Consider the following 47,768-nt stretch of genomic DNA (forward strand, 5'->3'; position numbering starts at 1 on the left):
GCGGCGACCACCGGCGGGATGACCGCGGTCGCAGCGTCGCGGCCGGTCGCCGGGGCCGGGTCCGACGTCGGCTCGGGCTTCTCGGGCGACGACGTCGCCTGGACGGTCTCGACCTCGGCGGCCGGGGCCGACTCCGACGCAGCGGCCTCAGCTGCTCCGGTCGACTCGTCCGCGACCTCGCTCGGCGAACCGACCGTGGGATCGGCGACGACCCCGGCCTCGGCTGCGTCGGCGGTCGTCTCGGCGTCCGCGGGCGCCTCGGCGTCGCTCGCCGACTCCACCGGGTCGGTGTCGTCAACCGACGCCACCGGCTCCGCCTCGTCGACACCGTCGGCAGGCTCTCGGTCGTCAGCGACCTCGGCGGCGGGCTCTGCCTCGTCGGTCAGCTCTGCCTCGTCGCCGACAGCCGCGGTGGGCTCCGCCTCGTCGTCGGCGGCATCGGAGGTTCCCGCGTCGGCCACCGAGGCGGCCGGATCCGCGGGGTCATCCCCGGGCGCGACGCCGTCGGGGCCGTCGGCCGGCGCCGCGTCGTCGGCGACGTCGGTCGGCGCCGCGTCGTCGGGCACGTCGGCAGGCGCCGCGTCGTCGACCGATGCAGCCTCGGTCGCGTCAGCGGCATCCGCCCCGTCGGCGTCGTCGCTCGCAGCCGCGGGGACATCGTCGTCGTCGGACTCAGGCGAGGCGACCTCGGCGGGCTGCTCGTCGGCTCCGCCGTGGGTGTCCGCACCGGCGGTCTCGGGTTCGGCGTCCTGCTCGGCCTCGACGGCCGGGTCGGGCTCGACGTCGGGCTCGGCCGTGGCGTCCGGCTCGGCCGCGGCCGGCTCGGGCTCGGCGATCGGCTCGGTCTCCCCATCCGTCGCGGGCTCGTCCGCGGGCGTGCCGGCCGACGCAGGCTCGGCGTCAGCCGCAGGCGGAGTCGGCTCCACCGGCTCCGAAGGCGTCGCGCTCCCCGCGCCGCCCCACACGGGCCAGACCGGGTCCGACGACGGACCGCTGCTCGGCGCGGCGGGCGGGCTCTGCCGCTCGTTGTCGCCGCGCTGTCCGGGCTCGTCGCGCTCGGTGCCGTTGCTCATCCTGCTCCCCTGCTGGTCCACGCGCGCACAACGCGTCCGCGCGAGTCTACGTGCCTGGGATAACCGATCTGCCCGGCGGCGCGACGCAAAGACGCCCTTCTCACCCGAGCGGCGCCCCCTCAGTCAGCGGACGGGCCGCAGGCGTCCTCGGAGGTGCACCAGGCCCCCGGCGTCGGCGGCGCCCTGCTCCACCGCCAGCACCGTCCCGACGACGATGTCGTGGTCCCCCGCGCGGTGCACGGCGGCCGTGCGGCAGTCGAACCAGGCCGCGGCCCCGTCCACCCACACGGCGTCCGAGACGGGCGCCGCCCGGTGCGGCACCCGGGCCAGCTGGTCGATCGCGGGCCGCCCGGGGGACGCCAGCCAGTCGGCGGTGTGGGCCTGGTCGTCGGCGAGCACGCTCACCGACCACGTGTCGACGTCGTCCAGCGCGTCCCGGAACCGGGCGTCGGTGTGCACGCAGAACAGCAGCATGGGGGGCTCGAGCGAGACCGAGGTGACGGCGCTGGCCGTCATGGCGTGCAGGGTGCCCCGCCAGCGGAGCGTGATGACGGCGACGCCCGCGGGCAGGCGACCGACGGCCGAACGGAACGCGTCCGGGGACGTCACGGCGCCGGGTCCGACCCGTCGACGTCGAGCACCGGGGCGGGCGCGGTCGTGCGAGAGCCGCGCGGACGGTCGTCGAACAGGGGCCGCGGCAGGATGCCCGCGAGGATCGTGACGCCGATCGAGCCCAGCACCCAGACCCAGCCGATCGCCTGGCCGTCGGGCACGAGGGTGTCGCCGCCGGGCCCCTGTTGGGCCAGCACCTGCACGGAGACCAGCAGCCCGAGGGCGTAGCCGGCGAGGGCGGGCAGGCCGCCCCAGGCGCGCGCGGTGACGGCGGCGGCGAAGGCGAGCACGAGGCAGAGGACGACGCCCCACGGCTGGATGCTGCGATGCATCACGGTGCCCAGGGTGCCGACGACCACCCCGAGCACGAAGGTCACGACGGCCATGCCGATCGCACCGGCGGAGAGGCGTTGCACGCGCGTCAGGCTACCGGGCGGACGCCGGCGGGCCAGACGACGTCGTCGCCGGAGCCACCCGGGGCACGCCGGTAGGACTCGGTCGGGAGCACGGGCGCGAGCACGCGGTTGCTCAGCGCGTAGCAGGCGAGCAGCCCGTCGTCGCCGTCGATGGCCCGCACGGCCTGGACCTGCGTCGCGTGCGCGCGCAGCGCGGCGAGCACCCGGTCGCGCACGGGCAGGACGTCGACCTCGACCTGCACCTCGTCGTCCGGCACCGCGACCGAGGGGAGCTCGTCGGCGGGGTCGGGCAGCACGAGCTCGTCGCGCACCGACCCGAGCGCCGCCAGCACCGCGTCGCCACGCAGCGCGCGCAGGCCGCGCTGCAGGGCCAGCCGCCCCTGCACGGCCCACAGCACCGCCGGCACGGCGAAGGCCGGGGAGGCGTCGTCCGCGCGCGATCCGGCGAAGTCGACCGCCCACTGCGTCACCTCGTGCACGCGCACGTGGTCGGGGTGGCCGTAGCCGCCGCCGGGCTCGTACGTGACGACGACGTCCGGGCGGCGCGCACGGATCACGCGGGCCAGCCGCTCGGCGGCCTCCTCGAGCCCGACGCCGACGAACGCCCCGTCCGGGATCTCGTCGGGAGCACCGGCCCGACCTGTGCCGAGCCACTCCATCCCCGAGTCCTCGAACCGCTCGCGCGTCCCCCCGGGGATCGTGTCCAGGTACCCGCGGTCGCGCACACCGAGGGCCGCCAGCGCTCGGCCCAGCTCGTGGTCGCGGTGCTCGGCGAGCGCCGGCCCGTCGCCCTCGAGGTGCGCCAGGTGCGCCCCGATGACCTCGCCGCGCTCACCGCGCGTGCAGGTCACCACGGTGACGGGACGACCGGCGGCCGCCCAGGTGGCCAGCAGCGCGCCGGTGCTCAGCGACTCGTCGTCGGGGTGCGCGTGCACTGCGACGAGGCCGCCGGACGTCGGAGCCATGCAGTCTCAGGCGCGCTTGGAGCGAGCCGTCACGCGCGCGCGCTCGGTCTGGTCGAGCACCACCTTGCGGATGCGCACGATCTCCGGCGTCACCTCGACGCACTCGTCCTCGCGGGCGAACTCCAGGGACTCCTCCAGCGTGAGCTTGCGCGGCGGGATGAGGTTCTCGAAGTTGTCCGCCGTGGAGGAGCGCATGTTGGTGAGCTTCTTCTCCTTGGTGATGTTGACGTCCATGTCCTCGTTGCGGGAGTTCTCACCGACGATCTGGCCCTCGTAGACCTCCTGCGTGGGCTCGACGAAGAACGAGCCGCGCTCCTGCAGGTTGATCATGGCGAACGGCGTCACGGCGCCCGCACGGTCCGCGACGAGCGAGCCGTTGACGCGCGTGTCGATCGGGCCGGCCCACGCCTCGTAGCCCTCGGCGATCGACGACGCGATGCCGGTGCCACGGGTGTCGGTCAGGAACCGCGTGCGGAAGCCGATGAGGCCGCGCGCGGGGACGAGGAACTCCATGCGGACCCAGCCGGTGCCGTGGTTCGACATGGTCTCCATGCGGCCCTTGCGCTGCGCGAGCAGCTGGGTCACGGCGCCGAGGTACTCCTCGGGGACGTCGATGGTCATGCGCTCGACGGGCTCGTGCACGTGTCCGTCGACCCGCTTGGTGACCACCTGCGGCTTGCCGACGGTCAGCTCGAAGCCCTCGCGGCGCATCTGCTCGACCAGGATGGCCAGCGCGAGCTCACCACGGCCCTGGACCTCCCAGGCGTCGGGGCGCTCGGTGGGCACCACGCGGAGCGAGACGTTGCCGACGAGCTCCTTGTCGAGGCGGTCCTTGACCTGGCGGGCCGTGACCTTGTGGTTCTTGCCGCCGCGGCCGGCCAGCGGGGACGTGTTGATGCCGATGGTCATCGAGATGGCCGGGTCGTCGACCGTGATGAGCGGCAGCGGGCGCGGGTCGTCCGGGTCGGTCAGCGTCTCGCCGATGGTGATGTTCTCGATGCCGGCGACCGCGACGATGTCGCCGGGGCCCGCGGAGTCGGTGGGGACGCGCTCGAGGGCCTTCGTCTCCAGCAGCTCGGTGATCTTGACGTTCTGCATGGTGCCGTCCGAGCGCGCCCAGGCGACGGTCTGGCCCTTGCGGAGCTCGCCGTTGAAGATGCGGAGCAGCGCGAGGCGGCCGAGGAACGGCGACGCGTCGAGGTTGGTGACGTGCGCCTGCAGCGGGGCACCCTCGGTGTACGTGGGGGCGGGGATCTTCTCGAGGATCGTCTTGAACAGCGGCTCGAGGTTCTCCGAGTCCGGCAGGCCACCGTCGGCCGGCTGGTTCAGGGAGGCGCGACCGGCCTTGGCGGCGGCGAACACGACCGGGACGTCGAGGATCGCGTCTAGGTCCAGGTCCGGCACGTCCTCGTGCAGGTCGGAGGCCAGGCCCAGCAGCAGGTCCGTCGCCTCGTGGACGACCTCGGAGATGCGGGCGTCCGGGCGGTCGGTCTTGTTGACCACGAGGATCACGGGGAGCTTGGCGACGAGCGCCTTGCGGAGCACGAAGCGCGTCTGCGGGAGCGGGCCCTCGCTCGCGTCGACCAGCAGGACGACGCCGTCGACCATGGACAGGCCGCGCTCGACCTCGCCGCCGAAGTCGGCGTGGCCGGGGGTGTCGATGACGTTGATCGTGATGCCGCCGGGCTCGCCGACCTCCGCCGCCGCGGGACCCGTGTACCGGATCGCCGTGTTCTTGGCGAGGATCGTGATGCCCTTCTCGCGCTCGAGGTCGCCGGAGTCCATCGCACGCTCGTCCACGTGGGCGTGCGAACCGAACGAGCCGGACTGCCACAGCATGGCGTCGACGAGCGTCGTCTTGCCGTGGTCGACGTGCGCGACGATGGCGACGTTGCGCAGGTCAGTGCGCACGCTCGTGCCCGTCGGCGCAGACGTGGGCTCAGACATGGGGGAACTCATCTCAGAAGGTGGGGAGCGCGCCGGGTCGTCGGCCGCGCCGATCGATTCTACCCGCCCGCCCGTCCCGCCGGGTCCGAAGGTGACCAGACGCACGTCACCGCCCGGAGGTGCGCGCCCAGGTCCACCACGAGGTGAGGTCGGCCCGGCCCAATTGCAGCGGGTCCACGTCGAGCGGCGTGGCGGTGCTCGACGCGGTCGACGGCCCGGAGGACCGGGTGGCGACGACGACGGGCTGCCGCACGAGCGACAGCGCCGCTCCGCCGTCGTGCAGGGTCTGCGCGACCGGGGCCAGCTGGTCGGTCGCCTTCGCCGGGTCGACCGTCTGCGCCAGCGGACCCAGCAGCGCGTCCGTGGCGGGGTCGGTCCAGCCGGTGACGTCGGTGACGCCGCCCGTGCTCCACCGGGACACCACCGAGTCGACCGGCAGCTCCGCCTGCGACACCGGCACCAGGGCGGCGTCCCAGGCGTCGGGGGCGCCGACGAGGTCCGCTCCGAGGCCGTCGACCGCCGCGTACGGCTCCACGTCGAACCCAACGTCGGACGCCGACGCGGTCAGCAGCGCGAGCATCGCGGACCGGAGCGGGTCCGTCGTGTTGGTCAGCACACGCACCACGGGCACGTCCGTGACCCCTGCCTCGGACAGCAGCCGCCGGGCGCCCGCGATGTCAGCCGGCCCGCTGGGCGCGACGTCGCCGCCCGCGGAGGGACCGACCGACGGCAGCACCGACCCGACCACCGTCGCCTCGGGCCACAGGGGGCGGACCACGTCGGACACGATCGCGTCCCGCGGCACCGTGAGCAGGAACGCCTGCCGCACGGCCGCCGCCTTCGCCGCGTCGCCCCCGTACGACGCGGGGTCGAAGGCCCCGCCGCCCGCCGTCTGGAGCTGCAGCTGGAGCGTGCTGTCCCCGCCGGTGCGCACGTCCGCGCCCTCGACGTCGGCCAGCGCGTCCAGGACGTCCCTGGTGCTCGTCGGCGTCACGACGTCGACCGACCCGGCCTCGAGCGCGTCGACCTCCTCCAGCGGGTCGAGGTCGCTGCGCACGACGACGCGGTCGTAGGCCGCGGGCGCGGGGCCCGTGTACTCGTCGTTGCGGACCAGCTCGACCCGCTCGTCCGGCACGACCAGGTCGATCACGTACGGACCGGTCGAGACGGCCTGGTCGACGTGCTGGGCGAGGGCGTCGGCGTCGAAGCCCGTCCGCCAGGCCTTCGAGATCGAGCTCAGCGCGGCCTTGTCCTGGTCGACGATGGCCTTGGTCACGGCGGCGGCCGCCTCGGCGGGGTCCTCGATCCCCAGCGCGGTCTGCCCGAGCACGTGCGCGGGGACCCCGACGTCGAGGGCCGTCTGCCAGTCCGCGACGGGCGTGGCGTAGGTCAGCGTGAGGGTGTCGCCGTCCGTCGTCGGCAGCTGCTCCGCGTGCACGAGCGCGGGCGACGCGGCCGCGAACGCGACCCCCGCGTCGAGCGCGTCGTTGTTCGTGATGCCCCCCTGCGCGTCGAGCTCCGGGGCCACGTCGTCGAGCTGGCCGCTGCGCGCCGCCCACTCGAGCAGCAGGTCGTCCGTGGTGACGGGCGTGCCGTCGGACCACGTGGCCTTCGGCCCGATCGCGTACGCGACCGTCAGGGGCGCGTCGCTGACCTTGGTGATCGTGCCGAAGTCCTCGTCGGGTACGGCCTGGCCGTCCTCGTCGAGCGACACGAACCCGGCCTGCGCGAGGGACCTCACGACCGTGCTGCCCGGCGCCCGACCCTCGACGGTGCCGCCGTTGAGCGACGTGAACGGCACCCCGACGGCCACGACGACGGTGCCGGTCCGGCTCGGCTCGGGCGCCTGCTCCGTGCAGCCCGCGACCGCCGCCAGGGCGACCAGCCCGGCGACCCCGATACGTGACCCTCTGAACACCGTGCGCCTCCCGCTGGCCCGTTCCCCGAGGCGAGCCGACGCACCCCCGTGCCGGAGGTATCGGTCGTTCTCACCCGAAGGTCAACCATGCCGGACAGAGCTGTCCGAATCAGCCGAAAGCCCGACGGACTCGCCGGGCAGGAAGACGACGAGAGCGCCGCACCCGGGTGGGCGCGGCGCTCTCGGCCGGGACGTGGGTCAGAACCCGCGGCCGGTGGTCCGGTCGGTGTCCACGTCGGTGATGTCGTGCGCGTCGAAGTCGCCGCCGGCCTGGGCCTCGTCCTCCGCCAGCAGCTCGTCGCGCTGGGCGTCGAGCAGCGCGTCGCGGGCGATCCGCCGCTCCTTCTGCGCCACCGGGTCGGGCACCGGCACGGCGGCGAGCAGCCGCTGCGTGTAGGCGTCCTTCGGGTGGTTGACCACCTGGGACGTCTCGCCGATCTCGACCAGCTTGCCGTTGTGCATCACCGCGATGCGGTCCGACAGCAGCTCCACGACGGCGAGGTCGTGGCTGATGAACAGGCACGCGAAGCCGTGCTCGCGCTGCAGGTCCTGGAACAGCTCCAGCACCGTGGCCTGCACGGACACGTCGAGCGCGGACGTCGGCTCGTCGGCCACGAGCAGCTGCGGCTCGAGCGCGAGCGAGCGGGCGATCCCGACGCGCTGGCGCTGGCCGCCGGAGAGCTCGTGCGGGTACCGGTTGCGCATCGCGCGCGGGAGCTGGACCTGGTCCAGCAGCGTCTCGACGGCCCTCGACATCTCCTGGCCCTTGACCCCGCGGTGCAGGAGCAGCGGCTCGCCGATGGACTCGCCGATGGGCAGGCGCGGGTTCAGGGACGAACCCGGGTCCTGGAACACGATGCCGACCTTGCTGCGCAGCGGCTTGAGGTCCTTGATCGAGGCGCCGACCATGTCCTGGCCCACGATCTTCAGCTCGCCCGAGGTCACCGGCAGCAGGCCGACGACCGCGCGTCCGATGGTGGTCTTGCCCGAGCCGGACTCGCCCACCAGGCCGACGACCTCGCCCTGGCGGATGGTCAGGCTGACCTCGTCGACCGCGCGGAACGCGGGCTGACGACGACGGCCCGGGTACTCGATGACCAGGTCCTTGGCCTCGAGCACGATGGTCCGCTCGGGCTGCGCGTCGACCACCGGCGCGACCGGCCGGTCCGTGACCTGCGCGTCGGACGTCTCGGCCGTCAGCGCCTCGGCGCTGCGACCCAGGTGCGGGACCGCGTTGAGCAGCTTGATCGTGTACGGGTGCGTCGGCGCGGTGAAGATGTCGATCGACGACCCCTCCTCCACGACGCGGCCGTCCTTCATCACGATGATCTTGTCCGCCATGTCCGCGACGACGCCCATGTCGTGCGTGATGAGCACGATGCCGGAGTCGATGCGGTTGCGCAGGTCCCGCATGAGCTTGAGGATCTCGGCCTGCACCGTGACGTCGAGCGCGGTGGTGGGCTCGTCAGCGATGAGCAGCTTCGGGTCGCACGCGAGCGCCTGGGCGATCATCGCGCGCTGCCGCTGGCCGCCCGACAGCTGGTGGGGGTAGGCGTCGATGCGCCGCGTCGGGTCCGGGATCTCGACCAGGCGGAGCAGCTCGAGCGCTCGCGCCCGCGCCTCCTTGGGGCCCATGTCGAAGTGCGTCCGGATGGTCTCCACGATCTGGAACCCGACCGTGTAGACGGGGTTCAGCGCCGTCATCGGCTCCTGGAAGATGACCGCGATCTCCTTGCCGCGCACGTGGCGCAGGCGCTGGGCGGTCATGCCGATGAGCTCGCGGTCGCCCAGCTTGGCGCTGCCGGTGGCGCGGCCGTTGGCGGGCAGCAGGCCGAGCAGCGACATGGAGGACTGCGTCTTGCCCGAGCCGGACTCCCCGACGATCGCGAGGACTTCGCCGGGGAAGACGTCGTAGCTCACGCCGGTGGCGGCAGGGAACCAGGTCCCGTCGACGTAGAAGTCGACGCCGAGGTCGCGGACCGTCAGCACGGGCGCCTTGGTCGGCGCCGGGGCGGGAGCCGCGGAGGAGGTGTCGATGGCCACGGTGTCAGTTCCTTACTGCGCGAGGACGGGGTGCACGGGCGGACGGGGTCACCGTCGTCGGGCACCGGTCTGGGAGCATGGACGGATGGGTACCACGCAGGAGTTCTCGTCGATCTACGGCCGATGGCTGACCGGCGCGACGGCGCTCCTCGCGGTCGTCGCGATGGTCGTCACGCTGCTGCAGGAGGGCGCCGAGCAGACCCTGCGCCTGCTGCCCGTGACGGGCGCGATCGTGCTGGTGGTCTGGGCGCTGTTCTGGCGCCCGGCCGTCGAGGTGAGCGACGGCGAGATCGTGGTGCGCAACGTGCTGGCCACCGTGCGCATCCCCTGGCCGGCGTACCGCGGCGTGACCGTGAAGTACTCGCTGGTCCTGCACACCACGGGCCGAGACGTGACCGCCTGGGCGGCACCCCGGTCGAGCGCCACCGGGCGCTGGCTGCGCAGCTCGCGCCGCCGGCCCGCGTCCGCGGAGCCCCGTCGCGAGCACGGCTCCGCCGAGGCGGTGGCCGAGGCCGTGGTCGACCGCCACGACGCGCTCGCCGCCGCGGGCTACCTGCGCGGCGCCGAGGTCGCCCGCGTGGCGGGCGACCTCCGGCCGGTGCGCAGCTGGCACTGGGCGACCATCGCGGGCACCGTCGTGCTCGCGGCCCTGGCCACGGTCACGCTCGGCTGAGGGCATCACGCGGGGCCCATCCCGGCGTTGCGGACGTCGTTGCCGGGTCCGACCGTCGACGCGATGGCGCGCGCGGCCGAGCCGTCGGCACGCGCCGCCCGGGCCATCTTGCGCTCGGACGGGATCCGCTTCTGCCGCGGGTCGAACGCGTCGCGCAGGCCGTCGCCGATGAAGTTGATGCACAGCGCGATCACGACGATGAACAGGCCGGGCCACCAGAACAGCCACGGGCGCGTGGTGAACGCCTCCTGGTACTGGCTGATGAGCAGGCCCAGGGAGACCGCGGGCGACTTGATGCCGACGCCGAGGTAGGACAGGGCCGTCTCCAGCAGGATCGCGGAGCTCATGAGCAGCGTCGTGTTGACGATGATCACGCCGATCGCGTTCGGGATCATGTGCTTGAACATGATCCGGGTGTTGCTGGCGCCGGCCACGCGGGCGGCGTCGACGAACTCCCGCTCACGCAGGGTGAGGAAGTCGCCGCGCACCAGCCGCGCGAGCGTGGTCCACGAGATCAGGCCGAGGAACGCCCCGAAGATGATCGGGTTGTTGCCGCCGGCCAGCTGGCCGAGCACCGCGCCGATGACGATGACCGGCATGGTGATGACGAGGTCCGTCAGGCGCATCAGGATGTTGTCGGTGCGGCCGCGCATGAAGCCCGCGAGGGCCCCGACGACGATGCCGACGACCGTGGCGATGACGCCGACGGTGACCATGATGACCAGCGACGTCTGCGTGCCGCGCATGACGCGGGCGAACACGTCGCGCCCGATCTCGTCCTGGCCGAACGGGTGGTCGCCCCAGACGAACCAGGCCCCGCCGTCGCCGCCGAGCCACGACGGCAGCTGGATGCTCGGGTGACCGCCGTCGACCACGGGGGCCGGGGTGTTGGGCCGGAACTGCCACCAGCCGGTCCAGGCGCCGACGCCGATCGAGGTCACGGCGAGGATGACGACGCCGATGAGGACGACCAGCGCCACCATGGCGCCGCGGTGCCGCAGGAACCGGCGACGGACGATCTGCCCCTGCGAGAGGCCCTCGACCTCGCGCAGCTCGATCGCGTTCTCGATCGTGTCGATCGACTTGTCCGGGTCGCCGCCCGGGTTGTTCGTGACGGTGCTCATGCGTTCACCCGAATTCGCGGGTCGAGGGCGGCGTAGATCAGGTCGGCGACGATGTTCGCGATGATCGCGAGCGCCGCGACGATCAACAGGTACGCCATCACGGGGTCGATCTCGGCCTGGGTCAGGGAGTGCAGGAACAGCGTGCCCATTCCTGGTCGGGCGAAGACGCGCTCGGTGATGATGGCACCACCGAGCAGCGTGATGATGTCGATCGGCACGACGGTGGCCAGCGGGATCAGCGTGTTGCGGAACCCGTGCCGCATGATCACCGTGCGCTCCGGCAGGCCCTTGGACCGGGCCGTGCGGATGTAGTCCTGGTTCATCACCTCGAGCATGCTGGCCCGCGAGTACCGCGTGTACGCGGCGAACCCGATGAGCAGCAGCGCGATGGTCGGCAGCACCAGGTGCGTGAACGTGTCGAGCGTCTGCACCCAGAAGTTGCCGCCGAGGTTCGGCGTACGGTCACCGATCGTCGCGATCGGGCGCCCGCCGATGGACGGCGCCGCGTTGTAGGCGGGCCACACGGCCATGACGCGGTCGACGAAGATCATGCCGGCGACCACGAACGCCGTGAGCCCGGCGGTGCGCGCGGAGACCCCGCGGTCCGGACCGCCCCAGGCGTAGCCGACACCGATGCCGACGGCCACCGTGACGATGGCGAGCCCCAGCATCATGAGCCACGACTCGTCGACGTTCGAGAAGAAGATCCGCATCGGCAGGTAGAGGAACAGCCCGATCGCCACGACCGTGAGCGAGGCGCCCAGCGCGCGGCGGTTCTTCAGGCCCGCGGACAGCGTGGTGATCGCCAGCGCGGTGGCCGTGCCGAGGATCGCCAGCAGGAGCGGGTTGATGTTGGGCGTGGTCCACCAGTCGGTGATCTGCAGGTACGCGAACATCGCGAAGGTCGCGACGGCGGCGATGCCGAACGTGAACAGTCGCTGCTTGACGTCGCCGCCGATGGCCAGGCTCCAGAGCAGGCCGGCCAGCAGCGCGATGAAGACGATGACGGCCCACGAGACGACGGGGTCCGCGAGGAAGTCGTTGAAGCCGATGGCGCCCCACTGCTTGAGCAGCACGGCGACCCAGAAGGCCGGCAGCGAGTACAGGAGGAACGACACGAAGATGATCAGGTAGTCGAACGAGCTGTACTGGCGCAGGGCGCTGACGATGCCGACGGCCACACCGAAGATCACGGCCAGCACGGTGGCGGCGGTGACCAGCTGGAGCGTCGAGGCGATCGCGCCCTGGAGGAGCGTCGAGACGGACTGCCCGCTCACCCACGCGACGCCGAGGTCGCCGTGGAGCAGATCACCCAGCCACTTGAAGTAGCGGATCACGACCGGTGTGTTCAGGTCGAGGAGGGCGATCCGGTCGGCGATCAGCTGCGCCTTGTTCGGGTTCGTCGACTGTCGCAGGTCCTGGAACGGGTCCATGGACGCGGACACCAGCAGATACATGGCGAAGGTCGAGACGAAGAGCGTCGCCAGTCCGGCGAGCAGTCGTCGCCACAGGAAGGAGAGCATGGAACGTGAACCTCACGGTTGAGGAGTTGCGCATCAGCCGCCGAAGTCTACGCGGCACCATGCGTGAGGGCCGACCGGAGCCCGGTAGGGCGCGGGCGGGAGGGGGTTCTCGGGCGTCGTTGCTCGAGCTGTCGGGTCGACAAAGGGTAGAGCACGCGATGGGGGCGGCGGAGCCTCTCGGCTCCCCCGCCCCCACGCGGTCAGATCAGCGGATCACTCAGCTCGAGGCGGAGGGAGACGCCGTCGGGGCGATCTTCCAGTCCCAGAAGCCGTAGAAGATCGTCGGGCTGATGCTGATGGGCGACGGCCCCGTGAGCTTCGAGCTCCAGGCGTGGATGCCCGGGAACTGGAAGATCGTGGTGCCGAAGGCGTCCTTCCACAGCTCCTGCTCGACCTTCAGCTGGATCTGGTACTGCTCCTTCGGGTCCGTGGACACGGCCAGCTGGTCGAACAGTCCATCGACCGTCGTGTTGCTGTAGTGGCCGTAGTTGTTGATCCCGTTGGTGCGGAAGTTCGCGTCCGACTCCGTGACGGCGGTCGAGTTCGACTGCCAGCCGAACAGCGAGGCGTCGTACTGGTCCTGCTGGGTGGCCAGCTTGGTGCCCCACTCGGTGGCGGGCGCCGAGGCGTCGACCATCGTGAAGCCGGCAGCAGCCTCGGCCTCCGTCATGAGCGCGAGCTCGTTGACGCGACGCGGGTTGTCACCGTTGAACGCGAGACGCACGTTGATCGGGCCGGTCACGCCGGCCTCGGCCAGGATCTGCGCCGCCTTCGCCGGGTCGGACTTGAGCGGGTACTGGTCCGAGCCGTTGTTCTTGACCATGTCGTCGTAGTTCGGCGAACCCGGGAGGAGGATCTGCGAGTTGCGGACCTCGGCCTTGGGGTTCAGCGGGACGATCAGGTTGTCGACGATCTCCTGGCGCGGCATGGCCGTGAGGAACGCCTTGCGGACGGCCAGCGCCTTGGCGGCGTCGCCACCGTAGGTCTTCGGGTCGAAAGGACCGGCGTTGTCGAAGACGAGGTCGACGTGCTCGTACGTGCCCTCGACCGCGTTGTCGATCTCGACGCCCTTGAGCGCCTGGAGGGCCGTGAGGACGTCAGCCGAGGCCTGCGGGCCGATGAGGTCGACCTCACCGTTCTGCAGCGCCTGGACCTGACCCATGGGGTCGTCGACGTAGCGGACCGTGATGGTGTCCGGGCCGGTGCCGTGGTCGCCCTTGTACTTCGGGTTCTTCTTGAGCGTCAGGTACTGGTTCTCGACGAAGTCCGTGATCAGGTACGGGCCGTTGGCGACGAGCAGCTTCGGGTCGCTCGGCAGCTTCGTGAACTCGGTGCCGTGGTTCCAGAACTCGGCGACCTTCAGCAGGCTCGCGTTGTCCTTGTCCTGGATCGCCTTGACCAGGGCGTCCGTGGCCTTGGTCGGGTCGTCCAGGCCGAGGGCCTCCTCGGCGGCGATGTGCGCCGGGACCGTGGCGGACGTGAAGTTGAGCTCCCAGTCACCGTACGGCTTGTCGTAGACGAAGGTGATCGTCTTGCCGTCCTCGGAGATCTCGGGCGTCTTGGTGACGAAGGCCGGCCCCGGGCTGACGCCGTCGAAGTAGACATCCTTCGTCGCGTCGTAGATCGGGTTGCCGGCGTCGTCCGTCTCGGTGGGGCTGACGGTGTTGAGCGCGCCCGAGGTACCGGCCCACTGCAGCAGCATGTCCGCGGCGGTGACGGGGGTGCCGTCCGACCACTGGGCCTTGTCGCTCAGGGTGTACTTCACGGTCAGCGGGTCGTCCGACGTCTTCTCGTACGTCCCGAAGCTCGCGTTCTTCTGGAGCTTGAGGTCCGGGTCGTAGAAGTTGAAGGACTCGGTCGTCAGGTAGGTGATGTTCGCGTTCTGAGTCGCGTTGCCGTTCACCGAGGACGTGTTCGTCTCGTTGAGCGGGGACTCCCACGCGACGTTGACCGAGGTCTCCTGGTTGATGCCCGAGTCGTCGCCGTTGTTGCCGCCGTTGTCGCTGCTGCTGCACGCGGCGAGCGCGAGAAGGCTCAGCGTGGCGACCGCGCCGGTCGCGGCCTTCCGGTTGATCTTCAATGTTCCTCCTGAAGCGGTGGTGGACCCCGCCGGTCACGCATGCGTCGATGGTCACGGCGCACACGAGCACAGAGCCCGCCAGGGGTTGCCGACACGTTAGTCAAGCGATGGCGGACAAAACGGACAGACGTCAAAGCGTGTGACGATCGTTACGTGATTGATACTGGCCGGTACGTCCGACATGTGAGATGGACACACCGCGGAAACATCCGGTTCACGCGTCCGAAGCATCGCGGACGAGTGGATCACACGCAAAGAACTGACGCCGCGGACCGCTCGTCTGCTATGGCCCCCGGCGCCCTGCCGCCGGGCCCCGCGACGGTGCGGGACCAGCGACAATCGTGCGATGACGATCACCGCGACCGTACGCCGCCTCGGCAGCACACGCTGGTTCGCGCGCGTGGGCAGGACGACGTCCCGCCTGGACCATCGCCTGCACAAGGCGTCGCGCGGCCGGTTCAGCATCCTCGGACGGCCGACGCTGCCGCACCTCATCCTCACGACCACCGGGCGCACGTCCGGACAGCCCCGCGAGGCCGTCCTGCTCTACGCCGTCGACGGTGACGGCTGGGTCCTCATCGGCTCCAACTGGGGGCAGGAGCGGCACCCGGCGTGGTCCGCCAACCTGCTGGCCACGCCCGAGGCGACCGTGACGATCGGCGGGGTGACCACGCCGGTCACGGCGACCCTGGCGGACGACGACGAGCGCGCCCGCCTGCTGCCCGCCCTGCTCGCCGTGTGGCCCGCGTACGCCGACTACGCCGAGCGCGCCGGACGCGACCTGCGCGTGTTCCGGCTCGCTCCCTCGGCCCGCTGACCGCGGGTCAGACCGACGGCGTCCCGCGCGAGCGTCGCCGGTAGGCGCGGGCCTTCATCACGTCGCCGCACTCGTCCATCGAGCACCAGCGGCCCGACCGGTTGCGCGACGCGTCGTAGTAGATCCACTGGCAGTCGGGGTTTGCGCACGCCTTGAGCCGTGACCACTCCCCCGCGGTGTGAGCCCGGTGCACCTCGGCGAGCAGGCCGGCGACGAGGCCGTCCGCACCCGCCGGCGCCAGCTGCGCGGCGCCGTCGTCGAACCTCACGACCAGCGGGTGGGCGGCCGCCAGCGCGTCGAGCTCGGTGGCGTCGCCCGTCGCGAGGTAGCGGCGCAGCGCGTCGCGGAGGTCGCGCAGCGGGAGCTGGCCGGTGCCCGCCAGGTGGTCGACGCCGTGGAACCGGTCGTCGGTGTTGAGCAGGGCGCGGACGCGCTCGAGCGGACCCGGGGCGATGCCGGGCTCGGCGCCCAGGGAGACCCACGCGAGGAGCGGGTCGGGGCGGGTGATCTCGGGGACGGTGCCCTCCTCGTCATCGGCGGGACGCTTGACGTCGCGCGCGGGTCGCCAGGATAGTCGTCACCATCATAACGGTTTTGCTAGTGACGAGAGCGAGTGCGCCATGACCACCGCCACGACCGAGAAGCTCGGCTGCGACACGTCCGACATGCTCACCATCCACGCCCTGTTCCGCCGCGCCTTCACCGACGCCCCCGGGCTCGTGCGCGGCGTCCGGGACGGCGACCTGACGCGGCTGGAGCCCGTGGCCGGGCACGTGCGGGAGCTCGCGGGTGCCCTGCACCACCACCACGAGGGCGAGGACCTGCTGCTGTGGGACACGCTCGAGAGCCGCGCCCCCGCGTGCGCCCTGCACGTCGGCCTCATGCGCGCCCAGCACTCGGCCACCGCGAACCAGCTCGAGCGGCTGGACGAGCTGATGACCGCCTGGGAGGTGGACGCCGGGGCGGCCGAGCGCGACGCGGTCGCCGCGCTGCTGGACGAGGTCCGGGACACCCTGCTGGCCCACCTCGGGCAGGAGGAGACGCAGATCCTGCCGACGGCCTCGACGGTGATGTCGCAGCGCGAGTGGAGCCTGCTGCACGAGCACGGCATGGCCTCGATCCCGAAGGACCGGATGTTCCTGCAGCTCGGCTGGCTCCTCGAGGTCGTCCCCGACGACGAGCAGGCAGGCTGGCTGCGCGCCAACCTGCCTGCTCCGGCCCGGGTGCTGTGGCGTCTCGTCGGCAAGCGGCAGTTCGCCGCGCACCGCGCCCGCGTCTACGGCACGAGGGTCAGCTGATCTTGCGCCGGTAGGCGCGCATCGCGAGGGCGTACGCGAGCACGAGGATCCCGACGCACCAGGCGAGGGCGACCCAGATGTCGCTGCCCACCGGCTGACCCGCGAACAGGGCCTGGATCGAGTCGACGATCGACGTGACCGGCTGGTTCTCCGCGAACCAGCGCACCGGACCCGGCATGGTGTCCGTGGGCACGAACGCCGAGCTGATGAACGGCAGGAAGATCAGCGGGTAGGAGAACCCCGCGGCGCCGTCGATCGACTTCGCCGAGAGCCCCGCGACGACGGCGACCCAGGTGAGCGCCAGCGTGAAGAGCGCCAGGATCCCGGCGACGGCGAGCCACCCCAGAACGCTCGCCGAGGTGCGGAACCCCATCGCGAAGCCGACGAGCACGATGATCACCACCGTGATCGCGTTGGCCACCAGCGACGTGAGCACGTGCGCCCACAGCACCGACGACCGGGCGATCGGCATCGAGTGGAACCGCTCGAAGATCCCGCTCTGCATGTCGGTGAACAGCCGGATGGCGGTGTACGCGATGCCCGACGCGATGGCGATCAGCAGGATCCCGGGCAGCAGGTAGTTGACGTAGCTGTCGGTGCCCGTGTCGATCGCTCCGCCGAGCACGTAGACGAAGAGCAGCATGATGGCGATGGGCGTGACCGCCGTGGTGATGATCGTGTCCACGCTGCGGGTGATGTGGCGAAGGGAGCGGCCGGTGAGAGCGGCCGTGTCCGCGACGACGAGGGTGCTCATGACTGGACCTTTCCGACGAGCGCCAGGAAGACCTCTTCCAGCGTCGGCTGCTTCTCGACGTACTCGATGGTGGCGGGCGGGAGGAGCTGCTTGAGCTCGGCGAGGGTGCCGTTCGCGATGATGCGGCCCTCGTGCAGGACGGCGATGCGGTCGGCGAGCTGCTCGGCCTCGTCGAGGTACTGCGTGGTGAGCAGGACGGTGGTGCCCTGCGTGGCGAGCTCCTTGATGACCTTCCACACCTCGAGGCGGGCCTCCGGGTCGAGACCCGTGGTGGGCTCGTCCAGGAAGATCACCTTCGGCCGGCCGATCAGGCTCATCGCGATGTCGAGGCGCCGGCGCATCCCTCCGGAGTACGTCGCCACCCGGCGCGACGCCGCCTCGGTGAGGTCGAAGCGCGCGAGCAGGTCGTCGGCGACCTGGCCGGGGTCCTTGAGGTGCCGCAGCCGGGCGACGAGCACCAGGTTCTCCCGGCCCGAGAGGATCTCGTCGACCGCCGCGAACTGGCCGGTCAGGCTGATGGACTCGCGAACCTTCACCGGGTCCGTCGTGACGTCGAACCCGTCGACCTCTGCGGCGCCGGCGTCCGGCCGCAGCAGGGTCGAGAGGATCCGCACGATCGTGGTCTTGCCGGCGCCGTTCGAGCCGAGCAGGGCGAAGATGCTGCCCGGCTCCGCCTCGAAGTCCACGCCGCGCAGGACGTGCAGGTCCTTGTAGGACTTCTCCAGCCCCTGCACTCGGATGCTTGCCATGACTGTCGTTCCCTCCTCCTGGAGCGCCCGGCTCATCGGGCGCGCTCGACGGTGATGCCGCCGGACCGGGTGCGTGCCCGGACGGCGACGGACTGCTCGGACTCGGCGGGGGCACGGTCCCCGACGAGCTGGTTGCGCACGTGCCCGTCCTTGGCCGACAGGTCGAGCCAGGCCGGGACCCCGGGCCGCACGCCGATGGTGATGCGGCCGTAGCCGCTCTCCACCTGGATGGAGCCGCTCGACACCTCGCGCAGCTCGATGGCGCCGTACGCGGACTTCGCCGCGACCGAGCCGAGCGCCCGCGTGATCTCGAGGTCGCCGTAGGAGAGCTTCGCCTCGACGTCGCCCCCGGACTCCTCGACGCGGATGCTCCCGTGCGACGCCTTGAGGACCGCGTCGCCGCTGACCGTGCCGAGCCGGATCTGGCCGTGGTCGGCCGTGATCTCGACGCCGCCGTCGGCCCTGCCCACGGTGACGTTGCCGTGCCCCGCGCGCAGCCACAGGTCGCCGGTGGACTCCAGGTCCACGGGTCCCATGGAGGCCTTGATGCGCGTGGCACCCAGTCGCCCGACGGTGCTGACGCCGCCCATCGAGCCCTCCGCGGTCACCCGCGAGCCGGTCGGCAGCTCGACCCGGACGTCCACCGACTCGGTGGGCCCGATCCAGCTGAGGCGGGGCCGCGGGCCCATGATCGTGAGCCGGTTCCCGTCGAAGTCGACCGTGGTCTCCTGCGCGCCCCGGCGGTCGACGGCCTTCGCGGGGTTGGTGGGCGACACCGTGACGACGGTGTCGTCCCGGTCGGTCGCGACGATGTCGATCGCGCCGACCGGCAGGTTGACGGCCAGGTCGATCGGGGTCGGTGTGCTGAAGGTGGGCATGCTGACGCCTCCCTCTCTCGGGGTGTGTTCGTCCGGCCCCGCGGGTCCGCGTGGCTGGTGAGGCTGGGTGGGTCTCGCCGGCTAGCGCGCCCAGCCGGCGAAGCTGTCGCCGGTGCGCAGCGAGCGCTGCGCGGATCGTCGTTGCTTGGGCTGGAGGGCGGCCGCGACCGCCCGGACCAGCCAGGTGTTGACGGACAGGCCGTCCGCCGCCGCCGCCTCGTCCACCTTCACCTTGAGGGCGTCCGGCAGCCGGAGCGTGGTGCGCGAGGTGCTCACGTCGTTCTCGATGTCGACCGGTGCGGCGGGCTCGTCCGCGTCCGTGTCGGTGCCCGGCTGCGCGACGACGAACTCGACGTCCCGGCCGCGCAGCCGCAGGTCGACCGAGCCGGGGGCGAGGTCGCGGGTGATCTCGCCGGCGGCCGCCGACAGGGCATCGAGCAGCACCAGCCGCGTCGCGGCGTCGAGCCCCGCGACGAGGCGCTCGGCGACGGCGCGGGTGTCCGCCGTGCCGTTCTCCGCGGTGTCGAGCAGCTGGCGCTGCAGGTCGCTGACGTACTGTCCGAGGTCCATAGCACCATCGTGACACCATCGTGGTGTCACGTCAAGCAATTGTGGTGTCAGTGGTGACACCGGGCGACGACGACCATCTCCCGCCCGGGCCGGTCCGGCGCGTCCCGGACGTCGAGCACCTCGTAGCCGGCGTCGGCCAACGACCGCTCGACCGTCGCGCGGTCCCGGAAGCGCAGCGTCGAGTCCGAGGTCAGCACGGCACCGTCCGAGGCGAAGACGTAGGACGCGCGGAACGTCACCAGCTCGCCGGCGACCGCCGTGACGTCGACCCACGTCTCGACGACGCCGACGCCGGGGACGTCGGTCGCGTCGTAGGTCGCCTCCCGCGTCCACCCGCGCCACGCCTCGACCTGCGGCACCCGGGTCTCGAACACCAGGTGGCCGCCGTCCCGGAGCGCCCCGCGGACTCCCCGGAGCGTGGCGGCCCACCCGTCGTCGGTCACGAACACCTGCGCGACGTTCGCGGTCATGGTGGCCAGGTCGACCTGCAGCGGCGGGAGGCTCGTCGCATCGCCGTCCAGCCACCGCACGGCGTCGGCACCCGGCTTGGCCCGTGCCACGTCGACGGACGCGCGCGCCGGGTCGACGCCGACCACCTCGATCCCCCGCGCGGGCAGCAGCAGCGCGAACACCCCGGTGCCGCAGCCGACGTCGAGCACGCTGCGGGCGCCCAGCTCGTCGGCGATCGCGAGGTAGGCGTCGAGGTCGCTGCGGTCGGGGTCGAGCACGTCGTAGAGCTCGGCGAGGCGGGGGACCTCGAATCCGTCGTCGGCCATGACCCGGACGCTAGGAGCGGCGCCGCTTCGTCGGCCACCTGAATCCGTCGACCGGCTACGGTCCCCCGCGCCAGTGGTCGATGCGCCGATGGTCGGGGACGAAGCCGTGGGCGACGCCCCAGAGCACCGCCTGCGTCCGGCTCTCCACGCCGATCTTGCGGTAGACCGACCGGATGTAGGACTTCACCGTGTTCGGGCTGAGGTAGGTGTGCGTCGCGACGTCGGCGTTGCTCAGCCCCTGGGTGATCAGGGCCAGGATCTCCGACTCGCGCTCCGTCAGACCCTCCCCGCGCCCGGGCCAGTCGAGACCGTTGGCGGGCCGGACGCGCCCGGGCAGCTCGCTGATCACGACCTCGCCGGCGTGCACCGCCTCGAGCGCGGCGACCAGCTCGCGCGCCGGCAGCGCCTTCGACAGGTACCCGCTGACCCCGAGCGCGCGGGCGCTGGCGATCAGGGCGGGATCGAAGTTCCAGGTGAACACGACCACGCGGCGGGCGCTCGGGTTCCGCACCAGCACGGCGATCTCGTCCTGGTCGGACTCCGGCTGCGCGAACGAGTCGTAGAGCACGATGTCGACGACATCGTCGACGGGCGTGTTTGTGTCGATCTCGGCCACGACCACGCGGTCGCGGTACTGGTCCAGGATCTTGGCGACGCCCATGACGACCACGTCGTAGTCGTCGACGAGGGCCACCGTGATGGGTCGGGCGGGCGCGGGCATGAGCCGAACGTAGCCCCCCTAGGGGTGTACTACATCCGCCCTAGGGGTGGTGGAGTCGAGGAACACCACCACTCCTGAGGAGGCACCACCATGCTCGGACTCATCGTCACCATCATCATCGTCGGGCTCGTCGCCGGCCTGCTCGCGCGCCTCATCGTGCCGGGCAAGCAGGACATGTCCGTCGCCATGACGATCATCATCGGGATCATCGGGTCGTTCGTCGGCGGGTTCCTCGGCTACCTGCTCTTCCACAAGGACGCGGCCGACGGCTTCCTGCAGCCCGCCGGGATCATCGGCTCGATCATCGGCGCGATCATCGTGCTGCTGATCTGGGTCCGCGTCGGCGGCCGCCGCTCCGTCACCCGCTGAGCCGACCTGCCCGCCGGTCCCGGTCTGACGACCGGGGCCGGCTGCGGGTCCATCGCCACTCCCAGACGACGCCGACCTCGGGGTCCTCCTGGGTGTCGGCGTGCTCGAAGCCGAGCGACGCGAGCACACCCGTCGACGGGTTCGGGCCCGGCAACGTGTGCGCGAGGACGTGATCCACCTCGCCGCTGGCGACGGCGCGTTCCACCAGTGCTCGGGCAGCGGCCGTGCCGACGCCCCGGCCGCGGAACTCCGGGGCGATCTCGTAGCCGATCTCGACCGTGCGGTCGGTGGGCGGGCCCACGAAGCCGCCGGACCCGAGGAGCCGACCGCTCGCCGCGTCCACGACGAGCTGCATCGACCACGCGCGGTCAGCCTCGGACGAGGTCCGCAGGCGCTCCAGGGTGAAGCCGATGGCTTCGGGGAACTCGGGCCATCCCTCCGGGACAGGTGAGCCGAGCAGCTCGCCAAAGGCTCCTCTGCTCTCGTTCAGCGCGTTCAGCAACGGCTCGGTCGCCGCCACCAGGCGGACCTGCGGTGGGGACGCCATGCGGCGTCACGGCCTCGGCACCGGCGCGAAGTCGGACCGCGTCAGCCAGCGCGGCAGGTTGCGGCGCACGGCCGTGGGCCCGTCGACGGTGAGCTCGCCCGACCGGAACGCCTGGTCCCACTTCACGTCCCCGCGCCACACCCGGACGAACAGAGCGAGCGGGGTGTCGATCCGTCCGGAGACCGGATGACCCGGGTCGAAGTCGCACAGATCCACCTCGGCCTGGGTGCACACCAGCCACCAGTCCCGCTGCCCCGAGGGTCGGTCGCGGAAGCTGAACTGCAGCACGGTGCGACCGGGCGGCAGCGCCTCGAGGTCGACGTTGCGCTGCACGTCCCACATCAGCAGGTGCGGGTCGAAGTCCTCCTCGCCGAGCTCGGGCATCCAGCGGATCCCCCACTGGCCGATCGCCTCGACGACGGACTGGAGCTCGCGTCCCGCCTGGGTGAGCGTGTAGTAGACGCGTGTGCCCTGCTCGTGCCGGTCGATGACGCCGGCGCGGGCGAGGCTGCGCAGGCGCGTCGACAGCAGGGTGGGCGACATCTTGGGGACGCCGCGTTGCAGGTCGCCGAAGGTGTGGCTGCCGGCGATGAGCTCACGGACGATGAGCATCGTCCACCGCTCGTCGAGCAGCTCCATCGCCTTCGCGACCGGACAGAACTGGCCGTACTGCGTCATGTCGCTCCACCGCCACTACTCCAGATCCTGTAGTGGATCACTACAGATGTCGCACTGACCAGGGTGGTGCCCCGGTCAGCAGCCTGGGTGACAACGAGCCGGAACACGCCGGCACCTCACCAAGGAGTCACCATGACCACTCTCGCCACCGACCTCACCACCCTCAAGGGCATCCAGCAGCAGACCTGGAGCAGCGGCGACTACGGCAGCATCGCCTGGATCACCGTGCCCCTGGCCGACGAGCTGGTCGCAGCCGTCGACCTCGTGCCGGGCAGCACCGTGCTCGACGTCGCCACCGGCACCGGCCACGTCGCCATCGCCGCCGCGCGGGCGTTCTGCCCGACCGCGGCCATCGACTACGTGCCCGCCCTCGTCGAGACCGCACAGCGGCGGGCCGCCGCCGAGGGCCTCGACATCGCCTTCGAGGTCGGGGACGCCGAGGCGCTGCCCTACGCCGACGGGCAGTTCGACTACGTCCTGTCCGCGATCGGCACCATGTTCACCGCCGACCACCAGCGGGCCGCCGACGAGACCGTCCGCGTGACCCGCCCGGGTGGCCGGATCGGGCTGGCCAGCTGGACGCCGACGGGCTTCGTCGGCCGGATGCTGAGGACCGTCGGGACGTACGTCGCTCCCCCGGGCGGCGCCCTGCCTCCGACGCGTTGGGGCGACCCGCAGGTCATCGCCGAGCTGTTCGGGGACCAGGTCGAGGACCTGCGCACGTGGACGACCACCGTCCGCCCGCGGTTCCTCAGCGCCGAGCACTATGCGGACTTCTTCCTCACCAGCTACGGACCGACGTTCAAGGCCGCGAGCAAGCTCGACGCGGCCGGTCGTGCCGCGTTCCGCGCGGACCTCGTCGCCCTGGCGGAGGAGTTCAACCTGGCCGTCGACGGCACCTTCGTCTCCGAGTGGGAGTACCTGCTGGCCTCCGCTCGCAGGCGATGACCCGGGGCGTACGGATCGAAGCCGGGGTCGCGGCCGTGACCCCGGCTTCTGCGCACGTTCACCGGCGTCGCACACTCAGCCGTCGGAGCGGGGCCGGCGTCGATGGTCACGTCGGCCGCGTCGACCGTCCACGGGCGACCTACACGCTGAACCACGTCGGCAGGACGCCGCGCCGCTCGAGCTCGAAGATCGCGAGCTGCCGGCGCTGGTGCAGGTTGATCGAGTACACGAACGTCCTGTCCAGGGCCTCTGCCTCGAAGGCGCGGGCCGACTCGGCTCGGGCCTGGAGCTTCGCCTTGTCGGCGTCCACCTGCGCCTGCATCTCCTGGAAGGCGTCGCTGCCCGGCCACTGGTTCGCGAGGCCCGCGAGGCCCTCCGTCACGGACTCGAACAGGGCGGCGTGCTTCTGCGCCTCCGAGATGGACGTGACGGGCCCGCCGATGCGCTCGATCTCCTGTCGCACCCGCTCCGAGAGCGTGTCGATCAACGGCAGGAGCGCCAGCAGCGCGCTCGTGTCGAGCGTCGCGTACAGGCGTTCCACACTGGCGAGATCCTCGGTCTGGGTCATGTCTGCGAGCCTACGGCGCAGGCGGCGGTCCCCCCTCGTGGGTCGGGCGTATGGTGCGATCGTGCCCGAGCGCACCAGCTTTCCGGCCGGTGCGGTCCGTCTCGTCGAACCGTTCGGCGCCGGTGGCGGACCGGACCTCCTCGCGCGCGAGCTCGCCCCGTGGCTCTCGAGCATCTGGCATCAGCCCGTCGTCGTGGAGAACGTTCCGGGTGACGGAAGCACGGCAGCACCGGCACTCGTCGCCGAGTCCCCCGCCGATGGGCACACCGTGCTCATCAACACCAGCGCGCAGGCCTACATCGGCGCCGTGTCCCCCGACCTTCCGTATGAGCCCCTGGACGACTTCAGCCCCGTCGCGCCCCTCACCCAGCAGGCGTACGTCTTCGTGACGGGTCGGGACTCGGGCATCGGCACCTTGCACGACCTGGTGTCCGCAGCCGCGGCTCGCGGCACCGACCTCACCTTCGGGTCGACCGGAGCCGGTACGGGGAGCCATCTGGGCGCGGCGCTCCTCCACCTGGAGGCCGGAGTGACCGCCGTGCACGTGCCCCCCGCGCCGGGGGACTCGATCGTCGAGGTGGTCGCGGCGGTGGCGCGCGGCGACACCGACCACGTCTTGTCACCCATCGCGATCGTCGAGCCCTACCTGGACGCGGGGACACTCGTCGCCCTGGCCGTCAGCACAGCTCGTCGCTCGGCCTGGCTCCCCGACGTACCCACGGTCGCCGAGCAGGGCATCGAAGGCTTCGACTTCCCGATCTGGTACGGGGCATGGGTACGCGCTGGCACGTCCGTCGACATCGTGCAGGCGCTCGGGACCGACTTCTCCGACGCGATGGCATCGTCGGAGCTCCAGGGATGGTGCACCCGCCACGGCGTCGAGCCGATGCGGATCGCGACCGCCGACTTCGGTCAGTTCGTCCTGGACGAAGCCCGACGCGCTGCCGCGATCATGCAGCGAGCGGGCGAGCAGACGCGCCCAGTCACACGTTGAACCGGAACTCCACCACGTCGCCGTCGGCCATCACGTAGTCCTTGCCCTCGATGCGGGCCTTGCCGGCGGCGCGGGCGGCGGCGACGGAGCCGGCGGCCACGAGGTCGTCGAACGAGATGACCTCGGCCTTGATGAAGCCCTTCTGGAAGTCGGTGTGGATCACGCCGGCGGCCTGCGGGGCGGTCCAGCCCTGGTGGATGGTCCAGGCGCGCGACTCCTTGGGGCCGGCCGTCAGGTAGGACTGCAGGCCGAGCGTGTGGAAGCCGACGCGGGCCAGCTGGTCGAGGCCGGCCTCCTCCTGTCCGTTGTCGGCGAGCATCTCGCGGGCCTCGTCGGGCTCGAGCTCGACCAGCTCGGACTCGAACTTGGCGTCGAGGAAGATGGCGTCGGCGGGCGCGACCAGGGCGCGGAGCTCGTCCTGCATCGCGGTGTCGGCCAGGCCGGCGTCGTCGGTGTTGAAGACGTAGATGAACGGCTTGCTCGTCATGAGCTGCAGCTCGTCAAGGTGCTCGATCTTCTTGCCCGCCGCCGACAGCGTCTGGCCCCTCTCGAGGATCGCCTGCGCCTCCTGGGCCGCGGCCAGCAGGCCGGCGTCGGCCTTCTTGGCGCGGACCTCCTTCTCGAGGCGAGGGATCGCCTTCTCGAGGGTCTGCAGGTCGGCGAGGATCAGCTCGGTGGCGATGATCTCGATGTCGTCCTTGGGGTTCACCGCGCCGGAGACGTGCACGACGTCCGGGTCCGCGAAGGCGCGGGTCACCTGGCAGATGGCGTCGGCCTCGCGGATGTTGGCCAGGAACTTGTTGCCCAGGCCCTCCCCCTCGCTGGCGCCCTTGACGATGCCGGCGATGTCGACGAACGACACGGTCGCCGGGAGGATGCGCTCGGAACCGAACAGCTCCGCGAGCGTCTCCAGGCGCGGGTCGGGCAGCGGGACGACGCCGACGTTGGGCTCGATCGTCGCGAACGGGTAGTTCGCGGCGAGAACCTGCGCGCGGGTCAGCGCGTTGAAGAGGGTGGACTTGCCGACGTTGGGCAGGCCGACGATGCCGATAGTGAGTGCCACGTCGGGGAAGTCTACGGGGGCGGGCGGCCGGACTCCGGTCAGGCGAACGCGACGATGCGCCGCAGCAGGTCCGGCGCGGTGCGGTCGAGGGTCCGGCCCCCGACGCGCACCCCGATCGTGAGCAGCACCGACCCCAGCACCACGCCCACCGCCAGGGTCAGCCAGCCCAGCGCCGCCGAGTCGCGCCCGACGGCCAGGACCGCCAGCACGATCTCGGGCAGGCTCAGCGCCATCACGGCGAGCCACCCGCCCAGCTGCGAGACCAGCGCGGACATCGAGGCCCCCTGCCGGCTCTGGAACGGGTTCTCGCCGGGCATCTGCACGGGGTAGACCACGAGGGCGGAGACGACGCTGGACCCGCCGAGCGCCGTGAGCAGCACGCCGAACGACACCCCGAGCAGGGCGGGGACCAGGGCCGGGCGGTGCGAGACCAGCGCGGACCCGATCGAGAGCACGAGGACCGCGGGCACGGCGATCGCGCCCGCGGCGATGACCCGGCCGAGCCGGTCAGTGACGCCCCGCAGCGGCGAGCCCACGTGCGTCCAGAACGCGGTGCCGTCGTACGCGACGTCGGCGGAGATGCCCCAGCCTAGGAGGTAGCCGGCAATCGGGCCGATGAGCAGCACGACCCCGCCGTCCGGGTTCACGACGAAGAAGACGACCGCGAGCACCGGCACGATCGCGACGGCGAGCGCGTAGCGGGGGTCGCGCGCCCAGTACGTCAGGCAGCGCGCCGTCACGGCGCCGAGCGGCGTCGCGGGCAGGCGCCCGAACCAGCCGAGCCCGCGGCCGCGGGTCGAGACGCTCTGGTGCGGGGGGTTGACCAGGGCGTGGGCCAGCGCCCGGTCCCAGACGACGACGAGGACGGCCACGGTCGCGACCGCGACGGCGAACCGCGCGCCGGCGAGCCCCCATGCCCCGTCCGCGACGTCGGCGGGCACGGCCCAGACGGCCCCGGCCGGGGTCCAGGCCAGGACGTCGGCGACCTGCTGGACCAGGTCCTGCGTGAGGGTCGTGCCCGAGAAGAGCCGGCCGAGCACGGGCCCCACGAGGATGAGCGGCAGGAGCACGACGGCCGCCATGACCTCGCGGAACCGCCGGCCGCTGAGGATGCCCGACGCGGCCGCGGTCGTGGCCCGCGCGCCGACGACGCACGTGGCCAACGCGAGCACCGAGCAGATCAGGCCGGTGACCAGCGCGGCGGGCGTGCGCCACCAGACCCCGGCCATCGAGAGCACGGACAGCGTGGTGACCACGCCGGGGATGCCGAGCAGGCCCGCCAGCGCGAGGCCGGTGAGCAACGAGCGACGCGGGATGGCGAACGTGACGAACCGCGCCGGGTCGACGGTGGAGTCGAGTCCGAACGCGACCAGCGGCACCAACCACCACCCGAGCACGACGACCGACCCGAGCAGCACGGTGACGAGCCCGCGGATGTCGGGCTCCTGGACGCTGAGCGCCGCCATCGACCCGACGACGATGACCAGGGCCATCAGCCCGTAGAGGGCGGCGACGACCAGGCCGACCACCTGCCACGCGCTGCGGCGCAGACCGTTGCGCAGCAGCGTCAGCTTCAGGCGGACGAGGTGCGCAACCACGCGAGCCCCTCCCCGCTGACCCGGCCGCCCACCAGGTCGACGAACCGGTCCTCGAGGCTGCCGTCGCCCCGGACCTCGTCGACCGTGCCGGCTGCCAGCACGTGCCCGGCCGCGATCACGGCGACGTGGTCGCACATGCGCTGGACCAGGTCCATGACGTGCGAGGACACGATGACCGTGCCGCCGGAGCGGACGTAGGACGCGAGGATGTCCCGGATGTTCGCCGCCGACACGGGGTCGACGGCCTCGAACGGCTCGTCGAGCACGAGCAGCCGCGGGGCGTGCACCAGCGCGCAGGCCAGCGCGACCTTCTTGGTCATGCCCGCGGAGTACTCGACGACGAGCTTGTCGGCGTCGGCGGTCAGGTCGAGGGCCGCCAGCAGGTCGGTGGCGCGCCCGGACACCGTCGCCCGGTCGAGGCCCTGCAGCAGGCCCGCGTAGGTGATCAGCTGCCGGCCCGTCAGCCGGTCGAAGAGGCGGACGCCGTCGGGCAGCACGCCCAGCATCGCCTTGACCTCGGTGGGCGAGGCCCACAGGTCGTGCCCGTGCACCAGCACGGTGCCGAAGTCGGGCTTGAGCAGGCCCGTCGCCATCGAGAGCGTGGTGGTCTTGCCCGCCCCGTTGGGGCCGACCAGCCCGTAGAACGAGCCGGTGGGGACCACGAGGTCGATGCCCGAGACGGCGATCTTGTCCCCGAACCGGCGCCACAGGCCGCGCAGCTCGAGGGCGGGTGCGGTCGACATCGGACCACCCTAGGTCGCCGGGCCCCGGTCGCGTGCCCCGTTCACCCGGATGTCAGAGGTGCCTGGGAGCGTGCGGGCATGGACACCGGACTGTTGCTGGGACTCGCGATCGGCGCCGTGGTCGGCGTGCTCGCCGGCTGGATGCTCGCCGGGGCGCGGCTGCGCGCCGCGGACCTGCAGACCGCGCGGGCGCAGGCGCTGCTCGAGGCGGAGCGGCAGGGGGCGCAGGCCCGGCTGGCGGACTCCGACCGGCTGGCCGACCAGTTCCGGTCGCTGGCGGCAGACGCGCTGGCGACGAGCACGGACCAGTTCCTCGCGCTGGCGCACCAACGGTTCGCCGCGGACCACCAGACGCAGGTCGGGGAGCTGGCTCAGCGCGAGCAGGCGGTGCGGGCGATGGTCGAGCCGCTGTCGCGCACGCTTGACCAGGTCCGTGCCGAGCTGTCGACGGCCGAGCAGGCGCGAGCCGCCGGCCACGCCGCGCTCGGGGAGCAGGTGCGCGCGATGCAGCAGGCGTCCGAGCACCTGCGTGGGGAGACCGCCCAGCTGGTCACCGCGCTGCGGTCGTCGCAGGTGCGCGGCAAGTGGGGCGAGCTGCAGCTCAAGCGGGTGGTCGAGGCCGCGGGGATGCTCGCGCACGTCGACTTCGTCGAGCAGGACCAGGTGCGGACCGACGACGGCCTGCTGCGGCCCGACATGGTGATCAAGCTGGCCGGCGGCAAGAACGTGGTGGTGGACGCCAAGGTGGCGTTCCTCGGGTTCCTCGACGCCGCGCAGGCCACCGACGAGCGCGTCCGCTCCGAGCGGCTCGCCGCCCACGCGCGGCACGTCCGGGCGCACGTCGACGACCTGTCGGCCAAGCGGTACTGGGACCAGTTCGCCCCGGCGCCGGAGTTCGTCGTGATGTTCGTGCCCGCCGAGTCGTTCCTGCACGCGGCGGCGGAACAGGACCCGCTGCTGATCGAGTACGCGTTCGAGCGCAACGTCGTCATCGCCACCCCGACCACCCTGCTGGCGCTGCTGCGCACCATCTCCTACGCCTGGCGGCAGGACGCGCTGGCCAGCAACGCCCAGGCCGTCCTCTCGCTGGGCAAGGAGCTGCACGGCAGGCTGGCGACCATGGGCTCGCACCTGGCCCGGCTGGGCCGGGCCATCGACTCGGCCGCCGGCGCCTACAACCAGACGGTGTCCTCGCTGGAGACGCGCGTGCTGGTCAGCGCCCGGCGGTTCGCCGACCTGCACGTGGTGGACGCCGACCTGCCGACGCCCGACCCGGTCAACCCGCAGCTGTCCGCCGTGAGCGCGCCCGAGCTCGTGGCGTCGGCGGAGGAGCAGATCGTCATGTTCGACGGCCGCGCCGAGCGCGACGAGCGAGCCCTGCGGGCGGAGAGTGCGATCGCGCCGACGGACGCCTCGACCGCCTGACTCAGACGGTCTGCACGTCCAGCGGGCGGCGACCCTCGCGGCGCGGGACCTCGGGCGCCTTGCCGGCGGCCTTGAGGTCGGCGCGGAGCTCGCGCGGCAGGGAGAACATGAGGTCCTCGGTCGCGGTGCGGACCTCCTCGACGTCGCCGAAGCCGTGCGCGGCCAGCAGCTCGAGGACGTCGCGGACCAGGATCTCGGGGACCGAGGCGCCGGACGTCACGCCGACGGTGGTGACCCCGTCAAGCCAGGCGAGGTCGATCTCGTCGGCCTTGTCCACGCGGTAGGACGCGCGGGCGCCGGCATCGAGGGCGACCTCGACCAGACGCACCGAGTTCGACGAGTTCGCCGACCCGACCGTGATGACCAGGTCGCACTCCGGCGCCAGCTTCTTCACGGCGACCTGGCGGTTCTGCGTGGCGTAGCAGATGTCGTCGCTGGGCGGGTCCTGCAGGTTCGGGAACCGCTCGCGCAGGCGGCGGACGGTGTCCATGGTCTCGTCGACCGAGAGCGTGGTCTGCGAGATCCAGATGAGCTTGTCGGGGTCGCGGACCACCACGTCGGCGACGGCGTCCGGCGAGTTCACCACCTGGATGTGCTCGGGGGCCTCACCGTAGGTGCCCTCGACCTCCTCGTGCCCGTCGTGGCCGATGAGCAGGATGTCGTAGTCCTCGGACGCGAACCGCACGGCCTCCTTGTGCACCTTGGTGACCAGGGGGCACGTCGCGTCGATGGTCTGCAGCGACCGCGCGGCCGCCTGCGCGTGCACGGCCGGGGACACCCCGTGCGCCGAGAACACCACGCGTGCGCCCTCGGGGACCTCGTCGGTCTCGTTGACGAAGACCGCGCCGCGGGCCGCGAGCGTCTCCACCACGTACTTGTTGTGCACGATCTCCTTGCGCACGTACACGGGGGCGCCGTAGTGCTCGAGCGCCTTCTCGACGGCGATCACGGCACGGTCGACGCCCGCGCAGTACCCGCGCGGGGCGGCGAGCAGCACCCGCTTGCCGGTGGGTGCGGGGCCATCGGTCGTGCCCGAGCCGGGGGCGGGCGTCGTGGAGGTCACGGTGAGGAGTCTAGTTCGGCGCGTCCGACCACCCCCGGCCGAACCGGCCGTCGCGGCTGTGACCTGCACCCGACCCGCACGCGGCGCACACGACGGTGCGCACGGCGCGCACGACGTGTCGCCCGCGCTGTGGGTGCGATGGGGCAGGCTGGGCGCGTGAGCACCGGCCCCATCACCAGTCCGCCGGCGGCCGGCCCCCCGCCGCTGCGCGCCGCGGACACCACGCCCGACCGCCCGTGGCCCGTCCGGCACCTGGCACCCAAGATCGCCGACTACATCGCGAAGATGCCGCCGGTCTGGGTCGAGGGGCAGGTGCTCAACCTCAAGCGCTGGAACACCATGTACTTCCTCACGCTGCGCGACACCGACCTCGACATGTCGCTGTCCGTCACCGCGCCGGCCTCGGCCATCGACAAGCTGGCGGACAAGCTGGCCGACGGCGCGCACCTCGTGGTGCATGCCCGGCCGCAGTTCCACGCCAAGAAGGGCACGCTGACGTTCGCGGCCGACGACGTCCGGCTGGTCGGGCTCGGCGAGCTCCTGGCCCGGATCGAGCACCTCAAGGGCATCCTGGGGGCCGAGGGCCTGTTCGAGCCCTCGCGCAAGCGAGCCCTGCCGTTCCTGCCCGCCGTGGTCGGGCTGATCGTCGCGCAGCAGGGCGACGCCGAGCACGACGTGGTGTCCAACGCCCGCGCGCGCTGGTCCGCCGTGCAGTTCGAGATCCGCCGGGTCACGGTGCAGGGGCCGCGCGCGGTGCCCGAGGTCAGCGCCGCGATCGCCGAGCTGGACCGCGACCCGCGCGTCGAGGTCATCGTGGTCGCGCGCGGCGGTGGCTCGTTCGAGGACCTCCTGCCGTTCAGCAACGAGTCGCTGGTCCGCGTCGCGGCGGCTTGCCGCACCCCGCTGGTCAGCGCGATCGGGCACCACCTCGACACGCCGCTGCTCGACCTCGTGGCGGACCTGCGCGCGTCGACACCCACCGACGCGGCGAAGCGGATCGTGCCGGACGTCAGCGAGGAGCGGGCGCGCCTGACCCAGGCCCGGCTGCGGGCGCGCGCGGCGCTCACCGCCCGGCTCACCCGCGAGCAGACCGGGCTCGACCACTGGCGCAGCCGCCCCGTCCTGGCCAACCCGACCACGCTGGTCGACCTGCACGAGCACCGGGTCACGGCGCTGCGGGAGAGCGCGCGCCGGTCGCTGCACACGGCCCTCATGCACGGTCGCGCCGAGGTCGCGGGCCTCGCCGCGCAGGTCCGGGCGCTGTCGCCGGCCGCCACGCTCGACCGCGGGTACGCGGTCGTGCAGCGCGCCGACGGCCACGTGCTGCGGGACCCGGCCGAGGTGGCCGACGGCGACCCGCTGCGCATCCGGGTCGCCCGCGGCGAGCTCGCCGCGCAGGTCGCCGGGGCCTGAGGCGCTGCGGCGGCCGGGCCGGTTCCGGGCAACCGTCCGCGTGGCCGTCGACCTGTTCTTCTGACCGTCCGGCGGCGCGGCACGCGACGACGCCCGACCGACGGGTGCCGACCGTGTGGGCCTGCCCTGGTTGACTGTCCTCGTGCCGAAGCCGTCCCAGCCCTCCCCGTCCGCCCCGCCGTCGGACCCGAATGCCGACGTCGCCTCCCTCGGGTACGAGGAGGCCCGCGACGAGCTCGTGGCCGTCGTCGCCCGGCTGGAGGCCGGCGCAGCGACCCTCGAGGAGTCGCTGACCCTGTGGGAGCGCGGTGAGGCGCTGGCCGCGCGGTGCCAGGAGTGGCTCGACGGGGCGCGCGAGCGGCTCAGCGCCGTCCGGGACACGGCCGCGGCCGTCGACGAGGAGGAGGCCCGATGACCGCGCCGGCCGAGCGGGCGTTCGTCGTCGGCGAGGCGCTCATCGACGCGGTCACCCGCCCCGACGGCAGCCGCGCGCAGCACCCCGGGGGCAGCCCGGCCAACGTGGCCCTCGGCCTCGGCCGCCTGGGCCGGCGCGTCGACCTGCTGACCTGGCTCGGGCACGACGCCGACGGCGACCTGGTCCGGCGGCACCTGCAGGACTCGGGGGTGCACGTGCTCGAGGGCAACCGCTCGGCGCTGCGCACGCCGACGGCCACCGCGCACATCGGCGCGGACGGGGCCGCGACCTACGAGTTCGACCTCGAGTGGGACCTGCCCGAGACCTGGGACGAGGAGCCCGGCGAGCCGCTGGTCGTGCACACGGGCTCGATCGCGACCGTGCTGCAGCCGGGTGGCGCGGCCGTGGCGACGGTCCTGGCGCGCCGACGCGCGGCCTCCACCGTCACGTACGACCCCAACCTGCGCCCGGTGCTCATGGGGTCGCCGGCGCACGCGCTGCCCGTGGTCGACGCGCTGGTCCGCCTGGCGGACGTGGTGAAGGTCAGCGACGAGGACCTCGCGTGGCTGCACCCCGGGGTCGCCCCGGCGGAGATCGCGGAGGAGTGGAGCCGGTCAGGTCCGTCGCTCGTCGTCGTGACCCACGGGGGCGAGGGGGCGTTCGCCAGCACGTCCGCCGGGGCCCGGCTGTCGGTGCAGGCGCCCCGGGTGCAGGTGGCGGACACGGTCGGCGCCGGCGACTCGTTCATGGGCGGCCTCATCGACGGGCTGTGGTCCGCGGGGCTGCTCGGTGCCGACCGCCGGCAGGCGCTCGCCGACGTCGACGCGGCCACCGTGCAGGCGGTGCTCGAGCGCTGCGCGCGCATCGCCGCGATCACGGTCTCCCGGGCGGGCGCCAACCCTCCCCGGCTCGCCGAGCTCGACTGACGCGGGCGCCGGACACTCTCAGGCGCGTGCCTTCTCGCGGGCCTGCGCCCGCTCGAGCGAGGCCTTGCGGTCGGCCTCGTTCTCGCGGTCGAGCGTCTCGGCGGCGGCGCCGTCCCAGGTGAGGTTCTCGCCGCTCTCGGGGTCGAACACCATCATGCGGGCCGGGTCGAACCACAGGTCCGCATCGATGCCGTCCCGGATCTTGGTCTCCGACGGGAGCGCGACGATGAGCTGCGTGCGCAGCCCTTCGCCGTCGAGGTCGCGGTCGAGCTCCTCGAGCGTGGACGCGACGTCCGGGTTGGTGTCGAACGGGATGTAGGCGTAGAGCTCCGAGCCGAGCCACTCGGTGACGTCCACGGGCGCGCTGAAGGTGACACCGGTGCCCTTGCGGGCGTCTTCGAGGAGGGCGGCATCCTCGAAGTGCTCGGGGCGGATGCCGACGATGACGATCTCCTTGCCCGCCAGCTTCGGGGCGAGGTCCGCGGAGATCGGCACGTCGGCGAACGGCAGCTTCATCGTCGACCCGCTGATCTCCCCTGGCAGGAAGTTCATGGGCGGCGACCCGATGAAGCCGGCGACGAACAGGTTCACCGGCTGCTCGTAGAGGCCCCGAGGGCTGGCGACCTGCTGCAGCTCGCCCTTGCGCAGGACGGCGACCCGGTCGCCGAGGGTCATCGCCTCGGTCTGGTCGTGGGTGACGTAGACGGTCGTCGTGCCGAGGCGGCGCTGCATGCGGGCGATCTCGGTGCGCATCTGCCCGCGGAGCTTGGCGTCGAGGTTGGACAGGGGCTCGTCGAAGAGGAACGCCTCGGCCTCGCGGACGATCGCGCGGCCCATCGCGACCCGCTGCCGCTGACCGCCGGAGAGGTTGGCGGGCTTGCGGTCGAGGTGGTCCTGAAGCTCGAGCGTCTTGGCGGCGAACTCGACCTTCTCGCGGATCTGGGCGTCGGTGAACTGCCCCTTCTGCAGACGCAAGGGGAAGGCGATGTTCTCGAAGACCGTCAGGTGCGGGTACAGGGCGTAGTTCTGGAAGACCATCGCCAGGTGCCGGTCGCGGGGGGCCTTGTCGTTGACCCGCTTGCCGCCGATCTGCAGGTCGCCCGCCGTGATGTCCTCGAGGCCGACGATCATCCGCAGCAGCGTCGACTTCCCGCAGCCGGACGGGCCGACGAGGATCACGAACTCGCCGTCGGCGATGTCCAGGCTGACGCCCTTCACGGCGAGGAAGCCGTCGCCGTACTGCTTGACGATGTCCTTGAGAGTGATGGCGGCCATCGGATCTCCTTCGTGGTCAGCCCTTGACGGCGCCCTGGGTCAGGCCGGACACGATCTGGCGTTGGAACAGCAGGACGAGGATGACCACCGGGATGGTCACGATGATGGCCGCGGCGGAGATCGACCCGGTCGGCTCCTCGAACTGCGAGGCGCCGGTGAAGAACGCCAGCGCCGCCGGGACGGGACGGGCGCGGTCGGTCGACGTGAGCGAGATGCCGTACACGAAGTCGTTCCAGGCGATGAAGAACGCGATCAGCGCGGTGGTGAACACGCCGGGCGCGGCGAGCGGGACGATCGCCTTGCGGAACGCCTGCCACGTGGTCGCCCCGTCCACCTGGGCGGCCTGCTCGAGCTCCCACGGGATCTGGCGGAAGAACGCCGCGAGCGTCCAGATGGAGATCGGGAGCGTGAGCGACAGGTACGGGATGATCAGCCCGAGCCAGGTGTCGTAGAGGCCGATGTTCCGCCACAGGTTGAACAGCGGCGTGACGATCGAGATGACCGGGAAGATCGAGACGCCGAGCGCGGTGAGCAGGACCAGCCGCTTGCCGGGGAAGTCGAGCCGCGCGATCGCGTAGGCCGCGAGCGTGGCGAGGACGACCGCGATGGCGGTGGCGATCAGACAGATGCCGACCGAGTTGCGCAGCGAGGACAGGAACAGCGTCTGCGCGGACCCGCCCGGCGCCAGGATCTCCTCGTAGTTCACGGTCGTCCAGGTCTTCGGCCAGAACAGCCCGAGGTTCAGCTGGCTGGGCAGCTTGAACGACGTCGCGAAGATCGAGACGATCGGGAAGAGGGCGTACGAGATGACGAAGATCGTGATGAGGGCCCAGCCCCACTTGGCCCTCGTGGACAGCTGCTTCATCAGCCCGCCCCCCTCGCGCCGCCGGCCAGATCGACCTTGAACAACTTCACCGCGACCCAGCAGATGAGGATCACGCAGAGGAAGAGGAGCACGGAGATCGCGGAGCCAAGACCGATCTCGAGCCGTCCGATCGACGTCCGGTAGGCCAGCAGCGACAGCACCTCGGTGCCGTTCGCGCCGTTCGTCATGATGAAGACGTTGTCGAAGATGCGGAACGCGTCGAGGGCCCGGAACAGGACCGCCACCATGATCGCGGCCTTCATGTTCGGCAGGACCACTCGCGTGAGCCGCTGCCACCACGTCGCGCCGTCGACCTCCGCCGCCTCCTCGAGCTCGGTGGGCACCTGCGAGAGGCCGGCGAGCAGGAGGAGCGAGATGAACGGCGTGGTCTTCCAGATCTCCGACAGGATGATGACGAAGAGGCTGGTGCCCTGCTGGGCGAACCAGTTGAGGTCCGTGCTGATCCCGGGCACCCACGAGAACCAGTGGTTGATGTACCCGGAGTTGATGTCGAACGCGTAGAACCACGCGAACGCCGAGACCACGGTGATGATCCCGTACGGCACGAGGATCGCCGTGCGGAGCAGGCCGCGCAGCTGGGTGATGGCCCGGTGCATGACGAGCGCGAGGGCGAACCCGAGGACGAGCTCGACCACCACGGTGACGACCGTGATGAACACGGTGACGCCCAGCGCCTGCCAGAAGAGCGGGTCGGACAGCACCACCGCGTAGTTGCTCAGCCCCGCCCAGCGCTTGTCGTCGGGAGCGGTGAGCCGGAAGTGGAAGAGCGAGTCGTAGAAGGCCTGCAGGATCGGGTACAGCGTGACCGCCAGCATGACGACGAACGCGGGCCCCGCGAGCAGCCAGCCGAGCCGGGCCTCCGACCTCGACCGGTCGCTGCGCCCCGCCTTCGCCGCCGCATCGCGCAGGTCCGGAGGAAGCCCGCCGGGTGTCTTCGTCTGGACCTGGCTGCTCATAGCAGCTGCTCCCCTCGCAGCACGGCGGTGATGAGGTCGGTCGACTCCTTGGGCGTGACCTCCGGGGTCACCGAGCTCGGTGGGTGCCAGGTCTGCTGCAGGCCGGTGGACACCTCGTTGTAGTACGGCGTCTGCGGCCGGGGCACGGCGAGCTCGAGCGACTGCCGGATGACGTCCGCCATCGGGAAGGCTTCCTTGACGGCGGGGTCGTCGTAGGCCGTCGTGTTGGACGGCGGGTTGCCGTTCGTCGCGAAGTACTGCGCCTGGTGCTCGGGGGTGACGATGCACTCCGCCGCCTGGTAGGAGAGGTCGACGTGCTTGCTGAACGCGCCGATCCCGAGGTTGATCCCGCCGTACGGGGGTGCCGTCTGCTGGTCCGCGGTCACCTGCGGGTACAGCGCCCAGCCGATGTCGTCGAGCAGGGACTGGTCGAAGGTGCCGTCCTTGACGCCGGCCTTCGTGGCGGACCAGACGAACGGCCAGTTGACCATGAACGAGCCCTTGTCGCCCTGGAAGATCGCGAGCGACGCACCCTCGTCCTCGGTCGGGAGGCCGGGACCGCCGAGGTTCTCCTTGCCGATCGTGCCCATGATCTTCGCCGCGGCCTCTCCCGCGGGCGTCTCCAGGCCGAGCGTGATCTCGTCGGCGGGAGCCTCCGGGTTCTCGAGGATCTTCCCGCCGGCGGACGCGACGAGCGCGTTGATCCACACGGTCAGCGACTCGGCCTTGGTGCCCTGGACGGCGAGGTACTTGTCCTGGTCCTTGGCCGCCGTCATGATCTGGTCCCACGTCACGGGTCCCTTTGCCGGGTCGAGCCCCGCCGCGGTCGCCACGGACTTGCGGTACCAGAGCAGCTGGGTGTTCGCCCAGAAGGGCACCGTGACGAGCTTGCCCTTCCACGTCGCACCGGCCAGGGCGCCGGCGACGACGTCCTGCGTGACCTTCGACGCGACGTCGTCGGGCACGGGGGCGAGGAAGCCGGGCTCGGCCATCTCAGGGATGAACGGCGGGTCGAGGCTCATGATGTCGATCGACGAGTCCTTGGCGGCAAGCCGTCGGGCCAGCTGCTCCCGCTGGGCGCTGGCGTCGCGTGGGAGGACGGACACCTCGATCGTGTAGGCACCCCCCGCGGCCTCGGTGCACTGCTTGGCGATCTCCGCCTGCCCGCCGTCGTCCGGGTTGATGTACCACGTGAGCACGGGCGAACCCGAGCCCGACCCCGCGCACGCGGCCAGCGGGGCGGCAACCGCGACCCCGAGGACCAGGGCGAGAGCTCGTGAGCGTCGTCGCACGTCACACCTCCAGTGACCGAGGCATCGCTGCCTCATCACCCTGGGTACACCTGTGGGTGAAATGTCGCCACCCCTACGGCCGCCCGAGGCGTGAACTCCGCCTGCGCGGACACGTCCGACCTGCGACCATGACGCCGTGACCCGCCCCACCACACCCGCCGAAGCCTGGTCCGCGCTGCGCGAGGGGAACGAGCGGTTCGTCCGCGGCGAGATGCTCCACCCGTCGCAGGGCGTCGACCACCGCGCCGAGCTCAGCGCCGCCCAGCACCCGTTCGCCGTGATCTTCGGGTGCTCCGACTCCCGCGTCGCGGCCGAGATCATCTTCGACCAGGGCCTCGGCGACGTGTTCGTGGTCCGCACGGCCGGGCACGTGCTGGACACCACGGTCATCGGGTCGATCGAGTACGGCGTGGAGGTCCTCGGCGCCTCGCTCGTAGTCGTGCTGGGTCACGACAGCTGCGGCGCCGTCGCCGCGGCGACCACGGCCCTGACCACCGGAGAGCTGCCCACCGGGTTCGTGCGCGCGATCGTCGACCGGGTCATCCCCAGCATCGTCAACCTCGCGGGCGGCGGCTTCGGCGCGCTGGACACCGTCGACCCGGCGGTGCTCGGGCACGAGCACGTGCGGCACACGGTCCGCATGCTGCAGGGCTACTCGCGGTCGCTGGCTGAGGCCATCGACGCCGGCCGGGTCGCGGTCGTCGGGCTCGAGTACACGCTGGCCGACGGCACGGTGCACCTTACGGAGGCGGCCGGCGAGGTCGGCTGACGCGTCACGGCCACGGGTCCGCGGGCCGGGGCCGAGCGCCGTCCTCGTCGTCGTGCGGGGTGCTCCGCTCGCGCCAGTACGCCGCGCCGTCCGCCCGGCGCCCCACCAGGCCCGCCTCGACCAGGTCGCGCCGCAGCCGGACGGGGTCGTCGGTGAACGCCCCGATGCGCTCGGTCAGCTCGACCTCCGAGGCCCGCTCGCCCGGCGCCAGCACGCGCGCGGCCAGGTGCTCGAGCACGAGGGCCCGGTCGGCGTGACGGCGTGGGGTGCGGACGAGGCGCCCGCGGTCGAGGAACCGGTCGGCGGTGCACGAGGACGACATGGCGCCATGGTGCCCGCCCGCGGCGGACGCCCGCACGTCGATTGCCTCACGCCGGGCCGGGTCACCCCGGCGGGTGCGGCAGGATGTTGGGCATGACTTCTGAGTTCCGCATCGAGCACGACACGATGGGCGAGGTGCGCGTCCCGGTCGACGCCCTCTACCGCGCGCAGACCCAGCGGGCCGTGGAGAACTTCCCGATCTCGGGCGGCCGGCTCGAGCGCAGCCACATCGAGGCCCTGGCCCGCATCAAGAAGGCGGCCGCCCGGGCGAACGCCGAGCTGGGCGTGCTGGAGCAGGACGTCGCGGACGCCATCGTCGCCGCCGCCGACGACGTGGCGTCCGGGGCACACGACGCCGACTTCCCCATCGACGTCTACCAGACCGGCTCGGGCACCAGCTCGAACATGAACACCAACGAGGTGCTCGCGACGCTGGCGACGCGGCGCCTCGGCCGCGACGTGCACCCGAACGACCACGTCAACGCGTCGCAGTCGTCGAACGACGTGTTCCCCACGTCCGTGCACGTCGCAGCGACCGCCGGCGTGGTCCGCGACCTGATCCCCGCGCTGGAGCACCTCGCGGAGGCGTTCGAGGCCAAGGCCGTCGAGTGGGCCGAGGTGGTCAAGTCGGGCCGCACGCACCTCATGGACGCCACCCCGGTCACCCTCGGCCAGGAGTTCGGCGGATACGGCGCGGCGATCCGGTACGGCATCGAGCGCCTGCGGTCGGCCCTGCCCCGCGCGGCCGAGGTGCCCCTCGGCGGCACGGCCGTCGGCACCGGCATCAACACCCCGGCCGGCTTCCCGCAGCGCGTGATCGAGCTCCTGCGCGAGGACACCGACCTGCCGCTGACCGAGGCGCGCGACCACTTCGAGGCCCAGAGCTCCCGCGACGGGCTGGTCGAGCTGTCCGGCGCGCTGCGCACCATCGCGGTGAGCCTCACCAAGATCTGCAACGACCTGCGCTGGATGGGCTCGGGCCCCAACACCGGCCTGGGCGAGATCGCGATCCCCGACCTGCAGCCCGGCTCGTCGATCATGCCCGGCAAGGTCAACCCGGTGATCCCCGAGGCCGTGCTCATGGTCGCGGCGCGCGTCGTCGGCAACGACGCCACGGTCGCCTGGGCCGGCGCGAGCGGGTCGTTCGAGCTCAACGTGCAGATCCCGGTGATCGCCGCGGGGGTGCTGGAGTCGATCCGGCTGCTGGCCAACGCGTCGCGCCTGCTGGCGGACAAGACCGTGACCGGGCTCGTCGCCAACGTCGAGCGCGCCCGCGCGCTGGCCGAGTCGTCGCCGTCGATCGTCACGCCGCTCAACCGCGTGATCGGCTACGAGGCCGCCGCGAAGATCGCCAAGCACGCCGTCAAGCACGGGATCACGGTCCGCGCGGCCGTGATCGACCTCGGCTTCATCGAGCGCGGCGAGGTCACCGAGGAGCAGCTGGACCAGGCGCTCGACGTGCTGAGCATGACGAGGCCGCCACAGGCCTGATCCCTCCGCGTGACGACGAAGGCCCCGGGGTCGCCCCCGGGGCCTTCGTCGCGTCCGTCAGGCGTCGACGGCGGCGGGCGCCGGCGCCGCGGCGGGCGCGTGGTGCGCCGGCCGGCCGCCCTTCATGGCCAGGCTCGCGGCGAGGCCGAGCACCAGCACGCCGACCGTGAGCAGGATCGTCTGCGTCACCGCGATCGCGAAGCCGGAGTGCACGGCCTGCAGCGCGACGTCCTTGATCTGTGCGGCCACGTCGGCCGGCACCGACGACGGCAGCTGCGGCGCCGCACCGTTGGCGAAGCTGGCGTGCGCGAACCCGTCCAGGAACGGCTGGCGGAACTCCTCGGGCAGCTGCCCGGCCGCGTCGCGCGCGGCCGCCGGGATCTCGACGCCCAGGCGCGAGGTCAGCATGGCGACGACCGCCGCCGACCCGATGACGCCGCCGATCTGGCGCGTCGTGTTGAACGCCCCGGCGCCCGCTCCGGCCGTCCGGCCGTCGAGGCCCGAGGTGGCCAGGTTGGCCAGCGGCGAGAACAGGGCGCCCGTACCGATGCCGAAGAAGACCATCGGCAGCACGAGGTGCCACACGGGCACGTCGGGCCGGACGGCGAGCGCGAGCCACGTGATGGCGACGGCCAGGATGGCGAAGCCGCTGGCGACCACCCACTTGCCCGCGACCCGGTCCGACAGCCGGCCGGCGAACGGCGCGACGACGCCCGAGATCAGCGATCCGGGCAGGCCGACGAGCGCGGCGTGCAGCGGCGTCAGGCCGAGCACCTCCTGCAGGAAGAGCGTGAACGGGAAGAAGATCCCGATCATCGCGAACGTCACGGCCCAGCCGGCCACGTTGGCCAGCGAGAAGTTGCGGTGGTGGAAGAGGGTCAGCGGCAGCAGCGCGTCGGCGCCCCGCCGGCGCTGCCAGAGCACGAAGCCGACCAGCACCAGCACGCCCGCGCCGATGACGGTCCAGACCGTGATCGGGCCGACGATCGTGCCCCAGTCGTAGGTCGCGCCCTCCTGGACGCCGAACACGAGCAGGAACATCCCGACGATCGAGAGCAGCACCCCGACGCCGTCGAACGACCGGTTCGCCGTGGGCAGCGTCGGCAGCGTGCGGAACGCGAGCACCAGGGCCACCACGCCGACGGGGATGTTGACGTAGAAGATCCACTCCCAGCCGACCGTCTGCACCAGCAGACCGCCGAGCACCGGGCCGGTGATCGTCGCGATGCCGGCGACGGCACCCCACAGCCCCATGGCCGAACCGCGCTTCTGCGGCGGGAAGACGCGCGTGATCATCGACATGGTCTGCGGCGTCATGAGGGCAGCGCCCACGCCCTGGGCCGCCCGCGCAGCGATGAGCATGCCGATCGAGCCCGAGAGGCCGCACAGCAGCGAGGTGAGCGTGAAGATGACCAGCCCGACGATGAAGACGGGCCGCGGGCCGAAGCGGTCCCCCAGCCGGCCGGTGACCAGCAGCAGCGTGGCGAACGTCAGCAGGTAGGCGCTGTTGACCCAGCCCACCGCGGTCAGGTCGGCGTCGAACGCCGTGACCAGCGACGGGATCGCGATGTTCACGATCGTCGTGTCGACCATGATCATGAAGAAGCCGAGGCACAGCGCGGGCAGGATGCTCCACGGGCTGCGGCCGTGGAGGTCGACGAGCGCCCGTGGCTGCCCGGTCGTGGTGGTCATGAGAGGTCCTTCGCGGAGGTGTCGGGAGGCCGGAGGGCCATCGTGGCGTCGAGGTACGACATCGGGATCGGCTCGGCCCAGTCGAGGGCGTCGCCGCGGAGCTCGTCGAGCGTGCGGTCGAGCCAGGCGACCTCGGCGCGGAGCATCGCGAGGTCGTGCTCCACGTCGAGGAGGAACCGGCGCGGCAGGCCCCGCTCCCGGACGGCCCCGTAGGACACCCCCAGGCGCTCCAGGTGCTCGGCCTCGCGGTCGCGCCGGCGGGTGAGCTGCTCGACGACGACGTCGGCGGGCAGCTCGTTGGCCTCGGCCAGGCCCACGGTGAACAGCGGGTAGGCGGGGTGCTCGTCGCCGAGCAGGCTGGTCAGCCGGGCCGCGAAGGCCGCGCGACCGGCGTCGGTGATCCGGTAGGTGGTGCGCTCGGGCCGCCGTCCTGCGCGATCGGTGCCCACCACCTCGACCAGGCCGTCCCGCTCGAGCCGCTCGACCCCGTGGTAGACGGCGCCGGCGTTGACGCGGACGATCCGGGTGTCGCCCCGCTCCACGAGGGTCTGGTGCAGCTGGTACGGGTGCATGGGCTGCTCGTGCAGCAGGGCCAGCACCAGCACCGCGACCGCCGACAGCTCGGCCATCTCCACCTCCCGATCGACTATTCCGAACGGAATATACCTCGCGGAGGGCCGCGTGTCACCGTTGGGTCACGGTCTCCTGTGCGTCCGCGGAATCGCTCCCACGCCGCGCCGTCGCTCGCTTACGATCGCCGGACCGCACGCATCGACCCCGATCGCGCGCGCCCAGGACGAGGACGTCGGGAGGTGGTCGCATGGGCTGGAGCCTGCGCGTGCTGCGTCACCGCGCCGCGGCCCAGCGGACGCTCCTGGCGACCGTCGTGGCGGTCGCCCTGGTCGGCGCCACCCTGCTGGGCACGTTCGCCCTGCTGCTGTTCACCAGCGCGCACGCGGCACTCGACACCGCGCTGGACCGCGCCCCGGCGACCGCGACCGACATCGACGCGATCCTCTCGGTCAACTCGTCCGACCCGGCCCCCGCGCTCGCCGCAGGCGAGTCGTTCCTCGACGACCTGCTGGGCGACGTCCCCGCGGAGCGGACGCAGTGGCTCACGTCGCCCATGTACCGGCTGGTCGGGCAGGGCGGGCGCGTCCCGCCGCTGTCCTACCTGGCCGCCAACCCGCAGCTGCCGTCGGGCGCGTCCCTGCTCGCGGGTGCGTGGCCGACCGCCGTCACCGACGACCAGGGCCGGGTCGAGGTCGCCGTCCCGAAGGTCGCCGCGGACGCCTACGGCTGGACCGTGGGCAGCGAGCTGGCCGTGCAGAGCCTGGCGACCTACGACGACACGCGGTTCGTCGTCACCGGCATCCACGAGCTCACCGGTCCGAGCAGCAGCTGGACCCGCGACCTCCTCCAGGGCACCCAGCACGACCCCGCCTACCCGGTGCCGGGCAGCTTCGGCTTCGTCACCACCGACGCGTGGGGGCCGTTCGTCGCGGTGCCCGGCGCGCTCACCGCGCCCGGCGGGCTGGCACGTGCCGACCTCGTCGCGGCGCCGCACCTCGTCGACGCGCCGGCGGGCGCGGTGACCGACCTGCGCGCCCGGCTCGACGACGCGCAGGCGTCGCTCACGGCCGCGGTCGACGCCACGACGCTGTCCGGCGACTTCCGCTCCTCCCTCGCCGCCACGGTCGACGACGCCCAGGGGAACCTCGCCGTCACGCGCGTCAGCGTGGTGATCGTCGGCCTCATGCTCGTCGTGCTCGCGGTCACGGTGCTGCTGCTCGCGGCGCGGCTGCTGGCGGACCGCCGGGCGGCCGAGCAGACCCTCATGGCGTCCCGCGGCGCGTCGGGCCGCCAGCTCCTGCGCCTGGCCGCGCTCGAGGCCGCGGCCGTCGCGCTGGTCACGGGCCTGGTGTCGCCCTGGCTCGCCGGGCTCGTGTTCGGGCTCGTCACGTCGTTCGGCCCGCTCGAGCGCGCGGGGATGCACACCGACCCCGGCCGGCCCGTGTCCCTGTGGGTCACGTGCGTCGTCGCGTCGTTCGTGCTGGCCGGCGTGCTGCTGGGTCCGCTGCTGCGCCGCCGGGGCAGCGTGGTGGACACCGAGCAGCAGCTCGTGCGGCAGGACAGGCGCGGCGGGCTGGCGCGGTCCGGCGTCGACCTGGCGCTGGTGGCCCTGGCGGGCGTCGCCGTGTGGCAGCTGCAGACGTACCGCTCCCCCGTCGTGGCCGGTGCGCAGCTCGACCCGATCCTCGTCGCGGCCCCCGCCCTGCTGCTCCTCGCCGGCGCCGTCCTCGCGCTGCGGGCGCTGCCCCTGGTCGCCGCCGTCGGCGAACGCCTCGCCGCCCGCGGCCGCTCGCTCGTGGCCCCGCTCGCCGCCTGGGAGGTGGGCCGGCGCCCGTCGCGGGCCGCCGGCGCGGTGCTGCTGCTCACGCTCGCCCTCGCAGTCGGCTCCTTCTCGCAGTCGTTCCTCTCCACGTGGCGCACCTCGCAGGCGGACCAGGTCGACCTCGCGGTGGGCACCGACGTGCGCGTCGCGCGGCTCGACGGCTCCGCCCTGGCGCAGGCGAACGCGGTCGACGGGCTGTCCGACGCGCAGGCCGTGAGCGCCGTGGCGTTCCGCGGGGTGCGCGTCGGGGTGCCGACGGGCGGCGACGAGACCAACGGCGGGTCGGTCAACCTGCTCGCGCTCGACGCCGCACAGGCCGGGGACCTGCTGCGCGGCCGGCACACCCCCGACTGGGGCACCATCGCCGCGCCGCTGGTGCCGACGACGCCCGACGGCGCGATCCCGCTGCCCGGCTCGCCCAGCGCCCTGGTGCTCGACGTCGACGGCTCGGTGGCGCCGGCGGTAGCGGGCACCCTGCTGGTCACGCTCGTGGTCGAGGACGCCTACGGCACCCGGACGCCGCTCGAGCTGCCGCTCGTGCCGCTGGTCGGGACCGCCGCCGACGTCACCGTCCCGTTGCCGGCCGCGGCTGCGGGGCTGCGGCTCGTCGCGATCACGGCGCAGGGCCTTCCCGACTCGTCCGACACGAGCCAGCTGGGCCCGGGCCGCGGGCCGAGCAGCACCGTGTCCATGGCCGTGACCGTCCGCCACCTGCGCGCCGTCGAGCGGCCGGCCGGGGCGACCGCCGACACCGTCACGGCCGTCGACCTCGGTGACGGCACGTGGTCCGGGAGCGCGCCCGCCGACGACCGCGGCCGTCGCGCCCTCGTGGCCACCGCCGTGGACGACGAGGGCCTGCACCTCACCTCGCGCCCGAGCTCGGTCGAGCTGCTGTTCGGCTGGGCGCGGATGGCCGCCATGACGTTCCCCGACCCCGGCGTCGTGCCGGTCGTGGCGACGGACACGCTGCTGGCAGCCCTCGCGGCGCAGGTCGGCGACCAGGTGCAGCTCGACCTGGACGGCGCGCCCGTGCTCGTGTCGATCGAGCGCGAGGTGCCGTACCTGCCCGGGATGCCCCGCGGCGCCGGCGTGCTGGTCGACCGCGACCTGCTGACGCGCGCCGCGCTGCTCTCCGCGTGGACCGATCCGCTGCTCGACGAGTGGTGGATGCAGGTCCCCGACGACCGGGCGGCCTCCCTGGTCGACCAGGTGGTCGCCGACGAGCTGGGCACGCCGACCAGCCGGGTCGCCGAGAGTGCCACGGCGATCGAGGGTCCCCTGCGCGTCGGGGTACAGGCGGCCCTCTGGATCGTGACGTTCGCGGCGCTGGCGCTGGCCGTGGCCGGGTTCGCGATGAGCGCGACCGTCGCGGTGCGCACCCGACGGCTCGAGCTCGCGCGGCTGCAGGCGCTCGGTGCGTCGCGCCCGTCGCTCGTGCGGTCGGTGCTGGTCGAGCACGTCATCCTCGGCACCCTGGGGCTGGCCGCCGGCCTCGCGCTCGGCGCGCTGCTCGCGCAGGTGGTCGCGCCGCTGGTCACGGTGTCCGCGACGGGCGGCCGGCCCGTGCCGCAGGTGGTCGTGCACTGGCCGTGGCCGACGCAGCTCGTCCTGCTGACGCTCCTGGTCCTCCTGGTGGGCACCGCCGTCGCGCTGACGACGAACCTGCTGCTGCGGCGCGCGTCGGGCGAGCTGCTGCGGCTCGGGGACGAGCGGTGAGCGCCGTGGCGGAGCGCGCCGGCGCGGGCTGGCGTGCCACGACCGCGCACGGCGTGCTCGTCGCGCGGCGCCGCAGCCGGCAGGACGCGGGCCTGCTCGCCCTGTCCGCACTGCTGCTCGCCGTCACCGTGCTGCTCGCGCTCGTGGTCCCCCGCGTGGTGCTGCGGATGGCCGACCAGGGCGCTCAGCAGGCGGTCCGGGACGCCGGGCCGACGGCGGACGTCGTCGCCACGATCGGCTCGGCGCTGGGCACGGCGGAGGGCCGGCAGGACAACGCCGCGACCCTCGTCGCCAACGGGGCCACGGGGATGGCCGCCGCGCTGCCGCCCACGCTCGGTGCGGTCACCGGCGCACCCGTGACGGCCGTGCAGAGCCCGTCGGCCACCATCACCACCACCGCGGGCCTGGTCGCCACCCGCCTCGTGCACGTCGGGTACGGCGCGCCGCTGCGGGCCGGCGCCGCCGCGCCGGAGACGGTCCGGTGGGTCACCGGCCTCGAGCCGCGGACGTCCCCGGAGCCCGACGCGGGGACCAGTCCTGGCGCCGTGCCGTCCGACGAGCACCCGCGCCTGGTCGAGGTCGGGGTGTCCGCCGCCGCGGCCGAGCACCTCGGCATCGCCGTCGGCGACAGGTTCACGCTCAAGGGTCCGTCCCGCGGCGCGGTCGAGGTGGTGGTGACCGGGCTGTACCAGCCGCTCGACGCCGGCTCGCCGCTGTGGGCCGCGCACCCCGACCTGCTCGACCAGGTGGCGACCTCGTCGGCGGCCGCCGCCGTGGGCCGCGTGGCGCTGCTGCTGTCCGACGCCTCGCTGCCCGACATGCTGCTCGGGATGCAGCCGTCCGCGGTCTCCACGACGTTCCGGTTCCCTGCCGAGCCCGACCACCTGAGCGCGACGGACACGGGCACGATCCAGCGGGCCGTCGCCCGCCTGGTCGCCGACCCCACCACCCTCACGGGCTCGGACGGGTTCACGCCGGTGGTCACCACGGAGCTGGGCACCGTGCTGCACGCCGCGGACGCCCGGCTGCTGGCCAGCACCGCGCAGGCGTCGGTCCTGCTCATCGGGTTGGCCGTCGTCGGCGCGCTCGCCCTGGTGCTCGCCGCCCGGCTGCTCGTCGTGCGCCGGGAGACCTTCCTGCTCGCGGAGCGTGCCCGGGGCGCGTCCGTGGCGTCGGTCGCGCTGCGCGCGCTGGTCGAGAGCGTCCCCCTCGTCGTCCTCGCCGCCGCGGTCGGTGCCCTGGGCGCCTGGCTGCTCGAGCCCGACGCCCGCGGGTCGTGGGCGGTCGC

At 72.6% G+C, this 47,768-nt stretch carries 45 protein-coding genes and 1 pseudogene; 15 read left to right on the forward strand and 31 right to left on the reverse strand.

Going from position 1 to position 47,768, the window contains the following annotated elements:
- From AB5970_RS15470 to AB5970_RS15500, 7 genes and pseudogenes are all read right to left on the reverse strand, one after another.
- Window positions 1-1,073 (reverse strand): annotated as a pseudogene (locus AB5970_RS15470) (hypothetical protein); the annotation flags it as partial.
- Between the two features lie 123 nt (window positions 1,074-1,196).
- Window positions 1,197-1,682, reverse strand: coding sequence for a flavin reductase family protein (locus AB5970_RS15475; RefSeq protein ID WP_370504837.1), 486 nt, complete (start codon window positions 1,680-1,682; stop codon window positions 1,197-1,199).
- Window positions 1,679-2,101 (reverse strand): DUF6113 family protein, encoded by a 423-nt coding sequence (locus tag AB5970_RS15480; RefSeq protein ID WP_370504838.1) that lies wholly within the window; start codon window positions 2,099-2,101, stop codon window positions 1,679-1,681. The genes AB5970_RS15475 and AB5970_RS15480 overlap by 4 nt, the downstream gene beginning before the upstream one ends.
- Window positions 2,102-2,106: 5 nt before the next feature.
- Window positions 2,107-3,066, reverse strand: coding sequence for a PIG-L family deacetylase (locus AB5970_RS15485; protein ID WP_370504839.1), 960 nt, complete (start codon window positions 3,064-3,066; stop codon window positions 2,107-2,109).
- 6 nt (window positions 3,067-3,072) lie between these two features.
- Entirely contained in the window at window positions 3,073-5,013 is a 1,941-nt protein-coding gene (typA, locus tag AB5970_RS15490; protein ID WP_370504840.1) for a translational GTPase TypA, read from the reverse strand.
- A 106-nt stretch (window positions 5,014-5,119) separates the two neighbouring features.
- Window positions 5,120-6,931 (reverse strand): ABC transporter substrate-binding protein, encoded by a 1,812-nt coding sequence (locus AB5970_RS15495; RefSeq protein ID WP_370504841.1) that lies wholly within the window; start codon window positions 6,929-6,931, stop codon window positions 5,120-5,122.
- A gap of 198 nt (window positions 6,932-7,129) precedes the next feature.
- A complete protein-coding gene (locus AB5970_RS15500) occupies window positions 7,130-8,974 on the reverse strand; it encodes an ABC transporter ATP-binding protein (RefSeq protein ID WP_370504842.1) in 1,845 nt (614 codons plus the stop codon).
- A gap of 85 nt (window positions 8,975-9,059) precedes the next feature.
- On the opposite strand from AB5970_RS15500, the gene AB5970_RS15505 reads away from it, so the two are divergent.
- Window positions 9,060-9,647: a PH domain-containing protein gene (locus AB5970_RS15505; RefSeq protein ID WP_370504843.1), complete on the forward strand. Its 588-nt coding sequence runs from the start codon at window positions 9,060-9,062 to the stop codon at window positions 9,645-9,647.
- Between the two features lie 5 nt (window positions 9,648-9,652).
- Here AB5970_RS15505 and AB5970_RS15510 read toward each other — a convergent pair whose 3' ends face one another.
- The 3 genes from AB5970_RS15510 to AB5970_RS15520 form a co-directional block, all read right to left on the reverse strand.
- A complete protein-coding gene (locus AB5970_RS15510) occupies window positions 9,653-10,771 on the reverse strand; it encodes an ABC transporter permease (RefSeq protein ID WP_370504844.1) in 1,119 nt (372 codons plus the stop codon).
- On the reverse strand, window positions 10,768-12,294 hold the full coding sequence (locus tag AB5970_RS15515; protein ID WP_370504845.1) for an ABC transporter permease: 1,527 nt from the start codon (window positions 12,292-12,294) through the stop codon (window positions 10,768-10,770). The genes AB5970_RS15510 and AB5970_RS15515 overlap by 4 nt, the downstream gene beginning before the upstream one ends.
- Before the next feature lie 217 nt (window positions 12,295-12,511).
- On the reverse strand, window positions 12,512-14,374 hold the full coding sequence (locus tag AB5970_RS15520) for an ABC transporter family substrate-binding protein (protein WP_370504846.1): 1,863 nt from the start codon (window positions 14,372-14,374) through the stop codon (window positions 12,512-12,514).
- A 346-nt stretch (window positions 14,375-14,720) separates the two neighbouring features.
- On the opposite strand from AB5970_RS15520, the gene AB5970_RS15525 reads away from it, so the two are divergent.
- Window positions 14,721-15,191 carry a nitroreductase family deazaflavin-dependent oxidoreductase gene (locus AB5970_RS15525; RefSeq protein ID WP_370504847.1) on the forward strand — a complete coding sequence of 157 codons (471 nt, stop codon included), beginning with the start codon at window positions 14,721-14,723 and terminating at the stop codon, window positions 15,189-15,191.
- Between the two features lie 7 nt (window positions 15,192-15,198).
- On the opposite strand, the gene AB5970_RS15530 is transcribed toward AB5970_RS15525, so the two are convergent.
- Complete coding sequence (locus AB5970_RS15530) at window positions 15,199-15,459, reverse strand: CGNR zinc finger domain-containing protein (protein WP_370504848.1); 261 nt, start codon at window positions 15,457-15,459, stop codon at window positions 15,199-15,201.
- A 9-nt stretch (window positions 15,460-15,468) separates the two neighbouring features.
- Between AB5970_RS15530 and AB5970_RS15535 the strand changes: the two genes are divergently transcribed.
- Both AB5970_RS15535 and AB5970_RS15540 read left to right on the forward strand, forming a co-directional pair.
- A complete protein-coding gene (locus AB5970_RS15535; RefSeq protein ID WP_370504849.1) occupies window positions 15,469-15,765 on the forward strand; it encodes a hypothetical protein in 297 nt (98 codons plus the stop codon).
- Between the two features lie 46 nt (window positions 15,766-15,811).
- Window positions 15,812-16,489: a hemerythrin domain-containing protein gene (locus AB5970_RS15540; RefSeq protein ID WP_370504850.1), complete on the forward strand. Its 678-nt coding sequence runs from the start codon at window positions 15,812-15,814 to the stop codon at window positions 16,487-16,489.
- Here AB5970_RS15540 and AB5970_RS15545 read toward each other — a convergent pair.
- From AB5970_RS15545 to AB5970_RS15570, 6 genes are all read right to left on the reverse strand, one after another.
- Window positions 16,482-17,243 carry an ABC transporter permease gene (locus AB5970_RS15545; protein WP_370504851.1) on the reverse strand — a complete coding sequence of 254 codons (762 nt, stop codon included), beginning with the start codon at window positions 17,241-17,243 and terminating at the stop codon, window positions 16,482-16,484. The genes AB5970_RS15540 and AB5970_RS15545 overlap by 8 nt on opposite strands.
- On the reverse strand, window positions 17,240-17,992 hold the full coding sequence (locus AB5970_RS15550; protein ID WP_370504852.1) for an ABC transporter ATP-binding protein: 753 nt from the start codon (window positions 17,990-17,992) through the stop codon (window positions 17,240-17,242). The genes AB5970_RS15545 and AB5970_RS15550 overlap by 4 nt, the downstream gene beginning before the upstream one ends.
- Before the next feature lie 32 nt (window positions 17,993-18,024).
- Window positions 18,025-18,870: a DUF4097 family beta strand repeat-containing protein gene (locus AB5970_RS15555; protein ID WP_370504853.1), complete on the reverse strand. Its 846-nt coding sequence runs from the start codon at window positions 18,868-18,870 to the stop codon at window positions 18,025-18,027.
- Between the two features lie 81 nt (window positions 18,871-18,951).
- On the reverse strand, window positions 18,952-19,440 hold the full coding sequence (locus tag AB5970_RS15560; protein ID WP_370504854.1) for a histidine kinase: 489 nt from the start codon (window positions 19,438-19,440) through the stop codon (window positions 18,952-18,954).
- A gap of 47 nt (window positions 19,441-19,487) precedes the next feature.
- Window positions 19,488-20,216 (reverse strand): class I SAM-dependent methyltransferase, encoded by a 729-nt coding sequence (locus AB5970_RS15565; RefSeq protein ID WP_370504855.1) that lies wholly within the window; start codon window positions 20,214-20,216, stop codon window positions 19,488-19,490.
- A gap of 55 nt (window positions 20,217-20,271) precedes the next feature.
- On the reverse strand, window positions 20,272-20,937 hold the full coding sequence (locus AB5970_RS15570) for a LuxR C-terminal-related transcriptional regulator (protein ID WP_370504856.1): 666 nt from the start codon (window positions 20,935-20,937) through the stop codon (window positions 20,272-20,274).
- A gap of 90 nt (window positions 20,938-21,027) precedes the next feature.
- On the opposite strand from AB5970_RS15570, the gene AB5970_RS15575 reads away from it, so the two are divergent.
- On the forward strand, window positions 21,028-21,306 hold the full coding sequence (locus tag AB5970_RS15575) for a GlsB/YeaQ/YmgE family stress response membrane protein (protein WP_370504857.1): 279 nt from the start codon (window positions 21,028-21,030) through the stop codon (window positions 21,304-21,306).
- Here the strand turns inward: AB5970_RS15575 and AB5970_RS15580 are convergent.
- Window positions 21,296-21,853, reverse strand: a complete 558-nt coding sequence (locus AB5970_RS15580) for a GNAT family N-acetyltransferase (RefSeq protein WP_370504858.1) — start codon at window positions 21,851-21,853, stop codon at window positions 21,296-21,298. The genes AB5970_RS15575 and AB5970_RS15580 overlap by 11 nt on opposite strands.
- Before the next feature lie 6 nt (window positions 21,854-21,859).
- Window positions 21,860-22,531, reverse strand: coding sequence for a winged helix-turn-helix transcriptional regulator (locus AB5970_RS15585; protein WP_370504859.1), 672 nt, complete (start codon window positions 22,529-22,531; stop codon window positions 21,860-21,862).
- Window positions 22,532-22,663: 132 nt separating this feature from the next.
- On the opposite strand from AB5970_RS15585, the gene AB5970_RS15590 reads away from it, so the two are divergent.
- A complete protein-coding gene (locus tag AB5970_RS15590) occupies window positions 22,664-23,479 on the forward strand; it encodes a class I SAM-dependent methyltransferase (RefSeq protein WP_370504860.1) in 816 nt (271 codons plus the stop codon).
- A gap of 139 nt (window positions 23,480-23,618) precedes the next feature.
- On the opposite strand, the gene AB5970_RS15595 is transcribed toward AB5970_RS15590, so the two are convergent.
- Window positions 23,619-24,047, reverse strand: a complete 429-nt coding sequence (locus AB5970_RS15595; protein ID WP_370504861.1) for a hypothetical protein — start codon at window positions 24,045-24,047, stop codon at window positions 23,619-23,621.
- 61 nt (window positions 24,048-24,108) lie between these two features.
- On the opposite strand from AB5970_RS15595, the gene AB5970_RS15600 reads away from it, so the two are divergent.
- Entirely contained in the window at window positions 24,109-25,041 is a 933-nt protein-coding gene (locus AB5970_RS15600; protein WP_370504862.1) for a Bug family tripartite tricarboxylate transporter substrate binding protein, read from the forward strand.
- On the opposite strand, the gene ychF is transcribed toward AB5970_RS15600, so the two are convergent.
- From ychF to AB5970_RS15615, 3 genes are read right to left on the reverse strand one after another with little or no spacing between them, the layout of a single operon-like run.
- Window positions 25,031-26,104: a redox-regulated ATPase YchF gene (gene ychF, locus AB5970_RS15605; RefSeq protein WP_370504863.1), complete on the reverse strand. Its 1,074-nt coding sequence runs from the start codon at window positions 26,102-26,104 to the stop codon at window positions 25,031-25,033. The genes AB5970_RS15600 and ychF overlap by 11 nt on opposite strands.
- A 38-nt stretch (window positions 26,105-26,142) precedes the next feature.
- A complete protein-coding gene (locus AB5970_RS15610; protein ID WP_370504864.1) occupies window positions 26,143-27,702 on the reverse strand; it encodes a hypothetical protein in 1,560 nt (519 codons plus the stop codon).
- Window positions 27,678-28,445: an ABC transporter ATP-binding protein gene (locus tag AB5970_RS15615; protein WP_370504865.1), complete on the reverse strand. Its 768-nt coding sequence runs from the start codon at window positions 28,443-28,445 to the stop codon at window positions 27,678-27,680. The genes AB5970_RS15610 and AB5970_RS15615 overlap by 25 nt, the downstream gene beginning before the upstream one ends.
- 78 nt (window positions 28,446-28,523) lie before the next feature.
- Here AB5970_RS15615 and rmuC point away from each other — a divergent pair, with 78 nt between their 5' ends.
- Window positions 28,524-29,870, forward strand: coding sequence for a DNA recombination protein RmuC (rmuC, locus tag AB5970_RS15620; RefSeq protein ID WP_370504866.1), 1,347 nt, complete (start codon window positions 28,524-28,526; stop codon window positions 29,868-29,870).
- A 1-nt stretch (window position 29,871) separates the two neighbouring features.
- Here rmuC and AB5970_RS15625 read toward each other — a convergent pair whose 3' ends face one another.
- The gene (locus AB5970_RS15625) at window positions 29,872-30,933 is read right to left on the reverse strand and encodes a 4-hydroxy-3-methylbut-2-enyl diphosphate reductase (RefSeq protein WP_370504867.1); all 1,062 of its coding nucleotides are present in this window, start codon (window positions 30,931-30,933) and stop codon (window positions 29,872-29,874) included.
- 138 nt (window positions 30,934-31,071) lie between these two features.
- On the opposite strand from AB5970_RS15625, the gene xseA reads away from it, so the two are divergent.
- The 3 genes from xseA (at window position 31,072) to AB5970_RS15640 (ending at window position 33,687) form a co-directional block, all read left to right on the forward strand.
- On the forward strand, window positions 31,072-32,346 hold the full coding sequence (xseA, locus tag AB5970_RS15630) for an exodeoxyribonuclease VII large subunit (RefSeq protein ID WP_370504868.1): 1,275 nt from the start codon (window positions 31,072-31,074) through the stop codon (window positions 32,344-32,346).
- Window positions 32,347-32,488: 142 nt separating this feature from the next.
- Window positions 32,489-32,761 (forward strand): exodeoxyribonuclease VII small subunit, encoded by a 273-nt coding sequence (locus AB5970_RS15635; protein ID WP_370504869.1) that lies wholly within the window; start codon window positions 32,489-32,491, stop codon window positions 32,759-32,761.
- On the forward strand, window positions 32,758-33,687 hold the full coding sequence (locus AB5970_RS15640; RefSeq protein WP_370504870.1) for a carbohydrate kinase family protein: 930 nt from the start codon (window positions 32,758-32,760) through the stop codon (window positions 33,685-33,687). The genes AB5970_RS15635 and AB5970_RS15640 overlap by 4 nt, the downstream gene beginning before the upstream one ends.
- A gap of 18 nt (window positions 33,688-33,705) precedes the next feature.
- Here the strand turns inward: AB5970_RS15640 and AB5970_RS15645 are convergent, their stop codons facing one another.
- The 4 genes from AB5970_RS15645 to AB5970_RS15660 are packed head-to-tail and all read right to left on the reverse strand — an operon-like array spanning window position 33,706 to window position 38,096.
- Window positions 33,706-34,962 (reverse strand): ABC transporter ATP-binding protein, encoded by a 1,257-nt coding sequence (locus AB5970_RS15645; RefSeq protein ID WP_370504871.1) that lies wholly within the window; start codon window positions 34,960-34,962, stop codon window positions 33,706-33,708.
- Window positions 34,963-34,978: 16 nt separating this feature from the next.
- Complete coding sequence (locus tag AB5970_RS15650; RefSeq protein WP_370504872.1) at window positions 34,979-35,827, reverse strand: carbohydrate ABC transporter permease; 849 nt, start codon at window positions 35,825-35,827, stop codon at window positions 34,979-34,981.
- The gene (locus tag AB5970_RS15655) at window positions 35,827-36,804 is read right to left on the reverse strand and encodes a carbohydrate ABC transporter permease (protein ID WP_370504873.1); all 978 of its coding nucleotides are present in this window, start codon (window positions 36,802-36,804) and stop codon (window positions 35,827-35,829) included. Before AB5970_RS15655 ends, AB5970_RS15650 begins: the two co-directional genes overlap by 1 nt.
- Complete coding sequence (locus tag AB5970_RS15660; protein WP_370504874.1) at window positions 36,801-38,096, reverse strand: sugar ABC transporter substrate-binding protein; 1,296 nt, start codon at window positions 38,094-38,096, stop codon at window positions 36,801-36,803. Before AB5970_RS15660 ends, AB5970_RS15655 begins: the two co-directional genes overlap by 4 nt.
- Before the next feature lie 136 nt (window positions 38,097-38,232).
- Here AB5970_RS15660 and AB5970_RS15665 point away from each other — a divergent pair, with 136 nt between their 5' ends.
- On the forward strand, window positions 38,233-38,865 hold the full coding sequence (locus tag AB5970_RS15665) for a carbonic anhydrase (RefSeq protein ID WP_370504875.1): 633 nt from the start codon (window positions 38,233-38,235) through the stop codon (window positions 38,863-38,865).
- Window positions 38,866-38,869: 4 nt separating this feature from the next.
- Here the strand turns inward: AB5970_RS15665 and AB5970_RS15670 are convergent, their stop codons facing one another.
- Window positions 38,870-39,187 (reverse strand): DUF2087 domain-containing protein, encoded by a 318-nt coding sequence (locus AB5970_RS15670; protein WP_370504876.1) that lies wholly within the window; start codon window positions 39,185-39,187, stop codon window positions 38,870-38,872.
- Window positions 39,188-39,279: 92 nt separating this feature from the next.
- Between AB5970_RS15670 and AB5970_RS15675 the strand changes: the two genes are divergently transcribed.
- Complete coding sequence (locus tag AB5970_RS15675; protein ID WP_370504877.1) at window positions 39,280-40,677, forward strand: class II fumarate hydratase; 1,398 nt, start codon at window positions 39,280-39,282, stop codon at window positions 40,675-40,677.
- 57 nt (window positions 40,678-40,734) lie between these two features.
- On the opposite strand, the gene AB5970_RS15680 is transcribed toward AB5970_RS15675, so the two are convergent.
- Both AB5970_RS15680 and AB5970_RS15685 read right to left on the reverse strand, forming a co-directional pair.
- Window positions 40,735-42,369, reverse strand: a complete 1,635-nt coding sequence (locus tag AB5970_RS15680) for a DHA2 family efflux MFS transporter permease subunit (protein ID WP_370504878.1) — start codon at window positions 42,367-42,369, stop codon at window positions 40,735-40,737.
- On the reverse strand, window positions 42,366-42,998 hold the full coding sequence (locus AB5970_RS15685) for a helix-turn-helix transcriptional regulator (protein WP_370504879.1): 633 nt from the start codon (window positions 42,996-42,998) through the stop codon (window positions 42,366-42,368). Before AB5970_RS15685 ends, AB5970_RS15680 begins: the two co-directional genes overlap by 4 nt.
- 191 nt (window positions 42,999-43,189) lie before the next feature.
- On the opposite strand from AB5970_RS15685, the gene AB5970_RS15690 reads away from it, so the two are divergent.
- Together AB5970_RS15690 and AB5970_RS15695 are read left to right on the forward strand one after the other, a co-directional pair.
- Window positions 43,190-46,480 carry an FtsX-like permease family protein gene (locus AB5970_RS15690; protein WP_370504880.1) on the forward strand — a complete coding sequence of 1,097 codons (3,291 nt, stop codon included), beginning with the start codon at window positions 43,190-43,192 and terminating at the stop codon, window positions 46,478-46,480.
- On the forward strand, window positions 46,477-47,768 hold a 1,292-nt coding region (locus AB5970_RS15695), incomplete at its 3' end, for a hypothetical protein (RefSeq protein ID WP_370504881.1). The genes AB5970_RS15690 and AB5970_RS15695, both read left to right, overlap by 4 nt.

Source organism: Cellulomonas sp. ICMP 17802, assembly GCF_041295535.1.
Taxonomy (GTDB): Bacteria; Actinomycetota; Actinomycetes; order Actinomycetales; family Cellulomonadaceae; genus Cellulomonas.

Bases quoted from the DNA above. Each gene is read 5' to 3' on its own strand.
- AB5970_RS15655 (WP_370504873.1), bottom strand. From the start codon at position 36,804: ATGAGCAGCCAGGTCCAGACGAAGACACCCGGCGGGCTTCCTCCGGAC.
- AB5970_RS15510 (WP_370504844.1), bottom strand. From the start codon at position 10,771: ATGAGCACCGTCACGAACAACCCGGGCGGCGACCCGGACAAGTCGATC.
- AB5970_RS15550 (WP_370504852.1), bottom strand. From the start codon at position 17,992: ATGGCAAGCATCCGAGTGCAGGGGCTGGAGAAGTCCTACAAGGACCTG.
- AB5970_RS15595 (WP_370504861.1), bottom strand. From the start codon at position 24,047: ATGACCCAGACCGAGGATCTCGCCAGTGTGGAACGCCTGTACGCGACG.
- AB5970_RS15590 (WP_370504860.1), top strand. From the start codon at position 22,664: ATGACCACTCTCGCCACCGACCTCACCACCCTCAAGGGCATCCAGCAG.
- AB5970_RS15675 (WP_370504877.1), top strand. From the start codon at position 39,280: ATGACTTCTGAGTTCCGCATCGAGCACGACACGATGGGCGAGGTGCGC.
- AB5970_RS15560 (WP_370504854.1), bottom strand. From the start codon at position 19,440: ATGGACCTCGGACAGTACGTCAGCGACCTGCAGCGCCAGCTGCTCGAC.
- AB5970_RS15615 (WP_370504865.1), bottom strand. From the start codon at position 28,445: ATGTCGACCGCACCCGCCCTCGAGCTGCGCGGCCTGTGGCGCCGGTTC.
- AB5970_RS15575 (WP_370504857.1), top strand. From the start codon at position 21,028: ATGCTCGGACTCATCGTCACCATCATCATCGTCGGGCTCGTCGCCGGC.
- AB5970_RS15555 (WP_370504853.1), bottom strand. From the start codon at position 18,870: ATGCCCACCTTCAGCACACCGACCCCGATCGACCTGGCCGTCAACCTG.
- AB5970_RS15685 (WP_370504879.1), bottom strand. From the start codon at position 42,998: ATGGCCGAGCTGTCGGCGGTCGCGGTGCTGGTGCTGGCCCTGCTGCAC.
- rmuC (WP_370504866.1), top strand. From the start codon at position 28,524: ATGGACACCGGACTGTTGCTGGGACTCGCGATCGGCGCCGTGGTCGGC.
- typA (WP_370504840.1), bottom strand. From the start codon at position 5,013: ATGTCTGAGCCCACGTCTGCGCCGACGGGCACGAGCGTGCGCACTGAC.
- AB5970_RS15565 (WP_370504855.1), bottom strand. From the start codon at position 20,216: ATGGCCGACGACGGATTCGAGGTCCCCCGCCTCGCCGAGCTCTACGAC.
- AB5970_RS15585 (WP_370504859.1), bottom strand. From the start codon at position 22,531: ATGACGCAGTACGGCCAGTTCTGTCCGGTCGCGAAGGCGATGGAGCTG.
- AB5970_RS15680 (WP_370504878.1), bottom strand. From the start codon at position 42,369: ATGACCACCACGACCGGGCAGCCACGGGCGCTCGTCGACCTCCACGGC.
- AB5970_RS15645 (WP_370504871.1), bottom strand. From the start codon at position 34,962: ATGGCCGCCATCACTCTCAAGGACATCGTCAAGCAGTACGGCGACGGC.
- AB5970_RS15650 (WP_370504872.1), bottom strand. From the start codon at position 35,827: ATGAAGCAGCTGTCCACGAGGGCCAAGTGGGGCTGGGCCCTCATCACG.
- AB5970_RS15525 (WP_370504847.1), top strand. From the start codon at position 14,721: ATGACGATCACCGCGACCGTACGCCGCCTCGGCAGCACACGCTGGTTC.
- AB5970_RS15505 (WP_370504843.1), top strand. From the start codon at position 9,060: ATGGGTACCACGCAGGAGTTCTCGTCGATCTACGGCCGATGGCTGACC.
- AB5970_RS15485 (WP_370504839.1), bottom strand. From the start codon at position 3,066: ATGGCTCCGACGTCCGGCGGCCTCGTCGCAGTGCACGCGCACCCCGAC.
- xseA (WP_370504868.1), top strand. From the start codon at position 31,072: ATGGGGCAGGCTGGGCGCGTGAGCACCGGCCCCATCACCAGTCCGCCG.
- AB5970_RS15580 (WP_370504858.1), bottom strand. From the start codon at position 21,853: ATGGCGTCCCCACCGCAGGTCCGCCTGGTGGCGGCGACCGAGCCGTTG.
- AB5970_RS15570 (WP_370504856.1), bottom strand. From the start codon at position 20,937: ATGCCCGCGCCCGCCCGACCCATCACGGTGGCCCTCGTCGACGACTAC.
- AB5970_RS15640 (WP_370504870.1), top strand. From the start codon at position 32,758: ATGACCGCGCCGGCCGAGCGGGCGTTCGTCGTCGGCGAGGCGCTCATC.
- AB5970_RS15690 (WP_370504880.1), top strand. From the start codon at position 43,190: ATGGGCTGGAGCCTGCGCGTGCTGCGTCACCGCGCCGCGGCCCAGCGG.
- AB5970_RS15515 (WP_370504845.1), bottom strand. From the start codon at position 12,294: ATGCTCTCCTTCCTGTGGCGACGACTGCTCGCCGGACTGGCGACGCTC.
- AB5970_RS15540 (WP_370504850.1), top strand. From the start codon at position 15,812: ATGACCACCGCCACGACCGAGAAGCTCGGCTGCGACACGTCCGACATG.
- AB5970_RS15670 (WP_370504876.1), bottom strand. From the start codon at position 39,187: ATGTCGTCCTCGTGCACCGCCGACCGGTTCCTCGACCGCGGGCGCCTC.
- AB5970_RS15545 (WP_370504851.1), bottom strand. From the start codon at position 17,243: ATGAGCACCCTCGTCGTCGCGGACACGGCCGCTCTCACCGGCCGCTCC.